The 54,294-nt window shown below is 70.4% G+C and carries 57 protein-coding genes and 2 rRNA genes (1 of these 59 only partly in view); 32 read left to right on the top strand and 27 right to left on the bottom strand.

The features are described 5' to 3' along the window. Positions 1-760 carry the 3' portion of an NYN domain-containing protein gene (locus ABWO84_RS13045; RefSeq protein ID WP_353115211.1) on the top strand. The gene continues 182 nt to the left of window position 1, outside the view, so 760 of the gene's 942 nt are visible here — the last part of the coding sequence; its start codon lies beyond the left edge, outside the window; it ends in the stop codon at positions 758-760. 16 nt (positions 761-776) lie between these two features. On the opposite strand, the gene ABWO84_RS13040 is transcribed toward ABWO84_RS13045, so the two are convergent. The 4 genes from ABWO84_RS13040 to ABWO84_RS13025 are packed head-to-tail and all read right to left on the bottom strand — an operon-like array spanning position 777 to position 4,818. Then, on the bottom strand, positions 777-1,784 hold the full coding sequence (locus ABWO84_RS13040; RefSeq protein ID WP_353115209.1) for a sugar phosphate isomerase/epimerase family protein: 1,008 nt from the start codon (positions 1,782-1,784) through the stop codon (positions 777-779). Positions 1,785-1,805: 21 nt separating this feature from the next. Continuing rightward, positions 1,806-2,915 carry a Gfo/Idh/MocA family protein gene (locus ABWO84_RS13035; protein WP_353115207.1) on the bottom strand — a complete coding sequence of 370 codons (1,110 nt, stop codon included), beginning with the start codon at positions 2,913-2,915 and terminating at the stop codon, positions 1,806-1,808. Further along, positions 2,912-4,036 (bottom strand): Gfo/Idh/MocA family protein, encoded by a 1,125-nt coding sequence (locus tag ABWO84_RS13030; RefSeq protein WP_353115205.1) that lies wholly within the window; start codon positions 4,034-4,036, stop codon positions 2,912-2,914. Before ABWO84_RS13030 ends, ABWO84_RS13035 begins: the two co-directional genes overlap by 4 nt. Next, positions 4,033-4,818, bottom strand: coding sequence for a sugar phosphate isomerase/epimerase family protein (locus ABWO84_RS13025; protein ID WP_353115203.1), 786 nt, complete (start codon positions 4,816-4,818; stop codon positions 4,033-4,035). The genes ABWO84_RS13030 and ABWO84_RS13025 overlap by 4 nt, the downstream gene beginning before the upstream one ends. 96 nt (positions 4,819-4,914) lie before the next feature. Between ABWO84_RS13025 and ABWO84_RS13020 the strand changes: the two genes are divergently transcribed. From ABWO84_RS13020 to ABWO84_RS13010, 3 genes are read left to right on the top strand one after another with little or no spacing between them, the layout of a single operon-like run. Continuing rightward, complete coding sequence (locus ABWO84_RS13020; protein WP_353115201.1) at positions 4,915-5,511, top strand: TetR/AcrR family transcriptional regulator; 597 nt, start codon at positions 4,915-4,917, stop codon at positions 5,509-5,511. Between the two features lie 34 nt (positions 5,512-5,545). Beyond that, positions 5,546-6,166 (top strand): DUF4166 domain-containing protein, encoded by a 621-nt coding sequence (locus ABWO84_RS13015; RefSeq protein WP_353115199.1) that lies wholly within the window; start codon positions 5,546-5,548, stop codon positions 6,164-6,166. Beyond that, positions 6,163-7,131: an epimerase gene (locus ABWO84_RS13010; RefSeq protein ID WP_353115197.1), complete on the top strand. Its 969-nt coding sequence runs from the start codon at positions 6,163-6,165 to the stop codon at positions 7,129-7,131. The genes ABWO84_RS13015 and ABWO84_RS13010 overlap by 4 nt, the downstream gene beginning before the upstream one ends. On the opposite strand, the gene ABWO84_RS13005 is transcribed toward ABWO84_RS13010, so the two are convergent. From ABWO84_RS13005 to ABWO84_RS12995, 3 genes are read right to left on the bottom strand one after another with little or no spacing between them, the layout of a single operon-like run. Further along, positions 7,132-7,500: a PLD nuclease N-terminal domain-containing protein gene (locus ABWO84_RS13005; RefSeq protein ID WP_353115195.1), complete on the bottom strand. Its 369-nt coding sequence runs from the start codon at positions 7,498-7,500 to the stop codon at positions 7,132-7,134. It abuts the gene before it with no gap. 9 nt (positions 7,501-7,509) lie between these two features. Next, entirely contained in the window at positions 7,510-8,370 is an 861-nt protein-coding gene (locus ABWO84_RS13000) for a sulfurtransferase (protein ID WP_353115193.1), read from the bottom strand. A 13-nt stretch (positions 8,371-8,383) separates the two neighbouring features. Next, positions 8,384-9,313, bottom strand: a complete 930-nt coding sequence (locus tag ABWO84_RS12995; protein WP_353115191.1) for an aldo/keto reductase — start codon at positions 9,311-9,313, stop codon at positions 8,384-8,386. A 52-nt stretch (positions 9,314-9,365) separates the two neighbouring features. Between ABWO84_RS12995 and ABWO84_RS12990 the strand changes: the two genes are divergently transcribed. From ABWO84_RS12990 to ABWO84_RS12980, 3 genes are all read left to right on the top strand, one after another. Continuing rightward, positions 9,366-9,968, top strand: a complete 603-nt coding sequence (locus ABWO84_RS12990; protein WP_353115189.1) for a GNAT family N-acetyltransferase — start codon at positions 9,366-9,368, stop codon at positions 9,966-9,968. A gap of 140 nt (positions 9,969-10,108) precedes the next feature. Beyond that, positions 10,109-11,788: a glucose-6-phosphate isomerase gene (pgi, locus tag ABWO84_RS12985; protein ID WP_353115187.1), complete on the top strand. Its 1,680-nt coding sequence runs from the start codon at positions 10,109-10,111 to the stop codon at positions 11,786-11,788. Between the two features lie 88 nt (positions 11,789-11,876). Next, positions 11,877-12,257: a VOC family protein gene (locus ABWO84_RS12980; protein WP_353115185.1), complete on the top strand. Its 381-nt coding sequence runs from the start codon at positions 11,877-11,879 to the stop codon at positions 12,255-12,257. A 60-nt stretch (positions 12,258-12,317) separates the two neighbouring features. Here ABWO84_RS12980 and ABWO84_RS12975 read toward each other — a convergent pair whose 3' ends face one another. Both ABWO84_RS12975 and ABWO84_RS12970 read right to left on the bottom strand, forming a co-directional pair. After that, on the bottom strand, positions 12,318-12,638 hold the full coding sequence (locus ABWO84_RS12975; protein WP_353115183.1) for a hypothetical protein: 321 nt from the start codon (positions 12,636-12,638) through the stop codon (positions 12,318-12,320). A gap of 25 nt (positions 12,639-12,663) precedes the next feature. After that, on the bottom strand, positions 12,664-13,215 hold the full coding sequence (locus ABWO84_RS12970; RefSeq protein ID WP_353115181.1) for a hypothetical protein: 552 nt from the start codon (positions 13,213-13,215) through the stop codon (positions 12,664-12,666). 181 nt (positions 13,216-13,396) lie between these two features. Here ABWO84_RS12970 and ABWO84_RS12965 point away from each other — a divergent pair, with 181 nt between their 5' ends. Beyond that, a complete protein-coding gene (locus tag ABWO84_RS12965; RefSeq protein WP_353115179.1) occupies positions 13,397-14,221 on the top strand; it encodes an alpha/beta fold hydrolase in 825 nt (274 codons plus the stop codon). A 79-nt stretch (positions 14,222-14,300) separates the two neighbouring features. Here ABWO84_RS12965 and ABWO84_RS12960 read toward each other — a convergent pair whose 3' ends face one another. Both ABWO84_RS12960 and ABWO84_RS12955 read right to left on the bottom strand, forming a co-directional pair. Further along, the gene (locus ABWO84_RS12960; protein WP_353115177.1) at positions 14,301-14,495 is read right to left on the bottom strand and encodes a helix-turn-helix transcriptional regulator; all 195 of its coding nucleotides are present in this window, start codon (positions 14,493-14,495) and stop codon (positions 14,301-14,303) included. 2 nt (positions 14,496-14,497) lie between these two features. Further along, positions 14,498-14,923 (bottom strand): hypothetical protein, encoded by a 426-nt coding sequence (locus tag ABWO84_RS12955; protein ID WP_353115175.1) that lies wholly within the window; start codon positions 14,921-14,923, stop codon positions 14,498-14,500. Between the two features lie 480 nt (positions 14,924-15,403). Between ABWO84_RS12955 and zapE the strand changes: the two genes are divergently transcribed. The 7 genes from zapE to ABWO84_RS12920 all read left to right on the top strand — a co-directional run bounded on the left by zapE (position 15,404) and on the right by ABWO84_RS12920 (position 20,393). Continuing rightward, positions 15,404-15,802 carry an AFG1/ZapE family ATPase gene (gene zapE, locus ABWO84_RS12950; protein WP_353115237.1) on the top strand — a complete coding sequence of 133 codons (399 nt, stop codon included), beginning with the start codon at positions 15,404-15,406 and terminating at the stop codon, positions 15,800-15,802. A gap of 197 nt (positions 15,803-15,999) precedes the next feature. Continuing rightward, on the top strand, positions 16,000-16,752 hold the full coding sequence (locus ABWO84_RS12945; protein WP_353115173.1) for a hypothetical protein: 753 nt from the start codon (positions 16,000-16,002) through the stop codon (positions 16,750-16,752). 5 nt (positions 16,753-16,757) lie between these two features. Continuing rightward, entirely contained in the window at positions 16,758-17,342 is a 585-nt protein-coding gene (locus tag ABWO84_RS12940; RefSeq protein WP_353115171.1) for a hypothetical protein, read from the top strand. 91 nt (positions 17,343-17,433) lie between these two features. After that, complete coding sequence (locus ABWO84_RS12935) at positions 17,434-17,988, top strand: hypothetical protein (RefSeq protein ID WP_353115169.1); 555 nt, start codon at positions 17,434-17,436, stop codon at positions 17,986-17,988. Further along, positions 17,985-18,902, top strand: coding sequence for a hypothetical protein (locus tag ABWO84_RS12930; protein ID WP_353115167.1), 918 nt, complete (start codon positions 17,985-17,987; stop codon positions 18,900-18,902). Before ABWO84_RS12935 ends, ABWO84_RS12930 begins: the two co-directional genes overlap by 4 nt. Beyond that, positions 18,899-19,588, top strand: coding sequence for a hypothetical protein (locus tag ABWO84_RS12925; protein ID WP_353115165.1), 690 nt, complete (start codon positions 18,899-18,901; stop codon positions 19,586-19,588). Before ABWO84_RS12930 ends, ABWO84_RS12925 begins: the two co-directional genes overlap by 4 nt. Positions 19,589-19,676: 88 nt before the next feature. Continuing rightward, a complete protein-coding gene (locus ABWO84_RS12920; protein WP_353115163.1) occupies positions 19,677-20,393 on the top strand; it encodes a DUF3592 domain-containing protein in 717 nt (238 codons plus the stop codon). A gap of 6 nt (positions 20,394-20,399) precedes the next feature. Here ABWO84_RS12920 and ABWO84_RS12915 read toward each other — a convergent pair whose 3' ends face one another. The 6 genes from ABWO84_RS12915 to nrdH all read right to left on the bottom strand — a co-directional run bounded on the left by ABWO84_RS12915 (position 20,400) and on the right by nrdH (position 25,879). Further along, entirely contained in the window at positions 20,400-21,095 is a 696-nt protein-coding gene (locus ABWO84_RS12915; protein ID WP_353115161.1) for a hypothetical protein, read from the bottom strand. 105 nt (positions 21,096-21,200) lie between these two features. Further along, complete coding sequence (locus ABWO84_RS12910) at positions 21,201-21,386, bottom strand: hypothetical protein (protein WP_353115159.1); 186 nt, start codon at positions 21,384-21,386, stop codon at positions 21,201-21,203. A 587-nt stretch (positions 21,387-21,973) separates the two neighbouring features. After that, complete coding sequence (gene nrdF, locus ABWO84_RS12905; RefSeq protein ID WP_353115157.1) at positions 21,974-22,951, bottom strand: class 1b ribonucleoside-diphosphate reductase subunit beta; 978 nt, start codon at positions 22,949-22,951, stop codon at positions 21,974-21,976. A gap of 38 nt (positions 22,952-22,989) precedes the next feature. Continuing rightward, positions 22,990-25,149 carry a class 1b ribonucleoside-diphosphate reductase subunit alpha gene (gene nrdE, locus ABWO84_RS12900; RefSeq protein WP_353115155.1) on the bottom strand — a complete coding sequence of 720 codons (2,160 nt, stop codon included), beginning with the start codon at positions 25,147-25,149 and terminating at the stop codon, positions 22,990-22,992. Beyond that, entirely contained in the window at positions 25,131-25,565 is a 435-nt protein-coding gene (gene nrdI, locus ABWO84_RS12895; RefSeq protein ID WP_353115153.1) for a class Ib ribonucleoside-diphosphate reductase assembly flavoprotein NrdI, read from the bottom strand. Before nrdI ends, nrdE begins: the two co-directional genes overlap by 19 nt. Positions 25,566-25,645: 80 nt before the next feature. Beyond that, the gene (nrdH, locus tag ABWO84_RS12890) at positions 25,646-25,879 is read right to left on the bottom strand and encodes a glutaredoxin-like protein NrdH (protein ID WP_353115151.1); all 234 of its coding nucleotides are present in this window, start codon (positions 25,877-25,879) and stop codon (positions 25,646-25,648) included. 369 nt (positions 25,880-26,248) lie between these two features. Here nrdH and ABWO84_RS12885 point away from each other — a divergent pair, with 369 nt between their 5' ends. Both ABWO84_RS12885 and ABWO84_RS12880 read left to right on the top strand, forming a co-directional pair. Then, positions 26,249-27,457: an MFS transporter gene (locus ABWO84_RS12885; protein WP_353115149.1), complete on the top strand. Its 1,209-nt coding sequence runs from the start codon at positions 26,249-26,251 to the stop codon at positions 27,455-27,457. After that, the gene (locus ABWO84_RS12880; protein ID WP_353115147.1) at positions 27,454-28,347 is read left to right on the top strand and encodes a sugar kinase; all 894 of its coding nucleotides are present in this window, start codon (positions 27,454-27,456) and stop codon (positions 28,345-28,347) included. The genes ABWO84_RS12885 and ABWO84_RS12880 overlap by 4 nt, the downstream gene beginning before the upstream one ends. 84 nt (positions 28,348-28,431) lie before the next feature. Here ABWO84_RS12880 and ABWO84_RS12875 read toward each other — a convergent pair whose 3' ends face one another. Further along, the gene (locus ABWO84_RS12875) at positions 28,432-29,991 is read right to left on the bottom strand and encodes a PucR family transcriptional regulator (protein WP_353115146.1); all 1,560 of its coding nucleotides are present in this window, start codon (positions 29,989-29,991) and stop codon (positions 28,432-28,434) included. An 84-nt stretch (positions 29,992-30,075) separates the two neighbouring features. On the opposite strand from ABWO84_RS12875, the gene ABWO84_RS12870 reads away from it, so the two are divergent. Both ABWO84_RS12870 and ABWO84_RS12865 read left to right on the top strand, forming a co-directional pair. Next, a complete protein-coding gene (locus ABWO84_RS12870) occupies positions 30,076-31,560 on the top strand; it encodes a CoA-acylating methylmalonate-semialdehyde dehydrogenase (RefSeq protein ID WP_353115144.1) in 1,485 nt (494 codons plus the stop codon). A gap of 17 nt (positions 31,561-31,577) precedes the next feature. Further along, positions 31,578-32,963, top strand: coding sequence for an aspartate aminotransferase family protein (locus tag ABWO84_RS12865; RefSeq protein ID WP_353115142.1), 1,386 nt, complete (start codon positions 31,578-31,580; stop codon positions 32,961-32,963). Positions 32,964-32,977: 14 nt separating this feature from the next. Here the strand turns inward: ABWO84_RS12865 and ABWO84_RS12860 are convergent, their stop codons facing one another. Further along, complete coding sequence (locus tag ABWO84_RS12860) at positions 32,978-33,250, bottom strand: metal-sensitive transcriptional regulator (RefSeq protein WP_353115140.1); 273 nt, start codon at positions 33,248-33,250, stop codon at positions 32,978-32,980. A gap of 59 nt (positions 33,251-33,309) precedes the next feature. Between ABWO84_RS12860 and ABWO84_RS12855 the strand changes: the two genes are divergently transcribed. From ABWO84_RS12855 to ABWO84_RS12845, 3 genes are all read left to right on the top strand, one after another. Then, positions 33,310-34,587, top strand: coding sequence for a DUF445 domain-containing protein (locus tag ABWO84_RS12855; protein WP_353115138.1), 1,278 nt, complete (start codon positions 33,310-33,312; stop codon positions 34,585-34,587). 12 nt (positions 34,588-34,599) lie between these two features. Then, positions 34,600-35,496, top strand: coding sequence for an agmatinase family protein (locus ABWO84_RS12850; protein ID WP_353115136.1), 897 nt, complete (start codon positions 34,600-34,602; stop codon positions 35,494-35,496). Between the two features lie 202 nt (positions 35,497-35,698). Continuing rightward, a complete protein-coding gene (locus ABWO84_RS12845; protein ID WP_353115134.1) occupies positions 35,699-36,571 on the top strand; it encodes an endonuclease domain-containing protein in 873 nt (290 codons plus the stop codon). Positions 36,572-36,613: 42 nt separating this feature from the next. On the opposite strand, the gene ABWO84_RS12840 is transcribed toward ABWO84_RS12845, so the two are convergent. Both ABWO84_RS12840 and ABWO84_RS12835 read right to left on the bottom strand, forming a co-directional pair. After that, positions 36,614-37,258 carry an SDR family oxidoreductase gene (locus tag ABWO84_RS12840; protein WP_353115133.1) on the bottom strand — a complete coding sequence of 215 codons (645 nt, stop codon included), beginning with the start codon at positions 37,256-37,258 and terminating at the stop codon, positions 36,614-36,616. Positions 37,259-37,444: 186 nt separating this feature from the next. Further along, on the bottom strand, positions 37,445-38,449 hold the full coding sequence (locus ABWO84_RS12835) for a LacI family DNA-binding transcriptional regulator (RefSeq protein ID WP_353115131.1): 1,005 nt from the start codon (positions 38,447-38,449) through the stop codon (positions 37,445-37,447). 150 nt (positions 38,450-38,599) lie between these two features. Between ABWO84_RS12835 and ABWO84_RS12830 the strand changes: the two genes are divergently transcribed. From ABWO84_RS12830 to ABWO84_RS12810, 5 genes are read left to right on the top strand one after another with little or no spacing between them, the layout of a single operon-like run. After that, a complete protein-coding gene (locus tag ABWO84_RS12830) occupies positions 38,600-39,865 on the top strand; it encodes a sugar ABC transporter substrate-binding protein (protein ID WP_353115129.1) in 1,266 nt (421 codons plus the stop codon). Positions 39,866-39,867: 2 nt separating this feature from the next. Then, complete coding sequence (locus tag ABWO84_RS12825) at positions 39,868-40,995, top strand: carbohydrate ABC transporter permease (protein WP_353115127.1); 1,128 nt, start codon at positions 39,868-39,870, stop codon at positions 40,993-40,995. After that, the gene (locus tag ABWO84_RS12820; RefSeq protein WP_353115125.1) at positions 40,992-41,861 is read left to right on the top strand and encodes a carbohydrate ABC transporter permease; all 870 of its coding nucleotides are present in this window, start codon (positions 40,992-40,994) and stop codon (positions 41,859-41,861) included. Before ABWO84_RS12825 ends, ABWO84_RS12820 begins: the two co-directional genes overlap by 4 nt. After that, the gene (locus ABWO84_RS12815) at positions 41,858-42,577 is read left to right on the top strand and encodes a Type 1 glutamine amidotransferase-like domain-containing protein (RefSeq protein WP_353115123.1); all 720 of its coding nucleotides are present in this window, start codon (positions 41,858-41,860) and stop codon (positions 42,575-42,577) included. The genes ABWO84_RS12820 and ABWO84_RS12815 overlap by 4 nt, the downstream gene beginning before the upstream one ends. Before the next feature lie 52 nt (positions 42,578-42,629). Beyond that, positions 42,630-44,498, top strand: coding sequence for a glycogen debranching N-terminal domain-containing protein (locus tag ABWO84_RS12810; protein WP_353115121.1), 1,869 nt, complete (start codon positions 42,630-42,632; stop codon positions 44,496-44,498). 29 nt (positions 44,499-44,527) lie between these two features. Here the strand turns inward: ABWO84_RS12810 and ABWO84_RS12805 are convergent, their stop codons facing one another. From ABWO84_RS12805 to hutH, 4 genes are read right to left on the bottom strand one after another with little or no spacing between them, the layout of a single operon-like run. Continuing rightward, on the bottom strand, positions 44,528-45,016 hold the full coding sequence (locus ABWO84_RS12805) for a hypothetical protein (RefSeq protein ID WP_353115119.1): 489 nt from the start codon (positions 45,014-45,016) through the stop codon (positions 44,528-44,530). Positions 45,017-45,025: 9 nt separating this feature from the next. After that, a complete protein-coding gene (hutI, locus tag ABWO84_RS12800; protein ID WP_353115235.1) occupies positions 45,026-46,213 on the bottom strand; it encodes an imidazolonepropionase in 1,188 nt (395 codons plus the stop codon). Positions 46,214-46,215: 2 nt separating this feature from the next. Continuing rightward, positions 46,216-47,886 (bottom strand): urocanate hydratase, encoded by a 1,671-nt coding sequence (gene hutU, locus ABWO84_RS12795; protein WP_353115117.1) that lies wholly within the window; start codon positions 47,884-47,886, stop codon positions 46,216-46,218. Then, positions 47,879-49,420 carry a histidine ammonia-lyase gene (hutH, locus tag ABWO84_RS12790; RefSeq protein ID WP_353115115.1) on the bottom strand — a complete coding sequence of 514 codons (1,542 nt, stop codon included), beginning with the start codon at positions 49,418-49,420 and terminating at the stop codon, positions 47,879-47,881. Before hutH ends, hutU begins: the two co-directional genes overlap by 8 nt. A gap of 52 nt (positions 49,421-49,472) precedes the next feature. Between hutH and ABWO84_RS12785 the strand changes: the two genes are divergently transcribed. From ABWO84_RS12785 to ABWO84_RS12765, 5 genes are all read left to right on the top strand, one after another. Beyond that, positions 49,473-50,258, top strand: coding sequence for an IclR family transcriptional regulator (locus tag ABWO84_RS12785; RefSeq protein WP_353115113.1), 786 nt, complete (start codon positions 49,473-49,475; stop codon positions 50,256-50,258). A 64-nt stretch (positions 50,259-50,322) separates the two neighbouring features. Continuing rightward, positions 50,323-51,522: an OmpA family protein gene (locus tag ABWO84_RS12780; RefSeq protein ID WP_353115111.1), complete on the top strand. Its 1,200-nt coding sequence runs from the start codon at positions 50,323-50,325 to the stop codon at positions 51,520-51,522. Between the two features lie 33 nt (positions 51,523-51,555). Then, a complete protein-coding gene (locus ABWO84_RS12775; protein ID WP_353115109.1) occupies positions 51,556-52,071 on the top strand; it encodes a DUF3060 domain-containing protein in 516 nt (171 codons plus the stop codon). Between the two features lie 150 nt (positions 52,072-52,221). Beyond that, the gene (locus tag ABWO84_RS12770; protein ID WP_353115107.1) at positions 52,222-52,932 is read left to right on the top strand and encodes a response regulator transcription factor; all 711 of its coding nucleotides are present in this window, start codon (positions 52,222-52,224) and stop codon (positions 52,930-52,932) included. Then, on the top strand, positions 52,929-53,843 hold the full coding sequence (locus ABWO84_RS12765; RefSeq protein WP_353115105.1) for a sensor histidine kinase: 915 nt from the start codon (positions 52,929-52,931) through the stop codon (positions 53,841-53,843). Before ABWO84_RS12770 ends, ABWO84_RS12765 begins: the two co-directional genes overlap by 4 nt. Positions 53,844-53,915: 72 nt before the next feature. Here ABWO84_RS12765 and rrf read toward each other — a convergent pair. Together rrf and ABWO84_RS12755 are read right to left on the bottom strand one after the other, a co-directional pair. Further along, positions 53,916-54,032 (bottom strand): 5S ribosomal RNA (gene rrf / locus ABWO84_RS12760). A 109-nt stretch (positions 54,033-54,141) separates the two neighbouring features. Beyond that, positions 54,142-54,294: ribosomal RNA gene (locus ABWO84_RS12755) — 23S ribosomal RNA — on the bottom strand; the annotation flags it as partial.

Here is a 54,294-nt window from a genome sequence, read left to right as displayed (position 1 = left end):
GATCATCGACTACGCGTCCTCGTTCGGCACGCTCGTGCTCACCCGGGCCTATGCCGACTGGTCGTCCCCGGTCAACGCCGAGTACCGCTCGCAGCTCGTCGCCCGCGCGGTCGACCTCGTGCAGCTGTTCCCGGCCGCGGCCTATGCCAAGAACGGCGCCGACATCCGGCTCGCCGTCGACGCGGTCGAGGACATGTTCCGGCTGCCCGACCTGACGCACGTGGTGATCGTCGCGGGCGACAGCGACTACGTGCCCCTCGCGCAGCGCTGCAAGCGGCTCGGCCGCTACGTGATCGGCGTCGGTGTCGCGGGATCGACCGCCAAGTCGCTCGCCGCCGCCTGCGACGAGTTCGAGTCGTACGACTCCCTCCCCGGCGTGGAGCGCCCCGCCCCGAAGGCCGCGGAGCAGAAGGCGAAGAGCGCTCAGGCGAAGGGCAAGGGGTCCCGCCGCGCCGCGACGAAGCCCGATGCCCCGGAGGAGGCCGCCGTGCCGGAGGCTCCGGCCGAGGCTCCGGTCAGCGACGAGCAGGCGGAGGCCTCCGCGCTGCTGGTCCGCGCCCTCCGTCTCGGCCACGACAAGGGCGACGCCGACGAGTGGCTGCACAGCTCGGCGGTGAAGACGCAGATGCGGCGGATGGATCCGTCCTTCAGCGAGAAGGCGCTCGGCTACCGCTCCTTCTCCGACTTCCTGAAGTCTCGGGACGCGGTCGCGGAGCTGTCCGAGGACGGACACGAGCGGCTCGTCCGCCTGCGCGACTGACGCCCCGTCCCCCCGCCTACTGGTTGCGGAAGGCGGCGTCGAAGGAGGCCTCCGCCTTCGGCCAGAGGAGCGACCGCACGAAGCCGACGGCCTGCGCGGCGCCGTGCAGACGGTCCATCCCCGCGTCCTCCCACTCGATCGAGATGGGGCCGTCGTAGCCGATCCCGTCGAGGGCGCGGAAGGCGTCCTCCCACGGCACGTCCCCGTGCCCGGTGGACACGAAGTCCCATCCCCGGCGCGGGTCTCCCCAGGGCAGGTGCGATCCGAGGACGCCGGCGCGGCCGTTCTGCGGGCGCATGCGGGTGTCCTTGCAGTCGACGTGGTAGATCCGGTCCTGGAAGTCCCAGATGAATCCCACGGGGTCGATGTTCTGCCACATCATGTGCGACGGGTCCCAGTTGAACCCGAACGCCTCCCGGTGGTCGACGGCCTCGAGCGCCCGCACGCTCGACCAGTAGTCGTAGGCGATCTCCGAGGGGTGCACCTCATGCGCGAAGCGCACGCCCTCGGCGTCGAACACGTCGAGGATCGGATTCCAGCGGGCCGCGAAGTCCGCGAACCCGGCCTCGATGACGTCGGCGCCCACGGGCGGGAACATCGCGACATAGGGCCAGATCGACGACCCCGTGAAGCCCACCACGGTGTCGACGCCGAGCTTGCGCGCGACCCGCGCGGCCCGTTTCATGTCCTCGGCCGCGCGCTGCCGCACGCCCTCCTCCTCACCGTCGCCCCACACGTAGTCACGCAGGATCGCCCGGTGGCGGAAGTCGATGGGGGCGTCGCACACGGCCTGTCCGGCGAGGTGGTTCGAGATCGCGTGCACCTGGAGTCCGTGCCGGTCGAGGATCTCCCGGCGCGAGGCGACGTAGGCGTCGTCCTCGTCGGCGCGCATCAGGTCGAGATGGTCTCCGGACGCGGCGATCTCCAGGCCGTCGTATCCCCAGGATGCGGCGAGACGGGCGACCTCCTCGAACGGCAGGTCGGCCCACTGGCCGGTGAACAGCGTGACGGGATGCGTGGTCATGGTTCCTCCTCGGATGGTGTGTCAGTGCGGGGCGACGTCGACCCAGCGCCCCGCGTCGGCCGCGGAGGCGAGCACGGCCGTGGTGATCCGCACCGCGCGCAGACCGTCGGCGAAGGTGGGCATGCCCTCGCGCTCCTCGCCGCGGGCCGCGGCGTAGACATCGGCGATGAAGGCGTCGAAGGCGTCCTGATAACCCATCGGATGCCCGGACGGCACGAGGGAGAGTCCGCGGTCCCCAGGCATCCCCGGCTCGCGGAGCACCAGCTGCGACGCCTCGGCGCCGCCGATCCAGAGCTCCTCGGGGCGCTCCTGCGCGAACCGCACCGACTTCTCCGAGCCGTGCACCTCCAGCACCAGGCCGTTCTTCCGGCCCGGCGCCATCTGGCTCACCAGCAGGGTGGCGAGCGCGCCGTTCCCGAGCTCCGCGACCACGGCCGCGAGGTCCTCGTTCACGACCCTCGTGCCGGCGCGGTCGGCGTGGACGGTGCGCGTGCGGGCGCTGAGGGCGACGATGCGGTCGCCCGTGACGAACTCGATCAGGTCGCAGAGATGCGAGCCGATGTCGGCGAACGCCCGCGAGGCGCCTCCGGCCGCCGTGTCCGCGCGCCAGTTCGCCTCGGCGGACCGCAGCATCCAGTCCTGCAGGTACGCGCCGTCGACGGTGAGCACGGCGCCCGCCTCCCCCGCGGCGATCAGGGCGCGGGCCCGCCGCACCATCGGGTGGTAGCGGTAGACGAAGGGGACGGCGGCGACGCGTCCGGAGTCCGCGGCGGCGGCGGCGACCTCCGAGGCGTCGTCGAGGGTGGTCGCGAGCGGCTTCTCGCACACGACGTGCCGACCGGCGGCGAGCGCGTCCAGCGTCTGCGCGGCGTGCCGCGCGTTCGGCGTGCAGACGTGCACGACATCGCTGCCCTCGATCGCCTCGGCGACGCCGGCCGCCCCCTTCTCGATGCCGAGCTCCGCGGCGGCGAGGGCCGCGCGCTCCGGCGTTGAGCCCGCCAGCAGCACGGTCCGCGCCCCGGCGGCCCGGGCGGCGCGGCTGTGCACGGCCGCCATGAAGCCGCCGCCGAGGAAGCCGGCCCGCAGGCCGGTCCCGCTGAGGTGCGGCGCCGCGCGGCCGGAGACCGTCACAGGGTCGCCTCGAAGGGATCGCGGTCCTCCGGCACGAGGGGCACCGTGCCGACGGTGCTCTCGACCTCGATGAAACGGCCTGTGCCGACCGACTCCTCGATCGCGAGCAGGGTGTCGAACACGTGGTACCCCAGCGCGCCGGTGGCGATGTGGGCACCGCCGCCGCGGATCGCCCTGGCCATGTCGAGCACGCCGAGCCCCCGGCCCGCCTCGACGCCGACCGGCGGCACGATCCGCCACTCCGGGTCGCCCTGCACGGTGGCGGGCGCGGGCCGCGCCATCACGCGCACCTCGCCGCCGAAGGTGTTCGGGTCGGGGACGATCATCGTGCCCTCGGTGCCGGTGATCTCCACCACGCCGGTGCGCGTGAGCGGGGAGTCGAAGCTGAAGACGCTCTGGCTGGTCGCGCCGTGCTCGAACTGCGCGATCGCCTGCACCAGGGTCGGCACCTCGACCGGGAACTCCGCGCCGGCACGGTCGCCGACCTGCACCGTCCGCGTCTCCCTGCCCCTCAGGCCGACCGCGCCCACCCGGGCGACCGGGCCGAAGAGGTGCACGAGGGCGGTGACGTAGTAGGGACCCATGTCGATGACGGGACCCGCACCGCGGGCGAACAGGAAGTCCGGGTTCGGGTGGAAGACATCGGGTCCGACGTACTGCATGGAGGTCTGCGCCGAGAGCGGAGTCCCGATGTCGCCGCGGGCGATCGCGCGGCGTGCGGTCTGCAGACCGGGGCCGAGCACGGTGTCGGGGGCGATGCCGACCCGCAGGCCGGCGTCCTCGGCGCGCGCGAGCAGCTCCCGCGCGGAGGCGCGGTCGACGCCGATCGGCTTCTCGCTCCAGACGTGTTTGCCCGCGGCGATCGCGGCGAGACTCACCGGCACGTGCGCGGCGGGGATGGTGAGGTTGACGACGATCTCCACCTCGGGATGGGCGAGCACGTCCTCGGGGGTCCCGCTGACCGGGACGCCGTGCTTCTCGGCCTGCGCCGCGGCCCGCGCGGTGTCGAGATCGCCCAGCGCGAGCACTCGGACGTCGGGGAACGACCGGAGGTGGCTCAGGTAGGTGTCGCTGATCATGCCCGTGCCGATGAAGCCGACGCCGACGGGGCCGCCGCTCATCGCACGCCCTCCGCGCGGAGCGCCACCGCGCTGCGCGCGATCGCGTCGAAGAGGTCGCCGTCGTAGGCGTCGAACTCGATCACCGCGAACTCCGCGGCCGGCGCGGCGGCGAGGATGGCCGGGAGGTCGAGATCGCCCTCCCCGGCGACGCGCTGATCCAGTCCGCCGAAGTCGCCGCCCAGGAAGGGGTCCTCGCCGAGGACGCCGTCCTTGGCGTGCAGCAGGCGAACGCGGTCGCCGAGCCGGCGGAGCAGCGCCGGCACATCCTGGCGACCGATCGCCGCCCAGAACACGTCGACCTCGAGCACGACGCGCTCGTCGAGGAGGCCGGCGAAGAGCTCCAGCGCCGGGACGCCGTCGATCGTGTGATGGAACTCCTGCGAGTGGTTGTGGTATCCGAGCCGGATGCCGCGGGCGGCGGCCTCGTCCGCCGCCGCGTTGAGGAGCGCCGCGGTCTTCTCCACCTCGTCGCGGGCGGCCCAGCGATCGGGGGCGACCATCGGGTCGATGAGGGTCGTGATGCCCAGCGCCGCGGCGTCGTCGAGGACACGGCCGAGCGGGGGCGCGTCCTCCGCGGGGGTGAGGAACTGCGCGTGCCCGCTCGGCACCGCGAGGCCGGCCGCGTCGGCGGCGGCACGCATCTGCGCGGCGCGGCCGACGAACCCGAAGGCCTCGGCGTTGCGCAGCCCGGCCCCCGCGAGGCGTTCGAGTGTGCCGGGCAGGTCGGCGGCGAGCGCCTCCCGCACCGAGTAGAGCTGGATGGAGAGTTCAGGCTGAGTCATGCTTCCTCGGCTTCCACGGCGACGACGATGATCCCGACCACGGGTCGGTTTTGACAGGCTATCTCCAAAACCCGACCAGCGGTAGAGTTTTATCCCATGGCCACCGGCGCACCCCGCGGACAGTACGCGAAGACCGAGCAGTTCCGGCTCGACGTGCTCGACGCGGCGCTGCGCATCCTCGCCGAGCGGGGCTTCGACGCGACCACGCTGCAGCTCGTCGCCGAGGAGGTCGGCAGGTCCAAGGCCGGGCTGCTCCACCACTTCGGATCGCGCGAGGCGCTCATGCTCGAGATCGTGCGGCACCGCGACGAGGTCGACAGGGCCGCCTATCCGGCGAGGGACGACGGCCGCTTCGAGGCCTCGGTCTCCCTCGTGGCGCACAACGCGACCGTCCCCGGTCTCGTCGCGCTCTTCGCGGTCGTCGCCTCGCTCGCCGCGACCGATACCGCTCCGACCGCGCGTCGCGAGTACTTCCGCACCCGGTACGCGCGCAACCGCGAGGGGTTCGCGCGGCGCATCGCCGCGCTGCAGAGGGACGGCGCCCTCCGCGACGACATCGCGCCGCAGGCCGCCGCGCGGCTGATCCTGGCGACCATGGACGGACTGCAGACGCAGTGGCTGCTCGACCCCGGGATCGACATGGCCGACGACCTCCGCACCCTCTTCGCCCTGCTCGCACCGCTCCCCGGCTGACCGGCCGCCCGGGCCCCGCCGATAGGCTCTAGGCATGCGCCACATCGCCCAGTCCCCCTATGCGAGGGCCCTCGGCGAGCGATCGCAGGAGCTCCATCCGTCGCTGCGCACGTACTTCGACACCATCCCCGCCGGGCACGTCGGCGTGGGCGAAGGCGTCTTCGAGCGGGCGGGCTCCCCGCGCCGCATCCTCTGGCCGCTGCTGAGACTCTTCCAGTCCCGCGGCGTCGCGTTCGCCGGATGGCACGCCGATGTGCCGTTCACGGTGCGCAACCGCACCATCGCCGGGCGGGCGATCGCCGAGCGGACCTTCCACCTCCCCGGCGGCGACTGGCGCATGCACGACGCCGTCGTCGTCACGACCGGCGGCGTCCTCGCCGACGAGCTCGGCGAGCCGGGCACCGTGCGCGCGGCGTTCGGCCTCTCCGTGGAGGGTGGCCGACTGCTGCTGCGCAGCACCGCCGTGGGCCTGCGGATCGGCCGGCTGCGCATCCGGATCCCCGCTCCGCTCGCCCCGAGGATCCGCCTCACCGAGGGTGTCGTCCCCGCGACGGGACGGCAGCGGGTCGAGGTGACGATCGACCTGCCGCTCCTCGGCCGGATCTACGAGTACGCGGGCGAGTTCTCCTATCGCGTCGAAGAGGAGCGGCCATGACCTCCACGCGTGTCGTGATCGGCGGATCGACCGGCTTCATCGGACGCCACCTGCAGGAGAAGTACCGCGCAGAGGGCCGGGAGGTGGTCACGATCTCGCGCGGCCGCGCCGACCTCGCCTGGGGAGACCAGGCCGGGATCGACCGGGCCGTCGACGGCGCGGGGCTCGTGATCGGCCTCGCCGGCAAGAGCGTGAACTGCCGCTACACCCCGGAGAACCGGGCCGAGATCTTCCGGTCCCGCCTGGACACCACCGGATCGCTGAGCACCGCGATCTCGCGCGCCTCCTCTCCCCCGCTGCTGTGGGTCAACTCCTCGACCGCGACGATCTACCGTCACGCCGAGGACCGTCCGATGACGGAGGACGGCGGAGAGCTCGGGACGGGGTTCTCCGTGGAGGTGGCGAAGGCCTGGGAGCGCGCGCTCCTCGCCGACGACCTGCCCGCCACGCGACGGGTCGCGCTCCGCACCGCGATCGTCCTCGGCGACGCCGGCGTGCTGGGGCCGCTGAGATCGCTCGCGCGCCTCGGGCTCGGCGGCACTCAGCTCGACGGCCGGTGGCCGGTGGGCGCCCGCCGCCGGGCGGCCGGCACCGGGCACTTCCCCGGCGCGAAGGGCGGCACGCAGAAGTTCAGCTGGATCCACGTCGACGACGTCCTGGGGATCATCGACTTCCTCGAAGGGCATCCGTCCCTCGAGGGGCCCGTCAATGCCGCCTCCCCGCATCCGTCGGACAACCGCACCTTCATGGCGACGGTGCGGCGTGTGCTCGGCGTGCCCTTCGGTCCGCCGATGCCGCGGTGGATGTTGGAGCTCGGCGCCGTCGGCATCCGCACCGAGACCGAGCTCATCCTCAAGAGCCGGTGGGCGATCCCGCAGCGCCTGCTCGACGCGGGCTACACATTCCGCCACCCCGGGCTGGAGGAGGCGATCCGCAGCTCCTTCGCGCTGCCGGACGCCGCCTGATCAGTCCTCCTCGCCGCGCTCCTTCTTGCGCTTGGCGATCTCCTCGCGCAGCCGCCACTCCTCGATCTCGCGATCCAGGTCGGCGATCTGCTCCTCGGTCGAGCGCGTGTCCGCCGGAGCCGCCGGAGGCGCCGGAGGGGCGTCGGTGCGCGCCGGACGCGAGGCGCGGTCGCGGGAGACGCGGATGCCGCCCTCCGGATACTCACGGCCGATCGCGAACCACAGCACCGCACCGATGAAGGGCAGCAGGATCACCAGCAGGAGCCACACGAACTTCGGCATGTGGCGCACCTGCGAATCATCGCGCGTGATGATGTCGATCAGCGCGACGATCATCAGCGCGATGACGATCAGCGACAGGAACGGCATGCCGTCAGTCTAGATGTCCGCGCGGCCCTGCGGGTCCGGTCCGGTGGCGACCGGACGGCCGGGAGAGTTGGACCAGCTGCTCCACGATCCGGGGAAGACGGAGACGTCGCGTCCGATCACCGCTCCCGCGAGGGCGAACTCGGCCGCGGTGATGCCGGATCCGCAGTATGCCGCGATCGGAATACCGGCGTCAGCGCCCACCCCGGTGAACTCCTCGGCGATCTCCTCCGCGGGGCGGAAAGTGCCCTGCACGGTCAGCAGGCGGCTGATCGGCAGGTTCACGGCACCCGGGATGTGCCCGGCCACGGGGTCCAGCGGCTCGGTCTCGCCGCGGTACCGCTCGGCGGCGCGCACGTCGACCAGGACGCCCTTCCGCGGCCAGCCCGCCGCACCGTCGATGTCGATCGCTCCGCGGTCGCCCAGGGCGCCGAGACGCGCATCGCCGGGCGGGACGACGACGTCCCCGCTCTCGCTCGCACCACCGGCCGCGACCCAAGCGGGCCACCCGCCGTCGAGCACCCGCACGTCGGCGAACCCCGCCCTCCGCAGCGCCCACCAGGCGCGCGCAGCGGCGAGCATCCCGACGCCGTCGTAGACCACGACCGGCACGCCCTCCCGGAGGCCCCAGCGACGCGCCGCATCGGCCAGCACGTCGTCGGAGGGCAGCGGATGCCGGCCGTCGGCCGGAGCGCCGTGCCCCGCGAGCTCGTTCTCGACGTCGACGAACACGGCACCGGGGATGTGCCCGGCGAGATAGCGCTCACGACCGTCGTCGCGGCCGAGCTGCCAGCGCGCATCGAGCACACGCACCGCCGAGGAGGGCAGCGCCTGCAGCTCGGCGACGGAGATCAGGGGGCTCTGGGTGGTCATGTCCCGTCCTCGGTCAGGGCACCAGGTGCCCGGCGGCGCGGAACAGCTCGTACCACTCCGCCCTCGTCAGTTCCACGTCGGCCCCCGCCGCCGCATCGGCGACCCGCTGCGGCGTGGTGGTGCCCAGCACCACCTGCATGTGCGCCGGGTGCCGGGTGATCCAGGCGGTGGCGATGCCGAGCGGCGTCACGCCGTACCGGGCCGCGAGCCGGTCGAGCACGGCGTTGAGCCCGGGGTACTCCGGGTTGCCGAGGAACACGCCGGTGAAGAACCCGGCCTGGAACGGGGACCAGGCCTGGATCGTGATGCCGTTCAGGCGGCAGTACTCCACGATGCCGCCGCCGTCGAGCACGATGCTCTGCTCGGTGCCCTGCATGTTCGCCGCGACCGGCTGGGCGATGATCGGTGCGTGGGTGATGGAGAGCTGCAGCTGATTGGCGACGAGCGGCTGGGTGACCGCGGTACGGAGCAGGTCGATCTGCCGGGGAGTGTGGTTCGAGACGCCGAACGCCCGCACCTTCCCGGATGCGGCGAGCTCGTCGAACGCACGGGCGACCTCCTCGGGCTCGACGAGCGCGTCCGGACGGTGCAGCAGGAGCACGTCGAGGTAGTCGGTGCGCAGCGCCTTCAGGGACCCCTCGACCTGCGTCACGATGTGCTCGTACGAGAAGTCGAACATCTGCTGCGACGGTACGATGCCGCACTTGGTCTGCAGCACGATCTCCGACCGCTCCGCGCTGCTCAGCCCGAGCGCGGAGGCGAAGCGGTCCTCGCAGACGTGCATCGCCCCGCCGTAGATGTCCGCGTGATCGAAGAAGTCGATCCCGGACGTCCTCGCGGTGTCGTAGAGCTCGCGCACCTCGGCATCCGTCTTGTCGGGGATGCGCATCATCCCGGCGATCACCGCGGGGGCGGTCTCCGAGCCGAACGGAACGGTCTTCATGGGTCTCCTCCTGCACTCGATCTCCACGCTAGCGTGCTGATTGAATGACGTCATGGCATTCCGCAACACTCCTTCACCCGTGACGTTGAGCGGCCGTCTGGTGTCGCTCGTCCCCCTCTCCCGCGATCACGCGGAGGGCCTCGCCGAGGCCGCAGCGGAGGGAGGCCTCTGGAAGACCGCCTGGTACACCTCGGTGCCCGCGCCCGAGGACGTGCCGGCGGAGATCGACCGCCGCCTCGCGATGCAGGAGCGGGGCGAGATGATCCCCTTCACCGCGCTGGACGCCGAAGGCCGGACGATCGGCATGACCACCTTCTACGACATCGACGCCGACGTGCCGCGCATGCACATCGGCTTCACCTGGAACCGGCCGAGCGCGCACGGCTCCGGTACGAACGCGGAGTCGAAGCTGCTGCTCATGACGCACGCGTTCGAAGACCTCGGCGTCTTCCGCATCGGGCTGACCACGCAGTGGGTGAACTTCCAGTCGCGCACGGCGATCGAGCGGCTCGGCGCGAAGCAGGACGGCGTCATGCGGGCGATGAAGAGGTACCGCAACGGCGCGCTGCGCGACAGCGTCGAGTACTCGATCATCGAGCCGGAGTGGCCCGCGGTGAAGGCCACGCTGGAGGCGCGGCTCTCCCGCCGCCGGTAGCATCCCGCGCCCCGCGCCGCCGCTCGGACGATCCGCATCCGACCGGACGTCCTGCACCCGGTTCTCCGCCGATCCGGGTGCAGGACGTCACACGGGATGCGGATCGTCCGCGCAGGACGGATCGCCGCTACCGTGGAGGCATGGACGCTCCGATCGACCCCACCGCGACCTCGGCCTGGACCGAGCTGACCGCGCTCCGCGACTCGTTCTCCCCCGACCTCCGCGGCTGGTTCGCGGCCGACGCCGACCGGGCCGACCGGCTCTCGCTCCCCCTCGCCGACCTGCACGTCGACCTGTCCAAGAACCTCGTCACGGACGAGGTCGTGGGCTCGCTCGTCCGGCTCGCCGCCGAGACCGGTGTCGCCGAGCGCTTCGCCGCGATGCTCCAGGGCGACCACATCAACACGACCGAGGACCGCGCCGTGCTGCACACCGCCCTGCGCCGCCCGGCGGGCGCGCAGCCGCCGCTCTCGGTGGACGGGCAGGACGTCGACGGGGACGTGCAGCGGGTGCTCGACGCACTCAGCGCCTTCGCCGACCGCGTCCGCTCCGGCGGGTGGGTCGGCGTGACGGGCAAGCGCGTCACGCACGTGGTCAACATCGGGATCGGCGGATCGGACCTCGGGCCGGTCATGGTCTACGAGGCGCTCAGGCCCTACGCCGATGCCGGCATCTCGGCGCGCTTCGTCTCGAACATCGACCCGACCGACCTCGCGCAGAAGACCGCCGACCTCGACCCCGAGACCACGCTCTTCATCGTGGCGTCGAAGACCTTCACCACTCTGGAGACGCTGACCAACGCCCGGCTGGCCCGGGACTGGCTGTGGGAGCGCCTCGCCGCGGCCGGGATCCCGACCGGAACCGATGAGCAGCGCAACGAGGCCGTGGCCCACCACTTCGTCGCGGTGTCGACCGCCCTCGACAAGGTCGCCGCGTTCGGGATCGATCCGGCCAACGCGTTCGGCTTCTGGGACTGGGTCGGCGGGCGCTACTCCGTCGACTCCGCGATCGGCCTGTCCCTCGCGATCGCCCTCGGCCCGGACGCCTTCCGCGAGCTGCTCGCGGGCTTCCACGCCGTCGACGAGCACGTCCGCACGACGCCGGTCGAGCGCAACGTTCCGATGCTGATGGGGCTCCTCAACGTCTGGTACGTGAACTTCCTCGGGGCGCAGTCGCACGCGGTGCTCCCCTACGCCCAGCAGCTGAGCCGCTTCCCCGCCTATCTCCAGCAGCTGACCATGGAGTCCAACGGCAAGTCGGTGCGCTGGGACGGATCACCGGTCGCGACCGACACGGGAGAGGTGTTCTGGGGCGAGCCGGGGACCAACGGCCAGCACGCCTTCTATCAGCTCATCCACCAGGGCACGCGGCTGATCCCCGCCGACTTCATCGCCTTCGCGAACCCCGCCTACCCGCTGCAGGACGACGGCCGCGACGTGCACGGCCTGTTCCTGGCCAACTTCCTCGCGCAGACGAAGGCGCTCGCCTTCGGCAAGACCTCCGCCGAGGTGGAGGCCGAGGGCACCACCGGCCCCCTGGTCGCCGCGCGCACGTTCTCCGGCAACCGGCCGACGACCTCGATCTTCGCGCCCGCGCTCACCCCCGCAGTGCTCGGGCAGCTGATCGCGCTGTACGAGCACATCACCTTCACGCAGGGCGCCGTCTGGGGGATCAACTCGTTCGACCAGTGGGGCGTGGAGCTCGGCAAGCAGCTCGCCCTGCAGATCGCCCCGGCGATCGAGGGAGACCGGGCGGCGATCGATGCCCAGGACCCGTCGACCCGCGCGCTCCTGGAGTACTACCTGGCCCACCGGCGGTGACCATCCGGTGGGCCCTGTCGGATGTCGGAGGCCTGCCCTAACGTGAGACCCGGCGGCAGATCGACTCCCGCTGCGGAGGAGCGTGAACATGGACTGGAAGATCGAGCTCATTTTCGTCCCGGTGACAGATGTCGACCGGGCGAAGGACTTCTACGTGAAGATCGGCTTCAACGCCGATCATGACCAGACTCCGGTCGAGGGGCTGCGGTTCGTGCAGATGACCCCTCCGGGCTCGGCCTGCTCGATCGCCTTCGGCACCGGGCTCGGCATCGACCTCGAGCCGGGGCAGCAGAACACGATCCAGGTGGTCGTGCCCGACGCCGATGAGGCGCTCGCGCAGCTGCGGGCAGTCGGCGTCGAGGCCACGGGCGTCGACGACCTCGGCTGGGGACGCTTCGTGTCCTTCGACGACCCGGACGGCAACACCTGGACGCTGCAGCAGTTGCCGGACTACGCCGCACAGGCCTGACGACGAAAAGACCGCCTCGCCCTGTCGAGGGGCGAGACGGCTTTTCGTGTGCCGTTCGGCTCAGCCGTTGGCGCGGGCCTCGGTGATGTTCGCCGCGGATCCGGTGCTGTCGAGCTTCCAGACGCCGCCCTGCTTGATGACGGCGAGGCTGACGTTCTGCCCCTCTGCCGAGGCGGAGACGTGGCCGCTGATCGTGTCGCCCGAGAAGCTCGAGGCGTCGATCCGGAAGCCGGCGGGGAACGCGATGTCGGCCACCGCGGACGCGGTGGGGACGATGCCCGGTGCGAAGGCGACTCCGGCGGTGAAGCCGGCGACGTCGTTCCGGTTGACGGCGGCGACGATCTCGTCGGCGCGCTGCTGAGTGAAGGTCGAGTCGGTCATGTGAGTCTCCTGTTCGTGTCCGGTGTCAGCTGCGGCCGCAGTAGCCGACGAGCACGCCGAAGATCGAGAGTCCGACCAGGGTCTGCCCCGCGGAGTCGTCGCCCTTGTTGCTGTTGGCGTTGCCGATGATGTTGCCGACGGTCATCGTGTAGGTGCGGAGCGCCTGCGCCGAGGCGAAGCCGGTCACCTGGAGGGTCGCGGACGTCCCGGCCGGGATGTCGCGGGCAAGGGTGAACTGCGCGGTGCTGCCGTTCAGGAAGTTGAGGACGCCGAGACCGTTGGTGTCGCCGAAGGTCAGGTTCCCGATTCCCGTGCCGGTGATGAGGAAGGTGGATCCCGCACGCACCGTGTTCCCCACCGCGGTGATCGTGAACTGAGGGAAGGACTGGCCGAAGCCGAGGATGTTGATGCCGTAGCAGGACGCGGAGACGATCACGTTCTGCTGCGGGATCGGGACGGAGGCGGATGCCATCGGCACAGCGGCCGCCGCGGCGACCACGGGCACCGACCAGGCGGCGCCCTTCACGATGGTGCGGCGGGACAGTCCCGCCGTGGTGGGCGTTCTTTCAGAGGTCATGCGAGTAGTGCTCCCCAGATGTGTGTCGAACGATGCGGCTCCCACAGCCGCCTCGTCGATTCTTCGTAAGCGAGACTGATATACCGATTTAGTTCTCTTTAGGACTAATCCTCATAGGGACAATCTGGACATCGGTGCATGACCGACGGAGGATGTCGGACGCCACTGCGAGGATGAGGGAATGGCAGCGGAGGTTCTCTCATGGCGTGGCCGGGAAGTCGTCTGGGAGCGAATGGGCGACGGGCCACCGCTCGTACTGCTCCACGGCACTCCGTGGTCCTCCGCGCTGTGGCGTCCCCTGGCCGCCGCGCTCTCCTCGCGCTTCGCCGTCTATCTCTGGGACATGCCCGGGTACGGCCGTTCATCGAAGTCGGCCGACCACACCGTCGACCTCGGAGTCCAGGGCGAGCTCTTCACGCAGCTGCTGCGGGAGTGGGGGCTCTCCCGCCCTCACGTCATCGCCCATGACATCGGCGGCGCCGTGGCGCTGCGGGCGCGGCTGCGGCATGGCGCGACGTACCGCTCACTGTGCCTCGTCGACGTCGTCGCGCTCACGCCGTGGGGTTCCCCGTTCTTCACGCTGGTGAAGGAGCATGCCGACGTGTTCGCGCAGCTGCCTCCGGCGATCCATCGGGCGACGGTCGAGGCCTACGTGCGCGGAGCGAGCCACCGCGGGCTCCGCCCGGACGACCTCGACATGCTGGTCGCCCCCTGGACGGATGCCGCGGGGCAGGGCGCCTTCTACCGCCAGATCGCCCAGGCGGACGAGGGGCACACCCGGGAGCTCGAGCCGCTCCTCGCGACGCTCTCCGAGCCCGTGCACATCGTCTGGGGCTCCGAGGACGCCTGGATCCCGCCGGACAGGGCGCACCGGCTGCAGGCCGCCATCCCCGGCTCCTCTCTCACCCTGATCGAAGGGGCAGGTCACCTCATCCAGCTCGACCAGCCCGTCGCCCTCACCGCGGAGCTGAGCCGCTGGCTGTCCGAGGTGGCACCGCCGGCGTGAATCGCGGACTCCATGCGGCGACGCCGCGGACGGAGCGGAGGGAGTTCGAGAGCAGTCGGCCTGCCGTTCGGCCGGCACACTACTGCTCGTCGGAGAAGATCTCCTCGAGGGGCTTACGGAAGAGCCGAGCGATGCGGAAAGCCAGCGGAAGCGAGGGATCGAACCTTCCACGCTCGATGGAGATGATCGTCTGCCGGGATACGCCGAGCAGATCGGCAAGGTGTTGCTGCGACCATCCGCACTCCTTCCGGAGCTCGGCGAGGACGTTCTGCATGCTCAGCCTCGCCGACGGAGCAAGAGGTAGCGAATCGCCCAGGAGCCGAGTGCGATCAGGAGCACCGCGGAGAGCGCGATCGGGGCAGTGATCGGGATGTTCGCGACCCCGATCGCGGCCGCCCCGAGTCCGGTGACCAGCAGGGTGTCCCCGAACGCACCGCTCGACGCGCGGGAGTACCAGGCCGACTCCACGGACTGCTCGGGGTTCTCCGTCGCCCCCTGGAGCGTCTCCCGGTCCACGATGAGCGCCCAGACGAGCCCGACACACGGCCAGAGCAAGACGAGAGCGACGACCGTCGCACCGAAGACGGGATACGGGCCGACGCTATCGGTGGCCAGCGCCACGGCGCCTGCCGCTCCCGCCATGATGACCCCGAACGGTATCGCGACCCCGAGCGCGGAGAGGCGTCCTTCACCGAACTTCACCCGCCCCCATCGGCTCCTGTCCGTGGCCCTGGCAGATTCGGATCCTGTTGTCACGACGCCTCCTGTAAAGCGTATTTTACATCTTGCTCCATCTTGGATGTAAAGCAGACTTTACGCAAGACGGCTCTCCGGCGACGCGCGGACACCGTCTCCCGACGATGCGGGCAACCTGGGCAGACACACGAAACGCCCCTGGCGGCCAGCTCGTCATGAGCTGCCGCCAGGGGCGTCGGCGCGTTCAGAGCCTGTAACCCTGAGCTGGTGTTATCAGAAGTCCCAGTACTCGTTGGAAACTGCGGAATCCTGCACTGTTCTCAAGTCGTCGGGCGCTGCGTGCCCTCTGCGCGCCCCTCACATCCGAGATCCCGTTTTCACGCATCGATCACATCCGGCGACACACTTCGAAGTGTGCCCACGAAGGCGCAACAAGCACCGTGAGTCCAGAGCAACCAGAACTTGCCTTGCTGCGCATGACGCAACATTCCACCTCTGCAAGGCGACTCGTCCAGTGCGTCGCGCAGTGATGTCGAGCTGACGGTCAACGGCCTCCCGGTTCGGGCAGTATCCGTCGACGACGGCACCGCGACATTCACCTTCGCGGAGCTGTGCGAGCGGCCGCTCGGCGTCCGCGAGTACCTGCGGTTGGCCGAAGAGTTCGAACGATTGCGCCTCATCACGGTCCCCGATCTGGCGTCCGCCGAACGCGACCCGTTGACACGACTGTGCCAGCTGATCGACGTGCTCTATGACCGGGACCAGCAATTCGACGTCCAGGCCGTCTCCATGCCGCAGCGCATGCTGGACGCGCATCGCCCGCCCCACGATGCCGCGCGCACCCTCAGTCGGCTGGCAGCCCTGTCGCCCGCCCTCTTTCGATGACCGCCTCGATCGTGCGGGTGCCATTCTCGCTAGATATCTCAGACCCTTCCCTGTGGTCGGGAGCATCTGACGTGCGAGACTGGAGAAGACGAGAGGGGCGTCATAGGTGCCCGTCGACGAGGCAGCACCCGTCGCTTCCCGGACGCCACCAGCTCTACAGCACCGGCGCTCCCCGACCGACGAGGGGGTGAGCCGACATGCAACGAGACATCGTACGACCGGTCGACGTGCCCCGGCCGGAGTCCGTGGCCGAGGTCGCGACGTGGGCCGGCAGCGAGGACCTGCGCACCACCCATTTCATCCACGCCCCGGTCGTCTGGGTACTCCTCCCACTCGCAGCCCTCGGGTTCCTAATCTGGGGCTCGATAACCTCTCCGAACGAAGGCCCGTCCGGTGACCTGTTCGCCGACGACGGCATCGGTTCGCTGTGGCTGTACGTCGCTGCGAGCGTGTGGCTGCTCGTCGCCATCGGGGTGCTCATCCGGCGGCTGGTGCTGTTCCACGGGCTGCGCGAGGAGAACGAGTGGATCTTCCAGCATCATGTCGCGCACTCGATCCACCGGACCTCGTTCGACCGAGACGACGGGGAGGGGAGCTGGGCGACCTACATCGCGCTCGACCACCGGATCGACGACCGGCGCGCCACGGGGATCTGCGAGGCGTTCGAAGAGTGGCTGCGCACGAAGGGGCTCCCGCCCTCGGGCTCGGAGCCCATCTCATCGGCGACACTGTTCGGCCCGCAGCTGGCCGGCGGGTACTTCTTCCTCCACCTGCCGGTCTCACAGACCGCGGGCGAGACCACCAAGCACGAGTGGCTGCTCATCACTCCATCCCATGAGCACGACGAAAGCGACGCAGACGAGGTGATCGTGACGCCGGTGCCGCCCCGGAAGCGGCTGCAGAAGATCCGGGCGAGGCTGCACCGGAAGGCCGAGAGGAGCGCAAGGTGAACAGCATGAGGTACATCTCGTTGGTGGGCCTGGTCGCGACCGACGAGCAGACCCAGGAATGGATGGCCGCCGCGCGCAGGCCTGAGACCCGGGCGCGCATCCGGCGCTGGTCGAAGGTCGAGACCGTCGCCGTGTTCGTGATGCTCGCCGGCATCGCGCTGCTCCTCGTCGCGCCGTTCGCCTCGATCGCGGTGGCGATCTGGAACGCCGTCACCGATGTCGAGCGCACGTATCTGTACTGGTGGATCTGGAGCGTCCCGGGCATCTTTGCGCTGGGAGGCGTCGTCGTGGCCGTGGTCGCGAGCAGCCGGCGCGAGTGGGCGTGCTTCGCGGACGGACACGTCGCCGTCGGGACCGTCGAGCGCGCCATCGAGCACCCCGGCAGCGGGGACGACCAGACCTGGTTCGACCTGCGCATCACTGCCGAGCTGCCCGGCGGCACGGCCATGCGCCGCCGTCTGCACCTCGAGGGCGAGCACCTGGATCGGCGGGTGGGCCGTCCCGTGCGGTTCCGTCACAACACGCTCGACGCCGACGACCTGGACGATTTGCTCTTCGACGGGTGGCCCGATCACGAGGAGGCTCCCTGATCACCAGACTCCACGGCAACACCGAGTTCACAAGCATCCAGACTCCCGCAACGGGATCACCGTTCCTGAACGGAAAGCGCAGGTTCGAATCATGAACGCCGAACTGGACGAGTGGCTGAGCCACGCGAAGACGCCCGAAACACGGGCGCGCATCCGGCGCTGGGCGCGCTGGGCGCGATTCGGAATGGTGCTGGTAATCGTCAGCGTCTGGCTGGTCGCTCTCCTGGTGCTGTCGGTGATCGTGATCGATATCGCCGACATCGCGTTCTTCGATAGCGTGCCGTGGCTGGGGTGGGTGCTCCTCGGTGTCCTCGTCGGGCTGATTGTCGGAGCCGGGGGCCTGATCCTGCTCGCAGACGGCAGACGAATCAAGGCGATGTACGCGGACGGCCGAGTCTCCGTCGGTGTCATCACGCAGGTGACCAGGGTCGAGCCGGCAGACCCCGAGATGGTCGGCGTCTCATACGACCTCACCATCACCGCCACCACACCTGGAACCGGCGAGATCCGCCGCGTCGTCAACCACTCGAACGCGCTGGAGATCGGGCAGCGGATCCGCTTCCGCCACAACACTCTTGACCCGGAGAACCAATATGACGCGCTGTTCGTCGACGCGGTCGCGGAGCAGGACGGAGCGCGACAATGAGTACCGAGACATCCGCTACGGGCAAGACCGCCCACGAGCTCTATGGCCCGCTGCTCTTCCACGCGGAGAACCCGGTCCGCAGCGTGCGCCGCCGCACGGTGCGCTGGGTGGTGCTCGTCGTCGCGGCCGCGGCGCTCGTCACCGCTGCCGTGACCTCCTTGTTCGCGCTGGCAGAGCCGGGTGGTCCACCACCGCCGTGGTGGGTCTACGTTCTGGGCCTGCCGGGCTGGCTCCTCGTGCTCTGGAGCGTCGTCGAGCTCTTCAGGCTGCTGACGGCCTGGCGGCGCGTGGGCTGGACGGTCGAGGTGCATGAGCACGGCGTCGTCGAGTCGCGCTTCGGCGAAGTGAGGCAGGCCATGCCGTACTCCGGCGGCGTCATCGACCCGGGCCACGGCGTGTTCTTCTCCCCGCACCCGCAAACCGGTGACGGGCTGCTCACCGCGCCCTGGAAAGGTGAACTGAGGAACGCCCCCTCCGAGATCCGGGCGGCCGCCCAGCCGGTCCTGGTGCAGGAGGCGTTGCAGCAACTGCGCGCTGGAAAGGATGTGACGTTCCCCGGCAGTCGGGAGGGGAAGCCTGGGGTCACGCTGTCAGCCGATCGGCTGACGCTCCCGGACGGCCGCGAGTACGAGCACGCGTCGTCACAGGTGCAGTACTGGAACGTGACCGGTGATGGAGATGCCATGACCCGTGCTCTCGCCGACGACCCCAGCCTCGCGAATACGATCGTCTTCCTCACCGATGACGAGGCGAACGGCTTCCGCACCACTGGCGGGTACGGCATCCCCGGCTGGGAACGCACGAGCCCGAACCTCACTGTCATGCGCGAGACACTGCACTTCCTCCTCGACCCCGACGGGCACCAGGAGATGTACCGGGCACAGCGCGCCCGCCAGGAACGGGAGCTCTCATGACCGAGACGCACACAGCGAAACCGTCCCTGCTCCGACGCATCAGACGGGCCCTGGTCGACGAGTTCACACCTCGACCGGAGCCGCGCCCAGCGCCGCCCCGCAAGGAACTCCTCGAAGGGCGAGAAGCAGTCGGCATCATCCGCTATGCGGTGTCGAACGATTCCCCCGAAGGCGGACCGACAGATGACGATCTGGTCATCCACATCGACACGAGCGTCGACGGCCAGCACCTGACGCTGCCGCGAACCGTCAGGTCTCCCCTGTTCGGCCCTTCCGCGGGCCGCAGACTCACCGGAGAGCAGGTTGTCGTCCGCCACACGACACTCGACCCGACCTATGACAACGACGTGCTCGTCGTCGGATGGCCGGCAGAGGTCGCTAGAGAGCTGAGGCCGTTCCGACCGGAAGGGCCGGGAACTCTCAGCTATCGGATCTGGAGTGTTCTCGCGAGCCTGAGTTTCATGATCGGCTGGGGCGGGATCGTGTTCATCGTTCCGACTGCGTGCTTGCTCATCGGTATGCTCTTCATCGGTCATGACCTGTTCGACGGTTTCCCAGGTTGGATGAACCCCGCGGTGCTGTTTCCGGCGAGCGTAGTCGCGATCCCGCTGGGCTTCTGGTTGTATGCCGCATGCGCGTACCGCAGGGAGCAGGCGCAAGCTCGTATCGAGGCGGTGCCGTCATGAAGCCGGACGGACGTCGGGAGATGCGCCACGCACGGCAGGACCGCCATGCGCTGGAGGCTCCGCGCGGACCTGAAGAAGCGAATGAGCGATGAACACCACGAACCCCACCCACGCCGCCGCGCGCCGCACCAGGTGGATGCAGCCGCTGCGGACGCTGCTCTGGAGCGTCTCGGGAGCGATCCTGTTCGCGATCCCCTTCGTGCTAGTCGGGTCCCCAGGGCGCGAGCCGTACTGGGCGCTCTGGTTCTTCCCGGCCGCCGTCGTCTGCGTGCTGCTGGTCGGATGGATCGACGTGAACACCACCATCCCCGGGCAGCAGACTGCGCACACGTGGCCGTACGTCCTGTGGGGGCTCGGGCTCTGGGCAGGGTGCGCTGGTGCCGGGCTGCTCCTGGGCCGCGCGTGGCTGAGCATCCGGTCCTCCTCTGCGGGCGTCGAGTACGACCCCGCACCTCAGCTGATCGGACTCGGCGCTGCGCTGCTGCTCGTCGCCCCGGCGGTGCTGGCCAGCTCCGCGTTGTCGCGCTCACGGAACGCGAAGAACGCCGACCGGGCCCGCAGCATCCAACTCACCGGCCCGCGAGTACCCGCCGTCGTCACCGAAGTCACTCGATGGAAGGGGACGAACGTGCCCACGTATTACCGGGTGACGCTCAGGTTCCAGGATTCCCAAGGCACCGACCGCTGGCATCAGGCCGTGCACTCGGACAAGCCCCTGATCGGCAGCAAGCACTGGATCCGCTACGACTCCGCCAGGCCGGGCAGGACGTCGCTGATCTTCGTCGAGTGGGCGGGCGGACGCTGACGGGTTTCAGCGCCCGTGGATAGACCCGCACACCTCGACAAAGGGTTGTACGAGCCTGGCATATGCGCCGTGGTCAACCTCTTCCGGGTGCAGCTCGCGCAGCAGCACTGCCAGCCCGATCGACATCAACGGCTGCTCATCGATCTCTCGACCCCCCGGGGCGACCTTCGCGACGTGGCTCAGGCAGTCGGCCTGCTCGACCGTCATGTTCGAGCCGACGAAGTGATGCCCGGGGTTCACGAACACGAGCGACTCATCCCAGGCGTTGCCGTCAGCACGGATCCGGTTGAGCACCGCTCGCGCCTCCGGGTTCGTCATGAGACCCATCCGGTATCGGAGCGCATCCCACAGAGGGTGCGTCGCAGAGGCGGTGGGCCTCATCAGTTCGAAAAGCTGCGCCGTGGTCGGCGGCGGATACTTGTGCTGCAGCTCTGCAGTACGCAGATCCCGCGCGTCCCGGTGCCGTTGCATCTTCGGATCAACGAGCGGCAGGTCCGGGCCGCACGGCGGCTCCAGCAGCAGGATCCGCGAGGGGTTCGCTCGGTCACGGATGCCCGGCACGAAGAAGCCGTGCACCAGACCGCCGAGGCTCGATGGCCTCGTGCCCGAGCGGATCTCCGCGCGACGCGGCTCCTGCCCTGGTGCATGCACCTCGACGACGAAGGCACCGTCGTACTGCCGGCTCGCGGCGATGCTGAGCACCCGGAGTCGGACGTGCTCGGGCTCGGCGAGCTCGGGGACGCCGACATCGCAGAATCGGCCGTCGTCCGAGCGTGGTGTGAAGAGGTCGTAGATTCTCATGAGGTCTCAGCCGAGCCCGCCATACGCGGGGACGGGGCCGCGGATCAGCAGGCGCACCACCATCGCCGTCACCTTGCAGATGCCCAGCAGGCCCGAGCCCGATGTCGGCGCACTAGGCGGGCCCACCCGGCCGGAGGCCTGAAGCGCCTGCCCGGCCTGGGACATCGTTGTCGAAGGTGTCGTGCCCGCCATACGCCTCCAGCATATAGAGCACGATTCTCGCCATCCATCCAGGCCACACGAAAGACACCTGCCCCGTAATCACACGGGACAGGGATGGAAACACTCAGCTTTACGCGAGGGCTGGGGTCAGGAAGATCATGAACGCCTCTACCCTCAGAACATTGAGGTCTGAAAACGTAACCCCGCTTTCGAGGTAGAAGCGCCCAATCTACCGGCCGCGCGCCTGCACTGCGTGGTTCGCGCTCCGCTGACGAAGTTCGTCTCGGCCATGCCCAGTCAGCTGTTGCGCGTTTGCAAGTACACGTTGGACGACTCGGAACTCGGCTGCTTGCTCCGCAGTTTTGACGTGCTTCATATCGCCGATCGGTGATGTTGTAGCGATGTCGGTAGAGCGCGATCGTCGCGGATTGAGCACCGGACACCCGAATTCCGGTTGAGGCGTGCCTCCTCACCCAACTTGAAGGTGCATACGTGCCCCCTACGTGCCCGCCCGAACGGGTATCTGGAGAAGGCACGAAAAGAGGCCCGGACCTGCAGAAACATGCAGGTCCGGGCCTCCAACCAGCCCTTTTACGGGGCTACTTCATCTGGGACTTCTAGAAGTCCCAGTCGTCGTCCTCGGTCGCGACAGCCTTGCCGATGACGTACGAGGAGCCCGACCCCGAGAAGAAGTCGTGGTTCTCGTCGGCGTTCGGCGAGAGGGCCGAGAGGATCGCCGGGTTCACGTTCGTCACGGTCGACGGGAACATCGCCTCGTAGCCGAGGTTCATCAGCGCCTTGTTGGCGTTGTAGTGCAGGAACTTCTTCACGTCCTCGGTGAGGCCCACCGCGTCGTAGAGGTCCTGCGTGTACTGCACCTCGTTCTCGTAGAGCTCGAACATCAGCGAGAAGGTGTACTCCTTGAGCTCGTCACGCGTCGCCTGATCGACGTTCTCGAGACCCTTCTGGTACTTGTAGCCGATGTAGTAGCCGTGCACGGCCTCGTCGCGGATGATGAGGCGGATGAGGTCGGCGGTGTTGGTGAGCTTCGCCCGGCTCGACCAGTGCATCGGCAGGTAGAAGCCGGAGTAGAACAGGAACGACTCCAGCAGCGTGGAGGCGATCTTGCGCTTCAGCGGGCTGTCGCCGCGGTAGTCGTGCAGCACGATCTGGGCCTTGCGCTGCAGGTTCTCGTTCTCCACCGACCAGCGGAACGCCTCATCGATCTCCTTCGTCGAGCACAGGGTCGAGAAGATCGAGGAGTAGCTCTTCGCGTGCACCGACTCCATGAACGCGATGTTGGTGTACACCGCCTCCTCGTGCGGGGTGAGCGCATCGGGCAGCAGCGACACAGCGCCGACCGTGCCCTGAATCGTGTCCAGCAGCGTGAGGCCGGTGAACACCCGCATCGTGAGCGTCTGCTCCTCGGGCGTCAGCGTGTTCCACGACTGGATGTCGTTCGACAGCGGCACCTTCTCGGGCAGCCAGAAGTTGCCAGTGAGGCGGTTCCAGACCTCGAGGTCCTTGTCGTCCTCGATGCGGTTCCAGTTGATCGCCTGCACCTGAGTGGCAAGCTTGATCTGCTCGGGGGTCATTTCAATCCTTCTCGCAAAAATCCCTGATCAGCAATCGATCACAGCATGCAGCTGACGCACTCGGTCATGTCGGTGCCCTCGAGGGCCATCTGACGCAGCCGGATGTAGTAGATCGTCTTGATGCCCTTCTTCCAGGCGTAGATCTGGGCCTTGTTGATGTCGCGGGTGGTGGCGGTGTCCTTGAAGAACAGCGTCAGCGACAGGCCCTGGTCGACGTGCTGGGTGGCGGCCGCGTAGGTGTCGATGACCTTCTCGTAGCCGATCTCATAGGCGTCCTGGTAGTACTCCAGGTTCTCGTTCGTCATGAACGGCGCCGGGTAGTAGACGCGGCCGAGCTTGCCCTCCTTGCGGATCTCGATCTTCGATGCGATCGGGTGGATCGACGAAGTCGAGTTGTTGATGTAGGAGATCGACCCGGTCGGCGGCACGGCCTGCAGGTTCTGGTTGTAGATGCCGTGCTTCTGGATGGACTCCTTCAGCTCGACCCAGTCCTGCTGCGTCGGGATGTGCTTGCCCGCGAACAGCTCCTTGACCTTCTCGGTCTCGGGCTGCCACGCGCGCTCGATGTACTTCTCGAAGAACTCGCCGGAGGCGTAGGTGGAGTCCTCGAACCCGTCGAAGGCCACGCCGCGCTCGATCGCGAGGGCGTTCGACGCCCGGAGCGCGTGGAACAGCACGGTGTAGAAGTAGATGTTCGTGAAGTCGAGACCCTCTTCCGAGCCGTAGAAGACGCGCTCGCGGGCCAGGTAGCCGTGCAGGTTCATCTGTCCGAGGCCGATCGCGTGCGAACGGTCGTTGCCGTCCTCGATCGACCGCACCGAGCCGATGTGGCTCTGGTTGCTCACCGCGGTGAGCGCGCGGATGGCGGTCTCGACCGTCTTGCCGAGGTCGTCGGCGTCCATCGCGAGCGCGATGTTCATCGAGCCGAGGTTGCAGGAGATGTCCTTGCCGATCTGGCTGTACGAGAGGTCCTCGTTGTAGGTGGTCGGCGTGTTCACCTGCAGGATCTCACTGCAGAGGTTGGACATGTTGATCCGGCCCTTGATCGGGTTGGCCTTGTTCACCGTGTCCTCGAACATGATGTACGGGTAGCCCGACTCGAACTGGATCTCCGCGAGGGTCTGGAAGAACTCGCGGGCGTTGATCTTGGTCTTCTTGATGCGCGGGTCGTCGACCATCTCGCGGTACTTCTCGGTGACGGAGACGTCGCCGAAGGGCACGCCGTAGACGCGCTCGACGTCATAGGGCGAGAAGAGGTACATGTCCTCGCCGTTACGCGCCAGCTCGAAGGTGATGTCCGGGACGACGACGCCCAGCGACAGCGTCTTGATGCGGATCTTCTCGTCGGCGTTCTCCCGCTTGGTGTCGAGGAAGCGCATGATGTCGGGGTGGTGCGCGTTGAGGTACACCGCGCCGGCGCCCTGGCGCGCGCCGAGCTGGTTCGCGTAGCTGAAGCTGTCTTCGAGCAGCTTCATGACGGGGATGATGCCCGAGGACTGGTTCTCGATCTGCTTGATCGGCGCACCCGACTCGCGGATGTTCGACAGCAGCAGGGCCACACCGCCGCCGCGCTTGGAGAGCTGCAGGGCGGAGTTGATGCCGCGGGCGATCGACTCCATGTTGTCCTCGATGCGCAGCAGGAAGCAGCTGACGAGCTCGCCGCGCTGCGCCTTGCCGGCGTTGAGGAAGGTCGGGGTGGCCGGCTGGAAGCGACCGGAGATGATCTCCTCGACGAGGGCGACGGCGAGCTTCTCGTCGCCGTCCGCGAGGCCGAGGGCGGTCATCACGACGCGGTCCTCGAAGCGCTCGAGGTAGCGCTTGCCGTCGAAGGTCTTCAGCGTGTAGCTGGTGTAGTACTTGAACGCGCCGAGGAAGGTCTCGAAGCGGAACTTCTTGCCGTAGGCGAAGTCGTTGAGCTCCTTGATGAAGTCGAACGAGTACTTGTCGATGACCGTGGGCTCGTAGTACTCCTTCTCGACCAGGTAGTCGAGGCGCTCCTTGAGGGAGTGGAAGAACACCGTGTTCTGGTTGACGTGCTGCAGGAAGTACTCCCGCGCCGCACGGCGATCGGCGTCGAACTGGATCTTGCCGTTCGCGTCGTAGAGGTTCAGCATCGCGTTGAGGGCGTGATAGTCGAGCCCCTCGTACGCGGGGTTGACCTTGAACGCCACCTGCTCCGTCACTGCAATGTCCACCATCGTTCCAATCCGTCGCTCACGCGATCGACGTCGTCCTGCGTGCCGAAGAGTTCGAACCGGTACAAGTGCGGCACACGGCACTTCCGGCTGATGACCTCACCGGCGAGGCAGAACGCCTCGCCGAAGTTGGTGTTGCCTGCGGAGATCACTCCGCGGATCAGGCTGCGGTTGTGCTCGTCGTTGAGGAACCGGATGACCTGCTTGGGGACGGAGCCCTTCTCCTCACCGCGCCCCTGACCGCCCCCGTAGGTGGGGGTGACGAGCACGAACGGCTCGTCGACGACCAGCGGGTCGTCCGTGCGGTACAGGGGGATGCGGCGAGAGGGCAGTCCGAGTTTGTCGACGAACCGCGCGGTGTTGCCCGAGACGCTCGAGAAGAAGACGATGAGCGGGGCCGCTGTGGCTGTCGCCGTCATGTTCTCTCCTTCGTCTCGTCAGTCCGCTCCGCGGATCGTCTGCTCACTCTCCGGGGCGGCCGCCGTGCGGCGCCGGAGGGTTACGCCAGCCGTGCGGCCAGCTGGTCGATCTTGTCGGGACGGAAGCCCGACCAGTGGTCTTCGTCGGTGACGACGACCGGAGCCTGCATGTAGCCGAGCGCCTTGACCTGCGCGAGCGCGTCCGCGTCCTCCGAGAGGTCGTGGATCTCGTACTCGATGCCCTTGGCGTCGAGTGCCCGGTAGGTCGCGTTGCACTGGACGCACGAAGGCTTGGTGTAGACCGTGATCGACATGTTCTTCCCCTCAAATCTGGCTGTTCCTCCGGCAGACCCCCGCCGGGAGTTCAATACTACATATAGGGACGGACATCGGGGCCGACCACAAGGGATAGTAGTTACATCCTTGTAGTTATCCACCGGTTCTCCACCGTTCCAACACAGGTTCTCCACGCATCCATCCACAGCCGGAGCGGCGTTCGGGAGGGGCGCGAACCGCGAGATCTCGCGGCTCCCAGACCCCGTCTCGGAATCCATCCACAGACCGGACGCTACGCCCCGCCACCGACATCCGATTTCCTGTGGACAACCGCACTCGGCGTGTCGCGGCGTGTCGTCACACACGCCCGCTCGCGCGCCACCTCACGACGCCGATATCGTTGCCTCGTGGCGGGATATCGGGACCTTCTTCGCACGCCCGGCGTCGGACGGATGATCGCTGCGCAGCTGCTCGCGCGCTTCCCCAACGGGATGATGAGCCTGGCGATCCTCCTGCACGTCGAGCAGCGCACCGGCTCCTACGCGCAGGCGGGCCTCGTGCTCGCCGCCGCGTCGGTCGGGCAGGCCGTCGCCGGCCCGGTCACCAGCCGCTGGATGGGCGCCTGGGGCATGCGCCGCGTGCTCACCCTCACACTCACCGTCTGCGTGCTCTCGGTGCTCGGGCTCGCCCTGCTGCCGCTGAGCCTCGCCGGCTACATGGTCCTCGGCCTCGTCGCGGGCCTCTCCACGCCGCCCGTGCAGGCCGCCGTCCGCACCATCTACCCCAAGCTGGTCAACGCCTCGCAGCTCACCCCGCTGTTCTCCCTGGACGCCTCGCTGCAGGAGATCATCTGGATCCTCGCGCCGGTGCTGATCACCTTCGTCTCCACCCAGGTCGGCACGATGCCCGGCCTCCTCCTCGTGGCGATCATCCTGGTGGTGGGCGGCGGATGGTTCATCCTCTCCCCCGAGGTCGGACGCGTACGCATCCCGCGCAGCCGCCGCGCCTTCGGCCGCGTGGTGCTGAAGCCCCCGGTGCTGCTGGCGACCGTGCTCGGGTTCCTGCTCATCGGAGCCTGCTCCGCGGTGGAGGTCGGCGTGGTCTCCACGTTCGGCCACGGCGGGCTGGAAGCGGGCCTCGTGCTCGCGGTGTTCTCGATCGGGAGCCTCGCCGGCGGCCTCGGCCTCGGGCACATCCCGATGGGGCCGTGGGCGATGGCCCGCCGCCTCGCGATCGTCGCCGTCGGCCTCTCCCTGACGATGGTCGCCCTCGACGTCTGGTGGCTGGGCGGCACGCTCCTCCTCGCCGGCATCGGCATCGCCCCCGCCCTCGCGGTGCTGTTCGCGATCACGACCGCCAGCGTGAAGTTCTCCGAGACGGCCGAGGCGTTCGGCTGGGCGGGCACCGGCCAGCTCATCGGAGCGGCGGCGGGATCGGCCGTCGCGGGCTTCCTCATCGACCACGGCGGCCCGGCCGGCGCGTACCTGGCCGCCGCGCTGTTCGCTATCGTCGGAGTGATCGTCTCGGTCGTGTTCGTGAGGTTCTTCCCGGATCTGCGCCATCGTGACCCCAGCCCGCACCCCGACACAGAACCGGTGAACGTACAGACATCATGAGCACCTCCCCCGACGTCGTCTGCCTCGGAGAGACGATGGCCCTCGTCACGGCCGCCGACGGACCTCTGGTCAGCGCCTCCTCCGCGACGATCGGATTCGGCGGTGCCGAGTCGAACGTCGCCGCGGGCCTCGCCGCCGCCGGATACCGCGCCGCCTGGGCCTCCCGTCTCGGTGCCGACCCCTTCGGTGACCGCATCGCGGACGACCTGCGCCGACGCGGCGTGGAGCTGCGGGTGGAGCGCGACGAGCAGGCGCCGACCGGCGTGATGTTCAAGGACCCCGGCGCGGAGGGATCCCGTGTCTACTACTACCGCGCGGGCTCCGCGGCGTCGCGGATGAGCGCCGGGGAGATCGACGCCGCGTCATTGGCCGGCGTGCGGATCGTGCACACGACGGGCATCACGCCCGCGCTCTCCGTCTCGTGCCGGGAGATGGTCGATGCCCTGTTCTCCGCGGCCCGCGAGGCCGGCGCCCTGATCTCCTTCGACGTCAACGACCGCCGCCCGCTGTGGCCGGCGGACGAGGCCGCGCGCACCCTGCACCGTCTGGCGGATGCGGCGGACATCACCTTCGTCGGGCGGGACGAGGCGGAGCGCATCTGGGGAACGGAGACGCCGGACGCGATCCGCGCACACCTCCCCGGCGCCGCCCTCCTGGTCGTCAAGGACGGCGAGGTGGGAGCGACGGCCTATTCCGGCGACGACGCCCCCGTGTTCGTCGCGGCGCCCCGGGTCGACGTCGTCGAACCCGTCGGCGCCGGAGACGCCTTCGCCGCGGGCTTCCTCGCCGCGACGCTCGACGGCGCCCCGATGGCGGAGCGCCTGGCGCGCGGACACGCCTCGGCGGGGCGGGTGCTGCGGATCGCGGCCGACCTCCCTCCCCTCGACTGAGCCGGACGCCCCCTCTGCTCCCGGACGGGTCGACGGAGCCCGGGCGGCCGGCCGGGATCGGAGGGGCGGCTCCCGCGCCGCGCGTCAGCCGCCCGCCAGCAGCGCGAGATGCAGCGCGGCGAGGGTCTCACCGTCGTCGAGGTCGGCGCCCGTGAGGTCTTCGATCAGCGCGAGCCGCTGGTAGAACACCGACCGAGAGAGCCCGGAGGCCGCCGCGGCCGCGGTGCGGCTCGACGGACGCGCGACCAGAGCGGACAGCACGGCCAAGAGGTCCCCGCGGTGGGCGCGGTCCCACTCCTCGAGCGGACCGAGCATCTCCGCGCGGAAGGCCGCCAGCCGCAGATCGCCGTGCATCCGCCCCGCCAGCCGCGTGAGGGGCCGCCCGTCGCCGCGGACGAGCTCCCCGGGCGCCGCGCGGGCGGCGAGCAGCCGTGCGGAGGCGACGGACGCTGCGAGCGCGTCCAGCGTCTCCGCCGCCTCTCCCCACCCGGCGGCGGAGGCGCGCCCCGACACGGCGTTCGCCTCCCGCACCCGTCGGCGCGCCTCGCGCAGCGCCGCCTCGCGCACGTCGGCCGCTCCGTCCCGGGGAAGCGACAGCAGCAGCACGCCGTCGCGGCCCTCCTGCGCCGCGTGCACGGCGCCCGCTTCGCAGAGCGCCTGCGCCGCGGCGTCGATCAGGTCCTCGTCCGCATCGCGCAGGACCAGGGCGTGCAGCACCCGTCCGCGCACTGGGAAGCCCGAGGCCTCCAGGCGCACGACGGCGTCCTCCGGAGTCGCGAACGACTCCGTGAGCAGGGCCTGCACCAGCATCCGGCTCGCGGCGCGCTCCCACGCCCGGCCGTCCCCGTCCGCCAGGCGCCCCAGCGCGAGCGCGGTCGCCGCCGTCTCGAGCACCGTGCGCACTCCGGCGGGGTGCGCGGCATCCGGGTGGGCGACGATCCGCCCCCACCGCGTGCCGCGGGCCTCCACCGTGGCGTGCTCCCACACGGCGCCCGAGCCCAGCCCGGCGAGCGCACCCGCCTCCTCCCGGCCCGCCGCAGCGAGCGCGACCACCTCGCCTGCGGCGCTCTGCAGCACGACGGGGGCCGCGAGGATGCGCGCGGTCTCCCGGACCACGGTCTCGGCGGGTGCCCCGCGCAGGCTCAGCGCGGTGAACAGGTCGTGGACGTGCTGCCGCGCACGGAGCGCCTCCAGCTGCGTCCCCATGATCAGGCGGTGCACCGCCTCGGTGACCGCGACGAACTTCACCTCGCGCTCGAGCACCGCCAGCGCGATCCCCCGCTCCCGGCAGGACTGCACCAGCGCGGGCGGCGCGACGGAGAACCGCCCGCCCAGTTCGAGCACGATGCCCACGGCCCCGGCGTCGGCGAGCGACCCCACGAGGTCGCGGAGCCGCTCCTCTCCTCCGGGCCAGGCCGCCCCGGTGGTCAGCAGCAGCTCTCCGCCCTCCAGCAGCGACGCGATGCGCTCGTTGTCGGAGCTGTGCACCCAGCGCACATGCCTCGTGAGCGCCTCGCCGCCGACGAGCACTTCCGGATGCCCGGCACGAAGGGGCTCGACCCCGAGCGCCTCCGCCATCGTCAGCGCACCGAGTTCCGGACGGAGTGTCCGAGAGGCGGTCGAATCCGTACGATCTGCAGCCACGATCGCATCCATTTCATTGTGAGTATGAGGCAACAGCCGAGCATAGTCCGCTCGGTCATTCTGTTCGATCAGGAGAAGGCGCCCATGACCCTCATCCCTCACTTCATCGCCGGCGAGGAGACCGCCGCCGCGGATCGCACCCTCCCCGTCTACGATCCCGCGACCGGGGTGGCGCACCGCCGGGTGGCCGTCGCCACCGCGGACGAGGTGCGCACGGCGGTCGCCGCGGCGAAGGCGGCGCTGCCAGGCTGGCGAGCGACCAGCCTCATCCGGCGCGCGGACGTCTTCTTCCGGCTGCGCCAGATCCTCAGCGAGCGCACCGAGGAGCTCGCGGCGGTGGTGACGAGCGAGCACGGCAAGGTGCTGTCCGACGCGGCGGGCGAGGTGTCGCGCGGCATCGAGAACGTGGAGTTCGCCGCAGGGCTGGCGCATCTCCTCAAGGGCGAGCGTGCCGAGCAGGTGGCCCGCGGCGTCGACGTCCACTCCGTGCGGCAGCCGGTCGGCGTGGTCGCGGCGATCACGCCGTTCAACTTCCCGGTGATGGTGCCCCTGTGGATGGTCGCCTCCGCGATCGCCTGCGGGAACACCGTCGTGCTCAAGCCGTCCGAGAAGGACCCCTCCGCCGCGCTCTGGCTGGCGCGAGCCTTCCGCGAGGCAGGGCTCCCCGACGGCGTGCTCAACGTCGTCAACGGAGACAGGTCCGCGGTGGAGGCGCTCCTCGACGCACCCGAGGTCGCCGCGGTGAGCTTCGTCGGCTCCACGCCGATCGCCCGGTCGATCTACGCGCGCGCCTCGGCGTCCGGCAAGAGGGTGCAGGCTCTCGGCGGGGCGAAGAACCACATGGTCGTGATGCCCGACGCCGACCTCGACGCCGCCACGGCCGCCGCCGTGTCCGCCGCCTACGGCTCCGCGGGCGAGCGCTGCATGGCGGTCTCGGTGCTCGTCGCGGTCGGCGACGTCGCCGACCGGCTCGTGCCGCGCCTGCAGCAGGCGATCGGCGAGCTGCGGATCGGCCCCGGCGACGACCCCACGAGCGAGATGGGGCCGCTCATCACGCGGGAGCACCGCGACCGGGTGGCCTCCTACGTCGCGGCCGCCACCGCCGAGGGCGCCCGCGTCGTGGTGGACGGCACGCGGCAGCGCTTCGACGGCGACGGCTTCTTCCTCGGCGTCAGCCTCGTCGACCACGTGCGGCCGGGCATGAAGGTGTACGAGGACGAGATCTTCGGCCCCGTGCTCTCGGTGGTCCGGGTGGACAGCTACGCCGAGGCTGTCGAGCTGGTCAACGGCAACCGGTTCGGCAACGGCACGGCGATCTTCACCCGCGACGGCGGCACCGCGCGCCGGTTCGAGTTCGACATCGAGGTGGGGATGGTCGGCGTGAACGTGCCGATCCCGGTGCCCGTCGGCGTCTTCTCGTTCGGCGGCTGGAAGGACTCGCTGTTCGGCGACTCCCACATCTACGGCCCGGAGTCGATCCACTTCTACACGCGCTCGAAGGTCGTGACCACGCGCTGGCCCGACCACACCCCGGCCCAGATCGACCTGGGCTTCCCGAGCAACCGCTGAACGCCGCAGGAGCAGAGATGATCGAGTACGCCGACCGGACCGGAGCGGTCCGCACCCTGCCGGACGCCGAGGCGGAGGCCCGCGTGCGCGGGGACGACCGCGGGCACGTCTTCCACTCCTGGAGCGCACAGGCCCTCATCGACCCGCTGCCCGTCGCCGCGGGCAAGGGGGCGACCTTCTGGGACTACCAGGGCAGGCCCTACCTGGATTTCTCCAGTCAGCTGGTGAACCTCAACCTCGGACACCAGCATCCGGATCTCGTCGCCGCACTGCAGCGCCAGGCCGGAAGGCTGGCGACGATCCAGCCGTCGATGGCCAACGACGTGCGCGGAGAGCTCGCGCGCCTCATCGCCGGCGTCGCGCCCGACGGCCTCGAGAAGGTGTTCTTCACCAACGGCGGGGCCGAGGCCAACGAGTACGCGGTGCGCATGGCCCGCCAGGTGACCGGCCGGCGCAAGGTCCTCTCGATGTACCGCAGCTACCACGGCTCGACGGCGACGGCGATCACGCTCACCGGGGACCCCCGCCGCTGGGCCAACGACGGGGGCGACGGCGGCGCCGTCCGCTTCTTCGGCCCCTACCTCTACCGCTCCGCGTTCCACGCCGAGACCCCCGAGCAGGAGGCGCAGCGGGCGCTCGATCACCTCGAGCAGACCATCCTGCTGGAGGGTCCCGCCACCATCGCGGCGATCATCATCGAGACGGTGGTCGGCACCAACGGGGTGCTCATCCCGCCGCCCGGCTATCTCGACGGGGTGCGCGCGCTCTGCGACCGGCACGGCATCCTCTACATCGCCGACGAGGTGATGGTCGGCTTCGGCCGCATCGGCGAGTGGTTCGCGATCGACGCCTTCGGCGCGGCGCCCGATCTGATCACCTTCGCCAAGGGCGTCAACTCGGGCTATGCGCCCCTCGGCGGGGTCGTGCTGTCCGAGCGCGTCGCGGCGCACTTCGACGAGACGCCCTTCCCCGGCGGCCTCACCTACTCGGGGCATCCGCTCGCGTGCGCTCCCGGCGTCGCGACCTTCGAGGTGTTCGCGCGCGACGGCATCCTCGAGCGGGTGCGCGACCTCGGCTCCCGCGTCGTGGAGCCGGCACTGCGCGCGATGGCCGCGAAGCACCCCAGCGTCGGGGAGATCCGCGGCCGCGGTCTCTTCTGGGCGATCGAGCTGGTGCGCGATCGCGAGACGCGCGAGCCGCTGGTGCCGTTCAACGCCACAGGTCCCGCGGCGGCGCCGATGGCGGAGTTCGCCGCGGCCGCGAAGCAGCGCGGGGTCTGGCCGTTCACGCACTTCAACCGCACCCACGTCGCGCCGCCGCTCATCATCTCCGAGAGCGATCTCGTGCGCGGGCTCGCGGCGATCGACGAGGCGCTCGAGGCGGCCGACGCGCGCGTGGGCTGAGCGCCGGGGCGGCGCTACTTGGAGTCGAAGTCGAAGGCCTTCAGCAGCTCGCCGACGGCCTGGTCCCTCTCCTCGCCGCCGTGCTCGAACATGTGGGTCACATGGGTGCGCAGGTGGTTCTCCAGGAGGAGGCGGTTGAGCGACTCCAGCGAGCGTTGCACGGCACGCGACTGCGTGATGATGTCCATGCAGTACTCCTCGTTCTCGATCATCCGCGCGATGCCGCGCAGCTGACCCTCGAGGATGCTGGTGCGGTGCAGGGCACGCTTCTTGATGTCTTCGATCACCCTTCGAGAGTACCGGCGTCGCGCCCCCGCGCGCCGATGCCGCGTGGGAGGATGACCCCATGGCGCAGCGCACGATCCCCCTGCTCAGTGAGGCCGATCAAGTGCGGCTGCGGAACCTCCGCCGGATGAAGGCGGTGGCGCTCGGCGCCCTCATCGCGATGGCCGTGCTGTTCGTCGTCTCATTCTGGTTGCAGGGCCGGGTGCCGTGGCTCGCGTACGCGCGCGCGGCGGCGGAGGGCGGCATGGTCGGCGCCCTCGCCGACTGGTTCGCCGTCACCGCGCTGTTCCGGCATCCGCTCGGCATCCCCATCCCGCACACGGCGATCATCCCCAACCGCAAGGACGAGATCGGCCGCAGCCTCGGCGAGTTCGTCGAGACGAACTTCCTCTCCGCGGAGGTCGTCCGCACCAAACTCGACGAGACCGAGGTGGCACGCCGTCTCGGAGAGTGGCTGCGTCAGCCGCCGCACGCCGAGCGGGTCGCCGCGGAGGGGGCGACGATCGCGACCGCCGTCCTCAACGCGCTCAGCGACGAGGACGTGCGCGACGTGATCGCCGATCTCGCCCGCCAGCACCTCGTCGCCCCGGAGTGGGGCCCGCCCGCCGGCGCCTGGCTCGAGCGGATCGTCGAGGCCGACGCGCACCATGGCGCCGTCGACCTCGCGGTGGACAGCATCGCCGCTTGGCTCAGCCAGAACGAGAAGGCCTTCCAGGGGCTGATCTCCCGGCGCCTCCCGTCCTGGGTCCCCTCGCTCGCGCACCGGTTCGTCGACGACACCGTGTACCGCGAGGCCGTGAAGTTCGTGCAGGCGGTGCAGGCCGATCCGCGGCATCCGGCCCGGATCGCGCTCGACGGCTATCTCGCCCGCCTCGCCGACGGGCTGCAGCACGATCCGGCGATGCGCGCGCGGCTGGAGAACGCCAAGGCGAACCTCTTCGACAGCCCGCGGGTCGCGTCGCTCGCCGCGGAGGCCTGGCACGCCGCCAAGAACGGGCTGATCGATGCCCTGGCCGATCCGCGGAGCGGGCTGCGGGTGCGCGCCGCGGCCGCGCTGGCGGAGATCGGCGAGCGGCTGACGACCGACGGGGCGCTGCAGCGGCGGGTGGACGGCTGGGTCACCGAGGCGGCTGTCTTCGCCGTCGACCGCTACCGGCACGACATCGCGTCGATCATCACCGACACGATCGAGCGCTGGGACCCCGCTGAGACCACCGAGAAGATCGAGCTGATGGTCGGGCGCGACCTGCAGTACATCCGGCTCAACGGCACCGTGGTCGGAGCGCTCGCCGGCCTCGCGATCTTCACCGTCGCCCACGCCCTCATCCCCGGCGCCTGAGGAGGAACGCCCATGGCTCTCTCGCACGATCCGCTCTGGCCTCGGGCCGGGTCCTGGCCGGCGTCCGACGGCGCCCCTTCGGATGCCGCGATCATCGGCGTCCCCGTGTGGCGCACCTCGCTCTCGCCGACGGGGGCGCACGAGACGCCCCGCGCGATCCGCGACGCGCTCCCCCGCTACGGGGCGACCCTGATGGGCCCGCCGCCGGTCGACCTCGGCGAGGCGCTGCGCATCGTCGACGCCGGCGACGTGTCCGAGCCGGACGGACCGGAGGGCACCGAGCGCACGGTGGCACGGGTCGCCGAGCTGGCCGCATCCACCCGGCGTGTGATCGCGCTGGGCGGCGACAACTCGCTCACCTACTCGGTCGCGCGCGGCGCCGCAGCGACCGGCCTCATCACCTTCGACGCGCATTTCGACCTGCGCGACGGGGTCTCCAACGGATCGCCCGTGCGCCGGCTCGTCGAGGACGCCCCGGAGGGGGAGCGGATCGATCCCCGCCGCATCGTGCAGGTCGGTATCGCCGACTTCGCGAACTCGGCCGCCTACGCCCGGCGGGCCGCCGACTGGGGCATCCGGGTCGTCACCCTCGACGAGCTCCGTCTCCGCGGCGTCGACGACGTCGCCGCCGAAGCCCTCTCGATCGCCGGTGCCGGGAACGATCCGCGCGTCCACCTCGACATCGACGTGGACGTCTGCGACCGCGCGGTCGCCCCCGGCTGCCCGGCGAGCGTCCCCGGCGGCCTGGCGGCGTGGGAGCTGCGCGCGCTGACCCGGGCGATCGGCGCCGATCCCCGGGTGGTCAGCGCCGACCTCGCCGAGGTGGACGCCACCGCCGACGCCCCCGACGGCCGCACCGTGCGGCTCGCGGCCCTCTGCGTGCTGGAGCTCCTCGCCGGGATGGTGTGACCTTCCCCCGGGGATCCCGGGCCCGGCCCCCGCGTCTGCCTGGCCCTGCCCTTACCTCTGCCCTGGCCCCGGGACGATCCGCACTCGAGATGACGAACGGCACTCGGGTTCGGCCGCCCGCGGGTGCCGTCCGTCGCTTCGGATGCGGGATGTACGTCCTCCCCAGTCCGTCACGGAGAATCCTTCTCCACCGTCCGTGAGGATGCGGCGGACGGATGCGGTCGCGAGACGCCATCCTGTCAGACATGCACACGCCATCCGATGCCCTCCGCCGCCTCGGCGGCTCGCCCGTGGAACCCGGCTGCAGCAGCTGGGCTTCACCCGCGCACAGCTGGCGCGGGACGTCGGCCGCGGACAGATCGTACGCGTACGCAACGGGGTCTTCGGCGTCACGTCGCTCGCTCCCGACCTCCACGCAGCCGCATCGCATGGCGGCGCCCTCACCTGCGCGAGCGTGCTGCGTGACGCCGGCATCTGGGTGCTCCCCGAGATCAACGGTCCGCACGTCTGGATCGGCTCCGGACGCCATCCCCACCTCCACGACGGATGCCGATGCGTCACCCATCATCACCGGGGTGCGCCGCCCCTCGGGGCGGTCGGCATCGAGACGGCGCTGCTTCACCTCCGGCACTGCGCCGGCGACGAGGCGTTCTTCGCCGCGTACGAGTCCGCGTGGCGGCGGAGGAGACTGGACCGCCGGGCGCGCGAACGGATCCGGACGGCGCTGCCGAGGAGCGCACGATGGATGCTGGACATCGCCCGGCCCGATGCGGACAGCGGCCTGGAGTCCCTCTTCCGGCTGCGGATGCACGTCCTCGGCATCAGGCTGGCCTGCCAGGTCGATGTCGAAGGCGTCGGCCGGGTCGACTTCGTCATCGACGAATGCCTCATCGTGGAGGTCGACGGACGCGAGAACCACGACGGGCCGGCGCTCCGCCACAAGGATCTGCGCCGGGACGCGGCCGCCTCACGGCGTGGATACGAGACGCTCCGGTTCGACTACGCGCAGATCGTGCACGACTGGCCGAGCGTGCAGGCGGCGATCCTCGGTGCGCGGGAGAGGGGCCGCGCCTGACGCGGATGGCGTCGAGCGCGGAAGGTCGTCCGCGACCGCCGTTCAGCCGGCGAGCGCGTCGGCGACCGGGCGGTCTCCGTCGTTGAAGCGGATGGTGCGGTGCACGGTCGAGGGCTCGAGGAGGGTCTGCGCGATCACCAGTGCCACGTTCGCGCGGGAGACCTCACCGGACGCCTTCGCCTCCGCGTCGATCCGCCCGGTCGCGTCGCCGAGCGTGAGCCGGCTCGGGCCGAGCACCGTCCACGCGAGGGACGTCGCACGCAGATACTCGTCCGCGGCCGCCTTCGCCTCCGCGTAGGAGTGGAAGGAGTCCGTCGGCGGGATGCCGTGGTCAGGCCGGGATCCGAAGTACGAGACCATCACGTAGCGGGACACTCCGGCATCCCTCGCCGCGTCCATCGAGCGGGCGGCGGCCTCGAAGTCGACGGCTCGGGTACGGGAAGCGTCGCCGCCTCCGGCCCCGGCCGACCAGACCACCGCGTCGTGTCCGGCGATCAGCTCGGCGAGGGCACCACGCGACTCGTGCTCCACGTCGAAGACGACCGGATCGGCCCCGCCGGCGCGGATCTCATCGGCGTGCGCAGCGTTGCGGATCACCGAGGTGACCTCGTCTCCCCGCGCGGAGAGGATCGGAGCGAGCAGGAGCGCGACCTTGCCGTGGCCGCCGATGACGATGATCCGTGCCATGCCTCCACGCTACTCGCGCCGTGCCCGCTCCGGGCCGCCTCCCGCGCCCCGAACCGCACAGACCGCATCCCACACGACACTCCGCACCCCGAACACCCCACATCCGGATGCAGAACGTCACCACGGATGCAGAACGTCCACCCCGCAGACCGGCCCACCCGCCGCGCGGGCCCCGTCCCCCCGACCTCAGCGGACGACGAGGCGGGGCTCGATCAGCACGTGGGCGGATCCGGCGAGCGGACGGCTGGGCACCACGACGTCGCCGGTGGGGCCCATGAGCAGCCGCAGCACGCCGCCGGCGACGTCCTCGGGGCGCTGCTCCACGCTGGAGAACCCCAGGGCCTCGGCGGTCGGCGTGTTGTCGAAGCCGATGACGGGCAGCGGGCGACGTGCGGCGGCGACGGCGAGCAACGCGCCGACCGCGAGGGAGTCGCTCACGCACACGATCGCGTCGGCGTCGAGCCCTGCGGCGAGCGCCGCCTCGACGGCGAGACGTCCGGGCAACACGCCCTCCTCGGCGGTCAGCCGCGGACCGGGGAGTCCCGCATCCGCCATCCGCTCGGCCCAGCCACGCTCGCGGTCGTCCCCGGTGCCCGATCCGGTCGGCCAGCCGAGGAACGCCACCCGCGGGCCGAAGCCGAGCGCGTGCTCGCAGGCGGCCCTCGTCCCCGCGGCGCCGTCGACGTCGACCCACAGATGCTTCGGGTCGGCGATGTCGTCGGTGCCCCAGGGGCGTCCGAACGACACGAAGGGCAGACCGTCCTCGTCGAGCCGAACGACCCGGGGGTCGTCGCGCACGGTGCCGGTGAGGATCGCGGCATCGATCTCCGAGCCGTCCCACAGCTCCGCGAGCCGGGCGAGTTCCTCCTCCGCCGTGCGCGCGGAGTACACCAGCATCCGCATCCCGCGCTCGCTCGCACGCTCGGTGATGGCGTGCACGAAGCGGTCGAGCACCACGCCGGAGATCCCGCCGACGTAGGGATCGAGCCGGATCCCGATCGTGGAGCTGCGCCGGATCCGCAGCCGCCGGGCGGCCGCATGACGGCGGTAGCCGAGCTCCTCGATCGCCGCGACCACACGCTCCCGCGTGGCAGGCTTGACGATGTCCGGAGTGTTCAGCACGTTCGACACCGTCTGGCGCGAGACCCCCGCGCGCAGCGCGACGTCCTCCACCGTTGGCGCCTTCGACATCGTGCCTCCCCGGGAACAGGCGCTCGCTTGACAGAGCGCTTCGTGCGCGCCTAGCCTATTCCACACAAAGTTTGATCGTTCAAATTCCCCGATCGACCTTGCATCACGGCACCCCGCCTGTTCAGCTATGACTCTTCAAAGGAGAGAGAAATGTCACGGCACATCACCCGCACCCTGCTCGGCGCCTCCGCGGTGCTGGTCACCGGCGCGCTCACCCTCACGGCCTGCGGCTCGGGCTTCTCGGACGGCGGCTCCGGCGGAAAGGGCGACTCCGGAGAGCTCACCTCGTCGGACAAGCCGCTGAACATCCTCATCGGCTCTTCAGGCGACGCGGAGACCACCGCGGTCAACGACGCCGTCGCTGCCTGGTCGAAGGACTCCGGCACGGAGGCGAAGGTCACCGCGGCGAGCGACCTCAACCAGCAGCTCTCGCAGGGTTTCGCGGCCGGCACCCCCGCCGACGTGTTCTACCTGTCCACCGACGCCCTGGCCGGCTACGCCTCGAACGGCTCGCTGCTCGCCTACGGCGACAAGCTCAAGAACAAGGACGACTTCTATCCCAGCCTCCTGAAGTCCTTCACCTACGACGGCAAGCTCTACTGCGCGCCGAAGGACTTCTCGACGCTGCAGCTCGTCATCAACACCGACATGTGGCAGAAGGCCGGCCTCACCGACGCCGACATCCCGAAGAACTGGGATGAGCTCGCCGCGGTCGCCAAGAAGCTCACCGCCGATGGCCACGTCGGCCTCAGCATGAGCGGGGAGTACGCCCGCGTCGGCGCGTTCATGGTCGCCGCCGGCGGCGGACTCACCAATGCCGACTCGACGAAGGCCACCGCCGACGCCGAGGGCAACGTCACGGCGCTCGAATACCTCAAGGGCCTCCTCACCGGTGGCGAGATGAAGTTCGCCGCCGACCTCGGCACCGGTTGGGGTGGAGAGGCATTCGGCACCCAGAAGGCCGCGATGGTCGTCGAGGGCAACTGGATCACCGGGGCCATGAAGAACGACTACCCGGACGTGCACTACAAGGCCGTCGAGCTCCCGGCGGGCCCAGACGCCAAGAAGGGCACCCTGCAGTTCACCAACTGCTGGGGCATCGCCGCGGACAGCAAGAACCAGAAGGCCGCCCTCGACCTCGTCGAGCACCTGACCTCGACCGACAGCCAGCTCGCGTTCTCGAAGGCCTTCGGCCCGATGCCGTCGATCAAGTCCGCCGCGGACGCCTGGAAGAAGGACAACCCCGCTCTCGTCCCGTTCCTCGACGGCGCGGACTACGCGCAGGGCGTTCCGACCGCGAAGGGTGCCGCCGACGTGGTGACCGACTTCAACGGCAAGCTCGGCTCTCTCGCCACCGGCGACCCGAAGGCGATCCTCGACGCCACGCAGAAGAACCTCGAAGCGATCATCAAGTAACCATGTCCGCATACGCCGAGCGGTCTCGTCGTGGCCTGCGCCGCGGCGAGACCGCATCGGGGTGGCTCTTCACCGCCCCGATGCTGATCCTCCTGGGCCTGTTCCTGGTGGTCCCCGTCCTCATGGCCCTCTGGGTCAGCGTGAGCGACTGGGGCGGCCGCGGGTCGCCGTTCTCCGGCTCCGTCTCGTTCGTCGGCCTGAAGAACTACGGCGAGCTCCTGCTCGGCGGCGGGCTCGCCGAGCAGGACTTCGGCATGAGCATCAAGAACAACGCCTGGTACGTCATCCTCGTCGTGCCGTGTCAGACAGCACTGAGCCTCTTCCTCGCCGTGCTCGTCAACCGCCAGATCCTCAAGGGACGCGGATTCTTCCGCACCGCCTTCTACTTCCCCTCGGTGACGAGCTCGGTCGCCATCACCGTCCTCTTCCTCTTCCTCTTCTCCACCACCGGAGCGGTCAACGCGGCGCTCGGCTGGCTCGGGATCAACGGCCCCAACTGGCTCAACGACCCCTCGGGCATCTTCCACTTCGGCGCCACCGGCGGCCCGGCCGCCCTCACGCAGAACGACTTCCTCGGAGTCTCCTTCTGGGACTGGATCGGCGGCCCCAGCGTCGCCATGTGCGTCTACATCATCATGGCGATCTTCACCACCAGCGGCACGTTCATGCTGCTGTTCCTCGCCGCGCTGCAGAACATCTCCGGCGAGGTGCAGGAGGCCGCGATGGTCGACGGTGCGAACGGCTGGCAGCGCTTCTGGCGCATCACCCTCCCCCAGCTGCGCCCGACCCTGTTCACCGTGCTCACCCTCGGCCTCATCGGCTGCTGGCAGATCTTCGACCAGATCTACACCGGCAGCAGGGGCCAGCCGGCCAAGACCACCATCACGCCGGCGTATCAGTCGTACCAGTCCTCGTTCATCAACCAGGAGTGGGGCCAGGGCGCCGCGATCGCGTTCATCCTGTTCGTGATCATCATCGCCTTCACGCTCCTGCAGCGCTGGGTGCTGCGCGAGCGCAAGGTCTCGCGCCGTCGCAACCAGCCCTACCTCGACGCCGCCGCGCGCGCCGCCGCACGCACCTCGGCAGCCGAGCGAACGCCCGATCCGACGACCCCGGGAGGCCGACGATGACCGCCACCGCCCTCCCCACGCGGCGCAAGCACCTCGGCACGGCGCGCATCGTCAGCACCTCGGTGCTCTACGCGCTGCTGATCGCCCTCGCCCTGGTGTACATCTACCCCTTCCTCATCCAGGTGGCGACGAGCTTCAAGACCGACCCGGACGCCGCGACGAACCCGCTCTCTCTGGTGCCGCAGACCTTCACCACCGAGGCGTACGCGCAGTTGTTCCTGCGCAGCGACTTCCCGACCTGGTTCAAGAACTCGGTGATCGTCACGATCGTCGTGACGCTCGGACGCGTGTTCTTCAACTCCCTGGCCGGGTACGCCCTCGCGCGCCTGCAGTTCCGCGGGCGCAACGTCGTGTTCGCGGGCCTCGTCGCGGTGATGAGCGTCCCGACCGTCGTGCTGCTCATCCCGAAGTTCCTCGTCATCAAGCAGATCGGCATCTACGACTCCTACGCGGGCATGATCCTGCCGCTGCTCGTCGACGCGGCCGGGGTGTTCATCATGAAGAACTTCTTCGAGTCCATCCCCGCATCGGTCGAGGAGCAGGCGCGCATCGACGGCGCCGGCACATTCCGCGTGTTCTGGTCGGTCGTGCTGCCGATGGCCCGCCCGGCGCTGATCACGATCGTGATCCTCTCGTTCCAGGGCTCCTGGAACGAGCTGTCGCACTTCATCATCTCGACGCAGTCGTCCGAGCTGACGACGCTGACGAGGGGTGTCGCCCAGCTCGCGAACGGCCAGCTGAGCCAGGGCAAGCAGTTCCCGATCAAGCTCGCAGCGGCGATCATCATGACGATCCCGGTCGCGGTGATGTTCTTCATCTTCCAGCGGCGGATCATGAACTCCAGCGAAGGGGCGGTGAAGGAATGACCGCCTCGGAGCCGACGATCCTCGCGACTTGCGGCGGAATGGTCGACGGCGGCTGGCAGGACACCGCCTACGGACCGCTGCTGCACTACGCGATCGAGCTCGCCGGGGTGACGGGGCGTGCGCCCCGCGTCGCGCACGTCAACACCGCCGGCGGCGACCCCCGGTTCGTCGAGGGCGCGGAGCTCGAGGCGGCCCGCACTGCCGGTGCGGAGGCCAGCCACATCCGTCTCTTCCCCCATCCGAACCACGAGGACCTCGCCGAGCACGTGCTCAGCCGGGACGTGATCTGGGTGAGCGGCGGCAGCATGGTGAACCTGCTCGCGCTGTGGCGTGCGCACGGTCTGGACGACGTGCTGCGGCGGGCCTGGCAGGAGGGCGTCGTGCTCGCCGGCGGGTCGGCGGGCGGCCTGTGCTGGCACAGCGGAGGGACGACGACCTCGTTCGGCCCCGCCCCCTCGGTCGTGGCCGACGGCCTGCGGATGCTGCCCGGCTCGTTCAGCCCGCACCACGACTCCCAGCCCGGGCGCCGTCCGGCATTCCGAGAGGCGATCGCCGCGGGGCTGATCCCCGCCGGCCACGGGGTCGACGAAGGCGTCGGGCTGCGATACCGCGGCACGGAGCTGGTGGAGGTGGTCGCCGACAGACCGGACGCCTCCGCCTGGGCGTTCGACTCCGACGGCTCCGAGACGCGGCTCGACGCCCGCCTCCTGCGCTGAGGCCTTCCGCCACGACCGACAACACGCTACGAGCACCGAGAGAAACACCGGAATGACCACCCCCCACCACCCCCTCCAGCCGCTGCTGAACGACGCGATCATCACCCTCCAGGCGCCGACCCAGGTCTGGGCGGACGCGTCAGGCGAGATCGGATCCGCACCGATCCACGGCCTGTACCACGGCGACGTCCGGCACGTCCGCGCGATCGAGACGACCGTCGACGGCACCGCGCTCGAGCCGATCTCCTGGTCCTCCCCCGCACCGCAGACGGCGACCTTCACCGACGTCCTGCGCGGGATCGACGACGACCAGGCCGACCCGAAGGTGCGGATGGATCGCGAGCGCCTCGTCGCGGCCGGCTCCTTCGCCGAGACCGTCCTGCTGTCCTCGGCTCGCGAGGTTCCGGTGAGCATCGGCCTCACGGTGCGGATCGTCCCCGATTTCGCCCCGCTGCAGCTGGTCAAGGCCGGGCTCGCCGGCGACGTCGAATGGACCTGGGACGGGACCTCCGCCCGCGCCGGCGAGGCGTCCTTCGCCGTGGACGCCGGGGCGGCTGCGGTCACGGCCGACGACCGCGGGATCCACCTGCGCTGGGATCTCGAGCTCCCGCCGCGCGGTGCGCTCCGCGTCGACTGGGCGATCGCCCTCGACGACCCGACCCTCGTGGTCACCGCGCCGCCGGCACCCGCCCCGTCCGCGATCCCCGCCTCCGCGGATCCTCGCCTGGAGCGGTGGATCTCGCAGGCGACCGGCGATCTCGCCGCCCTGCGCCTGTCGACGCCGTCGCATCCGCAGGACGTGTTCTACGCCGCCGGAGCCCCCTGGTTCTTCACCCTGTTCGGACGGGACTCGATCTGGGCGGCACGTCTCGCCCTCCCCCTCGATCCGGCGGCCGCTGCCTCGACCCTGCGCGTGCTCGCCCGGCTGCAGGGCACGAAGAAGGACCCCGCGACCGCCGAGGCCCCCGGCAAGATCCCGCACGAGCTGCGGAGCGCCGCACTGTCCCTCCCGAACGAGGGCGTGCACCTCCCGCCCCTCTACTACGGCACGGTCGACGCCACGCCGCTCTGGGTCTGCCTGCTCGCCGACGCGCGCGACGCCGGGATGCCCGAGGACGAGGTGCGGGAACTGCTTCCGCACCTGCGTGCGGCGCTGGAGTGGGTCACCGTGCACGGGGACGCCTCCGGCAGCGGCTTCATCGACTACGTGGACGAGACCGGCCACGGCCTCGCCAATCAGGGGTGGAAGGACTCCGGCGACTCGATCCAGTGGCGCGACGGACGCCTGGCCGAGGGGCCGATCGCCCTGTGCGAGGTGCAGGGCTACGCCTACGAGGCCGCCGTGCGCGGAGCAGACCTGCTCGACGCCCTCGGCGAGGACGGCGCGGAGGGGCTGCGGGCCTGGGCCGCGGATCTCCGCACCCGCTTCCGCGCGGCGTACTGGGTCGAGACGCCGGAGGGCCGCTACCCGGCGATCGCCCTCGACGCCCATGGCTCCGCGGTGGACAGCCTCACGAGCAACATCGGGCACCTCATCGGCACGGGCATCCTCGATCCGGAGGAGGAGCGCGCCTGCGCAGCGCTGCTCACGGGCGACTCGATGGCGAGCGGATACGGCATCCGCACGATGTCCACCGGCGCGGCCGGCTACTGGCCGCTGAGCTATCACGGCGGCAGCGTCTGGACGCACGACACGGCGATCTCCGTGCACGGCATGCTGCGCGCAGGGCTCCCCGGCGAGGCGGCGCAGATCGCCCGGCAGCTGGTCGACGCCGCGGAGGGCTTCGGGTATCGCGTTCCCGAGCTGCACGCCGGCGACTCCCGGGTCCCCGGCGGGACTCCGGTGCCGTACCCGGCCGCCTGCCGTCCGCAGGCATGGTCCGCCGCCGCGGCGATCGTCTGCGCGCAGGCGATCGGCTGACCCGGAGCCGGAGGGCTGTCCCCGCGGGATCAGTCCTCCGGCATCCAGAAGCGGGCGCCTGAGCCGTCGCGGGCCGGAATCGGATGCAGCCTGCCGTCACGGCGCTGCGCGGGCACCCCCTGGACCGACGCCGCCTTCTCGATGGCGGCGACCAGTCGCTGCCAGGCGCGGTCGCCGACGGGGATGCCGTCCATCTCCGCCGCGCGGACGACACGGATCACCCCGCCGTCGCCCTCGGGGACCCACCGGACGAGCAGGTCCTCCGGCTCCAGCCAGACCAGCGTCCACTCCGTCGCGGACTCCCTCGTGACGCCGCGCGCCTCGCCGAGGGCCCGCTCCACGATCGCGAGGCCGCCCGCGCCCAGGCGGAGCGAGACGCCGAGACGCCCTGCCGCAGCGATGCCACGGCGTCCTCCGTCCTTCGGCCGGAGCGCACGCAGCTTGATCCGGATCGGCCGGATGAGCAGTGTGGCGAAGACGACCAGCGCGATGGTGAAGATCAGCGCGAAGGTGTCCATGCTTCGACCCTATCGAGCCCGCGAGCCCCCTCCGGCGACGAGGACGCCGTCCTTCCAGACGCGATCGATCAACGGGACGCCGGGGCGGTAGGCCAGGTGCACCCGGGTCGGCGCATCGAGCAGCACGAGATCGGCCCGCCGGCCCTCCGCGATCACACCGATGTCGTCCCTGCGGAGCGCCGCCGCGCCTCCCGCCGTCGCCGCCCAGATCGCTTCGGCGACCGTCATCCGCATGTCCCGCACCGCCACCGCGATGCAGAAGGGCATCGAGGAGGTGAAGCTCGACCCGGGGTTCGTGTCGCAGGCGAGCGCCACGGTCACGCCGGCGTCGATCAGGCGCCGGGCGTCCGGATAGGGCTGCCGGGTGGAGAACTCGACGCCGGGAAGCAGGGTGAGCACGGTGTCGGAGCCGGCGAGCGCCGCCACGTCGTCGTCGGTCAGGAAGGTGCCGTGGTCGACGGACGCCGCCCCCAGTTCCACCGCGAGCTGCACTCCGTCGCCGGGGCCGAGCTGCCCGGCGTGGATGCGGGGGGCGAGCCCGCGGGCGATGCCCGCCTCCAGCACACGGCGCGACTGCGCGACGGTGAAGGCGCCGGTCTCGCAGAACACGTCGATCCACTTGGCGTGCGGCGCGCACGCGTCGAGCATCGGCCCCACGACGAGATCGACGTAGGCGTCGCCCCGATCGGCGTACTCGGCCGGCACCACGTGGGCGCCGAGGAAGGTCACCTCGTCGGTGACCTCGGCGGCCAGCCGCACCAGGCGCTCCTCAGTGGCGACGTCCAGCCCGTAGCCGCTCTTGATCTCCACCGTGGTGGTGCCCTGCGCATGGATCTCGGCGAGGAAGCCGTGCAGCCGCTCCCGCAACTCGGCGTCGGCGGCCGCGCGGGTCGCCGCGACGGTGGAGCGGATGCCCCCTGCGGCATATCTCTCCCCCGCCATCCTGGCCTCGAACTCGGCGGCGCGATCGCCCCCGAAGACGAGGTGGCTGTGACTGTCGACGAACCCGGGGAGCACGGCGCCCCCCGTGGCGTCCACGATCTCGTCCGCGGTCATGTCGGCGTCGGCTGCGTCCCCGACCCAGGCGACGAGCCCGTCCTCGACGAGCACGGCGGCATCGCGCCGGGTCCCGGTCCGGTCGTCCCCCGCCGGAACGTTCGTCGTCAGCTCCCCGATGCCGGTGATCAGCGTCCGCATCGTCACAGCCCCATCGGCACCTTCAGCCCGCGTTCGCGGGCGACGTCCTTCGCATGGTCGTATCCCGCGTCGACGTGGCGCATCACCCCGGTGCCGGGGTCGTTCGTCAGGACGCGCTCGAGCTTCTGCGCGGCGAGCTCCGAACCGTCGGCCACCGTGACCTGCCCGGCATGGATGCTGCGGCCGATCCCGACGCCCCCGCCGTGGTGGAGCGACACCCAGGAGGCGCCGGAGGCCGTGTTCAGCAGGGCGTTGAGGAGCGGCCAGTCGGCGATCGCGTCGGAGCCGTCCCTCATCGCCTCGGTCTCGCGGTAGGGCGAGGCGACGGATCCGGAGTCGAGGTGGTCGCGGCCGATCACGATCGGCGCCGACAGCTCGCCCGAGGCGACCATCTCGTTGAACTTCAGCCCCGCCAGGTGGCGCTCCTTGTACCCCAGCCAGCAGATGCGCGCCGGCAGCCCCTCGAAGTGCACCTTCTCGCCGGCCTTCTCCAGCCAGCGGTGCAGTGCCTTGTCCTCGGGGAAGAGCGCCGCGATCGCGCGGTCGGTCTTGTAGATGTCCTCCGGGTCGCCGGAGAGCGCCGCCCACCGGAACGGCCCGCGCCCCTCCTCGAACTGCGGCCGGATGTATGCCGGCACGAAGCCGGGGAACTCGAACGCGCGGTCGAAGCCGCCCAGCCTCGCCTCCGCGCGGATCGAGTTGCCGTAGTCGAACACCGCGGCTCCGGCGTCCTGGAACGCGACCATCGCGGCGACGTGGGCGGCCATCGATTCCCGCGAGCGCCGGGTGAACGCCTCCGGATCGCGCTCGGCCTCGGCCTTCCACTCCGCGACGGGGATCCCGACGGGCAGATAGGCGAGCGGGTCGTGGGCGCTGGTCTGATCGGTGACCACGTCGATCGGGACGCCGCGTCGGAGCAGCTCGGGGAACACCTCCGCGGCGTTGCCGACGACACCGACCGACAGCGCCTCGCCGGCGCCTTTCGCGGCGACGGCCCGGGCGACCGCGTCGTCGAGGTCGGTCGTGTACTCGTCGAGGTACCCGTGCTCGACGCGGCGCGCCAGACGGGTCTCATCGACGTCGACGATGAGCACGGCGCCCTCGTTGAGCGTCACCGCGAGCGGCTGCGCGCCGCCCATCCCCCCGGCGCCGCCGGTGAGGGTGAGCGTGCCCTTCAGCGACTCCCTGCCGAGCGAGCGCGCCACGGCGGCGAACGTCTCATAAGTGCCCTGCAGGATGCCCTGTGTGCCGATGTAGATCCAGGAGCCGGCGGTCATCTGGCCGTACATGATCAGGCCGAGCTCCTCGAGCCGCCGGAACTCGGGCCAGGTGGCCCAGTCGCCGACGAGGTGGGAGTTGGCGATGAGCACCCGCGGAGCCCACTCGTGGGTGCGGAAGACGCCGACCGGCTTCCCCGACTGCACGAGCAGCGTCTCGTCGGGTTCGAGCTCGTCGAGCGTGCGGACGATCGCGTCGTACGCCTCCCAGCTGCGTGCGGCGCGGCCGGTCCCGCCGTAGACGACCAGGTCCTCCGGATGCTCGGCGACCTCGGCGTCGAGGTTGTTCATCAGCATCCTCTTGGCGGCCTCGGCGCCCCAGCTCTTGGCCGTCCGCTCGTGGCCTCGCGGGGCGCGGATCCGGCGGCTCGGATCGTGCAGGGTGTGCTCAGACATTCGCGTGCTCCTTCGCGGCGCGGGCGACGGCGCCCGTCTTGACCAGTGCGGTGACGGCTTCCATCTCGGGCGAGAGGAACCGGTCGGGGCCGGGGCCGCCGGCGACCGTGCGGACGAGATCGCGCACGGCTCCGGTGGCGGGCCCCGCGACGAGCGGCGCGCGCAGGTCGAGGGCGCGGGCCCCGGTGAGAATCTCGATGGCCAGCACCCGCGCGAGCCCGTCGATGCCCCGGCGCAGCTTGCGCGCGGCCGCCCACCCCATCGACACGTGGTCCTCCTGCATCGCCGACGACGGGATGGAGTCGACGGATGCGGGGACGGCGAGCCGCTTCAGCTCCGAGACGATCCCCGCCGCCGCGTACTGGGCGATCATCAGGCCCGAGTCGACGCCGACCTCCGAGGCGAGGAAGGGGGGAAGCCCGTGGCTGCGCGCCGGGTCGAGGGCGCGGTCCGTGCGGCGCTCGGACACGGAGGCGACGTCGGCCACCGAGATCGCGAGGAAGTCGAGCACGGCGGCGACCGGCGCACCGTGGAAGTTGCCGTTCGACTCGATGCGGCCGTCGACGGTGACGACGGGGTTGTCGACCACCGCGGAGAGCTCCCGCTCCGCGATCGTGGCGGCGTGCGCCATCGTGTCGCGTGCGGCGCCGTGCACCTGCGGAGAGCAGCGCAGCGAATACGCGTCCTGAACGCGCCCGTCGTCCGGCCCCTTGTGGCTGGCGACCATCGGCGAGTCCCCGAGGAAGGAGCGGAGGTTCGCGGCGGAGACGGCCTGGCCGAGCTGCGGACGGAGCGCCATCAGGTCGGCGGCGAAGACGGCGTCGGTCCCGAGCTGCGACTCGATCGACATCGCCGCAGCGAGGTCGGCGGTCGTGACGAGGGTCTCCAGGTCGTGCAGGGCGAGCAGGAGCATCCCGAGCATCCCGTCGGTGCCGTTGATGAGCGCCAGCCCCTCCTTCTCCTCGAGCACGAGCGGCGCGATCCCGCCTGCGGCGAGCGCGTCGGATGCCGGGACGAGGGCTCCCGAGGAGTCGCGGACGTCCCCTTCCCCCATCGCGGCGAGCGCGACGTGGGCCAGGGGGGCGAGGTCCCCGGAGCAGCCGAGCGAGCCGTATTCCCGCACCAGCGGGGTGATCCCGGCGTTGAGCATCGCGGCGTAGGTCTCGACGACGACCGGGCGGACGCCGGTCCGCCCGGAGGCGAGGGTCTGCAGGCGGAGCAGCTGGAGCGCCCGGACCACCTCGATCTCGACCTCGGCACCCGTGCCGGCGGCGTGCGACCGGATGAGGCTGACCTGCAGCTGACGGCGGCGCTCAGGGGCGATGAAGGTGGTCGCGAGAGCACCGAACCCGGTCGAGACGCCGTAGTGCGGCACCGGGTCGGCCGCCATGTCGTCGATCACGCGTCGCGAGGCCGCGACGCGCAGCAGTGCGTCCGCGTCGATGACGACGGGGGCGTGGTGGCGGGCGATGGCGACGACGTCGGCCGGCGACAGGGGTGCGGCGCCGACGATGACGGAGGGCAGTTCAGGCATGTCTCGATTCCACACCCGCCGCAGGCGATGGGACAGGCCGGTATGAGATCCTTTGTCTGTGATCCCAGACGATGAGGAGAGCCGCCCGCAGGTTCCGGCTGCGGACCAGACCCTGCGCATCCTCCGCCATCTGGCCCGGCGCCCGGGACCGATCGCCGCATCCGCCCTGGGCCGCGACCTCGGCATCCCCCGCTCGACCGTCTACCACCTCCTCGCGACCCTCGAGGAGCACGGCTTCGTCGTGCATCTCCCCCAGGAGCGGCGTTGGGGGCTCGGCACCTCCGCCTTCGAGCTCGCCGGCGGCTATGCGCGGCAGGAGCCCCTCGCCCGCGCCGGCCGGCCGCTCGTCGCCGGGCTCGCCGACCGGCTGGGCGAGAGCGCCCATCTGGCGGTGATGACGGGGCGTGACGTGCTGTACATCGTCGAGGAGCGCGCCGCGCGCCGCCCCGCCCTCGTGACGGAGGTCGGGGTCCGGCTCCCCGCGCATCTGACCGCCACCGGACGCGCGATGCTCGCTGCGCTCCCCCGCTCGCAGGTGCGCGCGCTCTATCCGGATTCCGCGGCCTTCACCGACCGCACCGGCCGCGGGCCCGCGCGTCCCGCGGAGCTGCGCGAGCTGCTGCGCGGGGTCAGGGCCGCCGGGGTCGCGAGCGAGGACGGCGAGGTCACCGAGGGGTTCCGCTCCATCGCGTCCGCGGTGCGCGATCACGCCGGCTGGCCCGTCGCCGCTGTCGCGGTCACCTGGACCGACGTCGACGCCGACGCGGATCGCATCGCGGAGGCGGTGTCTGCCACGGCCCTCCTGCTCGCGCAGCGTCTCGGCTACGACCGGCGGTGACGATGTCGCCGAACTGCGACATCGCGGCGACAGGGCTGCGATCCCGGATCGATAACCTCTACTCATGACCACAGCTCAGCGCCGCCGCATCCGCCCGCTCCTGTCGGCCGTGTCCTTCGGGTTCGCCGCCGCGATCGCGCTCACCGGCTGCGCGGCCTCCGCCCCGCAGTCCTCGCCCTCCGCCCGCCCCGCGACGGCCAAGACGCCCGCCGCTCCGGCGGCGGCGACCGTGCCGGGCTACGACGTCGGGCAGTTCCCGCCCGTCCCCCTCTTCGTGCTCCCCGATCTCTCCCTCCTCGACACCTCCGCGTCGGCATTCACCATCAAGGTCAACGACGCGCTCGCGGACATCCCCGGGGTGACGGCCTCCCCGGCGCACTGCGACGGCGGCGGCAAGGTCGTATCCGGCAACGGATCGGCCTACCTCTACGGCGACGGCTCCGGGTCGTTCACCGGCCCCGACGGCTCGGTGCAGAACTTCGGCGACGGCTCAGGCAACTCCACGATCAACGGGGTGACCATCCAGAACTTCGGCGACGGCTCCGGCAACTACACCAGCGGATCGGTCACCATCCAGAACTTCGGCGACGGCTCCGGCAACTACACCGACGCGACCAAGAAGGTGCAGATCTTCGGTGACGGCTCGGGCAACTACACCGACCACGACCAGGAGATCCAGAACTTCGGCGACGGCTCAGGCAACTACACCGCGGGACGCGTGCACATCCAGAACTTCGGCGACGGCTCCGGAGAGTACTCCGACGGCACGATCGCGATCCGCAACTACGGCGACGGCACGGCGAAGATCGACGGCAAGACGGTGAAGGCCGATCCGATCCCTCCGGTTCCGAAGCTCGGGGTCTTCCCGCCGCTCACCGCCCTCGCGCCCCTGAAGTCCTGCGGCACGACGCTCACGTTCTCCGACGGAGTGCTGTTCGACTTCGACCGCAGCGACATCCGCGCCGACGCGGGCAAGACGCTCGAGGCGGTCTCGAAGGCGCTCTCCTCGCTCGACGTGGGCCAGGCCGAGGTCTCCGGGCACACGGATTCGATCGGCGCGGACGACTACAACCAGACGCTGTCGGAGAAGCGCGCCGAGTCCGTGGTGGCCGACCTGCGACGCCGCGGCGTGAAGACGCAGTTCACGGCCGAGGGCTACGGCGAGAGCCGCCCGGTCGCGCCGAACGAGCTCGACGGCGCCGACAACCCGGCCGGCCGCCAGCTCAACCGCCGGGTCGAGATCTTCATCCCGGCCGCCCTCTGACCTCGCACCGCACGACATCTCCAGGAGCACACCATGCGCACCCTCCGTCCCCTCGCCCTCGCCGTCGCGGCGCTCTCCCTGACCCTCGCCTTCACCGCGTGCTCGGTCAACGTCGTCGACGGGACGAAGCCCGCGGCCGGATCCGAGAAGACCCCGCCGCCGAAGACCGACGAGAAGACGAATCCGTCGACAGCCCCTTCGGAAGACGCCGAGGAGCAGTCCTCTCCCGACGGAGACGGCATAGATCGCCAGACCGTGATCGCCGCGGCCACCACCGTCAAGCGCTGCGACGGAGAGCTGACCCTCACCCAGGACGCGGCGGTCATCCGGGTCGAGGGCGCCTGCGACCGCGTGATCCTCAACGCCACGGGGTCGCAGCTCGTCACCGACGACGTCGCCTACCTCGAGGTCATCGGCGACGGCAACGTCGTGCTCTCCGGCACCGTCGACAAGCTGCTCGTCAACGGGAACTCGAACCTCGTGCATTGGCAGGGCACGACTCCCGAGGTCACTGATGTCGGCTCCGCCAACGTGCTCACCGCGGGCTGACCTCCCCGCCGACCGCCCGCGGCTCTGCCAGCATGGAGCGATGAGCGTGAGCACGGCGGTGGCCGGGGTCGACCTCGAAAGGGGCATCCGAGGGGACGGCGCATGCGACCCGATGCCCTCCGTGGGCCCGCTCCGCGAGGATGGTGCGCGATGACCGATACCGAGCGCCCGCAGCTGCTGCTCGTGGACGACGACGCGGCGATCACCGCGCCCCTCGCCGCGTTCCTGGAGCGCAGCGGCTTCGCCGTCCGTGTCGCCGGCGACGGGCTGGCGGGGCTGGCCGCGGTCGCGGAACGGCGCCCCGATCTCGTGGTCTGCGACGTACTCATGCCCCGTCTCGACGGACGGGAGTTCGTCCGCCGCGTCCGCGCGGACGACGGCACGCTGCCGATCATCCTCCTCACGCAGGTCGGCGAGTCGTGGGAGCGCAGCGCCGCGCTCGACGAAGGCGCCGACGACTACCTCAACAAGCCCTTCGATCCGCAGGAGCTCCTGTCGCGGATCCGCGCGGTGCTCCGCCGCGCCGCCGGCGGAGGGACGCCGCTCCGCGCCGCGGGGACCCTGCGCTCCGGCGAGCTCCGACTCGACCGCACGGCGCGGCGTCTCTGGCGCGGCGGGGACGAGCTGACGGTCACGCCCAAGGCGTTCACGCTGCTCGAATACCTCATGTCGCACCCGCATGAGGTGCACACCCGGGAGCGTCTGCTCAGCACCCTCTGGGGCTTCGACTTCGCGACCAGCAGTCGTGCCGTCGACCACCGGATCGCCGAGCTACGCCGCGTACTGGGCGACGACGCCGAGTGGATCACGACGGTGCAGAGCCTGGGATACCGGTTCGCCCTTCCTGTGGTGGCCGGATGAGAGCGCGGACGGCCGGCTGGATCGCCGCCGCCGCCCCGGCCGCCGTGGGCGCCGCCGTCGGCGCCGCCATGCTCCTCGCGGGGGACGCGCGGGCGCTGCACGTCGAGATGGCGCTCCCCGGCGTGGTGTGCACAGCGGGACTCGCGATCTCCGCGATCGCGACGGTCCCCCTCCTCTTGAGTCGGTCCCGGAGATCCGCCGCCGCCGCGGCGGCGGAGCGCGCCACAGCCGCGGCCGAGGAGGCCGCGCAGCACGAGCGCGCCCAGCATCGACGCTTCCTCGCGCGCCTCGACCATGAGCTGAAGAACCCGATCATGGCGATACGGGCCTCGGCGGCGGCCGCCGAGGCCTCCGAGGCCTGGGAGGCGGTCGACGCCCAGGCGACGAGGCTCAGCGCGCTCGTCCGCGATCTCCGCAAGCTCGCAGAGCTGGAGACCATCCCCCTGGAACGGGCTCCGGTCGACCTCGAGGTCGTGGTGCAGGACGCGATCGACGCCCTCCGCCGGCAGGATCCTCGAGCCGGAGCGAGGCTGGCGTTGCAGGTCACCCGCGTGCCTTGGCCGGTTCCGCCCGTCCTCGGCGACGTGGATCTGCTGTCGCTCGCGGTGGACAACGTGCTGGGCAACGCGGCGAAGTACTCTGCGTCCGGCCCCATCGAGGTGCGGCTGCGAGAGGAGCACGGCCGCGTGGTGATGGAGGTCGCGGACGAGGGGCGCGGCATCCCTCCGGAGGACCTTCCTCAGGTCTTCGACGAGCTCGCGCGCGCGAGCAATGCCCGCGACGTCACCGGCTCCGGGCTGGGGCTCACCCTCGTCGCCACGGTCCTCCGGCGACACGGGGGCGATGTGGACGTGCGCTCGCTGGCGTCGAAGGGCACGGTCGTGACGCTGCGTCTCCCCATCGGCGGCTGATCCGCCACGAAGCGGGACGGATCGTTAACGCAAAAGAGCCACCCAGCTCTGGGTGGCTCTTTCACAGAAGAAGTCCGGCGGTGTCCTACTCTCCCACAGGGTCCCCCCTGCAGTACCATCGGCGCTGTGAGGCTTAGCTTCCGGGTTCGGAATGTGACCGGGCGTTTCCCTCACGCTATGGCCGCCGAAACACTATTGACATGTATCAGGCAACACACACGTATGAGTGTGGTTGTTTGGTTCCCGACCGTACGTCGAGAACCACAAAGTGGACGCGTTCATCTTGGAAAGAATTGGTGTTATCAAGTCATCGGCTTATTAGTACCAGTCAGCTGCACACCTTGCGGTGCTTCCACATCTGGCCTATCAACCCAGTCGTCTGGCTGGGAGCCTCTCCACCCGAAGGTGATGGAAGTCTCATCTTGAGGCCGGCTTCCCGCTTAGATGCTTT

This window comes from Microbacterium sp. (genome assembly GCF_040394595.1).
Classification (GTDB): Bacteria; Actinomycetota; Actinomycetes; order Actinomycetales; family Microbacteriaceae; genus Microbacterium.
Note: the sequence above shows the minus strand (reverse complement) of the source record. Positions and strands in the feature narration are given on the sequence as shown.

Excerpts from the sequence above, each read along its gene's own strand:
- ABWO84_RS12765 (WP_353115105.1), top strand. The coding sequence starts at position 52,929 with ATGAGAGCGCGGACGGCCGGCTGGATCGCCGCCGCCGCCCCGGCCGCC.
- ABWO84_RS12960 (WP_353115177.1), bottom strand. The coding sequence starts at position 14,495 with ATGCAGAACGTCCTCGCCGAGCTCCGGAAGGAGTGCGGATGGTCGCAG.
- ABWO84_RS13005 (WP_353115195.1), bottom strand. The coding sequence starts at position 7,500 with ATGCCGTTCCTGTCGCTGATCGTCATCGCGCTGATGATCGTCGCGCTG.
- ABWO84_RS12975 (WP_353115183.1), bottom strand. The coding sequence starts at position 12,638 with ATGACCGACTCGACCTTCACTCAGCAGCGCGCCGACGAGATCGTCGCC.
- ABWO84_RS12940 (WP_353115171.1), top strand. The coding sequence starts at position 16,758 with ATGAGGTACATCTCGTTGGTGGGCCTGGTCGCGACCGACGAGCAGACC.
- hutI (WP_353115235.1), bottom strand. The coding sequence starts at position 46,213 with ATGCGGACGCTGATCACCGGCATCGGGGAGCTGACGACGAACGTTCCG.
- ABWO84_RS12880 (WP_353115147.1), top strand. The coding sequence starts at position 27,454 with ATGAGCACCTCCCCCGACGTCGTCTGCCTCGGAGAGACGATGGCCCTC.
- ABWO84_RS13020 (WP_353115201.1), top strand. The coding sequence starts at position 4,915 with ATGGCCACCGGCGCACCCCGCGGACAGTACGCGAAGACCGAGCAGTTC.
- ABWO84_RS13025 (WP_353115203.1), bottom strand. The coding sequence starts at position 4,818 with ATGACTCAGCCTGAACTCTCCATCCAGCTCTACTCGGTGCGGGAGGCG.
- ABWO84_RS12970 (WP_353115181.1), bottom strand. The coding sequence starts at position 13,215 with ATGACCTCTGAAAGAACGCCCACCACGGCGGGACTGTCCCGCCGCACC.
- ABWO84_RS12925 (WP_353115165.1), top strand. The coding sequence starts at position 18,899 with ATGACCGAGACGCACACAGCGAAACCGTCCCTGCTCCGACGCATCAGA.
- ABWO84_RS12835 (WP_353115131.1), bottom strand. The coding sequence starts at position 38,449 with ATGTCGAAGGCGCCAACGGTGGAGGACGTCGCGCTGCGCGCGGGGGTC.
- ABWO84_RS13000 (WP_353115193.1), bottom strand. The coding sequence starts at position 8,370 with ATGACCACCCAGAGCCCCCTGATCTCCGTCGCCGAGCTGCAGGCGCTG.
- ABWO84_RS12910 (WP_353115159.1), bottom strand. The coding sequence starts at position 21,386 with ATGGCGGGCACGACACCTTCGACAACGATGTCCCAGGCCGGGCAGGCG.
- nrdI (WP_353115153.1), bottom strand. The coding sequence starts at position 25,565 with ATGACGGCGACAGCCACAGCGGCCCCGCTCATCGTCTTCTTCTCGAGC.
- hutU (WP_353115117.1), bottom strand. The coding sequence starts at position 47,886 with ATGTCTGAGCACACCCTGCACGATCCGAGCCGCCGGATCCGCGCCCCG.
- pgi (WP_353115187.1), top strand. The coding sequence starts at position 10,109 with ATGGACGCTCCGATCGACCCCACCGCGACCTCGGCCTGGACCGAGCTG.
- ABWO84_RS12855 (WP_353115138.1), top strand. The coding sequence starts at position 33,310 with ATGGCGCAGCGCACGATCCCCCTGCTCAGTGAGGCCGATCAAGTGCGG.
- ABWO84_RS12935 (WP_353115169.1), top strand. The coding sequence starts at position 17,434 with ATGAACGCCGAACTGGACGAGTGGCTGAGCCACGCGAAGACGCCCGAA.
- ABWO84_RS12805 (WP_353115119.1), bottom strand. The coding sequence starts at position 45,016 with ATGGACACCTTCGCGCTGATCTTCACCATCGCGCTGGTCGTCTTCGCC.
- nrdH (WP_353115151.1), bottom strand. The coding sequence starts at position 25,879 with ATGTCGATCACGGTCTACACCAAGCCTTCGTGCGTCCAGTGCAACGCG.
- ABWO84_RS13040 (WP_353115209.1), bottom strand. The coding sequence starts at position 1,784 with ATGACCACGCATCCCGTCACGCTGTTCACCGGCCAGTGGGCCGACCTG.
- ABWO84_RS12810 (WP_353115121.1), top strand. The coding sequence starts at position 42,630 with ATGACCACCCCCCACCACCCCCTCCAGCCGCTGCTGAACGACGCGATC.
- ABWO84_RS12845 (WP_353115134.1), top strand. The coding sequence starts at position 35,699 with ATGCGGCGGACGGATGCGGTCGCGAGACGCCATCCTGTCAGACATGCA.
- ABWO84_RS12870 (WP_353115144.1), top strand. The coding sequence starts at position 30,076 with ATGACCCTCATCCCTCACTTCATCGCCGGCGAGGAGACCGCCGCCGCG.
- ABWO84_RS12820 (WP_353115125.1), top strand. The coding sequence starts at position 40,992 with ATGACCGCCACCGCCCTCCCCACGCGGCGCAAGCACCTCGGCACGGCG.
- ABWO84_RS13010 (WP_353115197.1), top strand. The coding sequence starts at position 6,163 with ATGACCTCCACGCGTGTCGTGATCGGCGGATCGACCGGCTTCATCGGA.
- ABWO84_RS12770 (WP_353115107.1), top strand. The coding sequence starts at position 52,222 with ATGACCGATACCGAGCGCCCGCAGCTGCTGCTCGTGGACGACGACGCG.
- ABWO84_RS13030 (WP_353115205.1), bottom strand. The coding sequence starts at position 4,036 with ATGAGCGGCGGCCCCGTCGGCGTCGGCTTCATCGGCACGGGCATGATC.
- ABWO84_RS12780 (WP_353115111.1), top strand. The coding sequence starts at position 50,323 with ATGACCACAGCTCAGCGCCGCCGCATCCGCCCGCTCCTGTCGGCCGTG.
- ABWO84_RS12830 (WP_353115129.1), top strand. The coding sequence starts at position 38,600 with ATGTCACGGCACATCACCCGCACCCTGCTCGGCGCCTCCGCGGTGCTG.
- nrdE (WP_353115155.1), bottom strand. The coding sequence starts at position 25,149 with ATGGTGGACATTGCAGTGACGGAGCAGGTGGCGTTCAAGGTCAACCCC.
- ABWO84_RS12980 (WP_353115185.1), top strand. The coding sequence starts at position 11,877 with ATGGACTGGAAGATCGAGCTCATTTTCGTCCCGGTGACAGATGTCGAC.
- ABWO84_RS12945 (WP_353115173.1), top strand. The coding sequence starts at position 16,000 with ATGCAACGAGACATCGTACGACCGGTCGACGTGCCCCGGCCGGAGTCC.
- ABWO84_RS12775 (WP_353115109.1), top strand. The coding sequence starts at position 51,556 with ATGCGCACCCTCCGTCCCCTCGCCCTCGCCGTCGCGGCGCTCTCCCTG.
- nrdF (WP_353115157.1), bottom strand. The coding sequence starts at position 22,951 with ATGACCCCCGAGCAGATCAAGCTTGCCACTCAGGTGCAGGCGATCAAC.
- ABWO84_RS12825 (WP_353115127.1), top strand. The coding sequence starts at position 39,868 with ATGTCCGCATACGCCGAGCGGTCTCGTCGTGGCCTGCGCCGCGGCGAG.
- ABWO84_RS12815 (WP_353115123.1), top strand. The coding sequence starts at position 41,858 with ATGACCGCCTCGGAGCCGACGATCCTCGCGACTTGCGGCGGAATGGTC.
- ABWO84_RS12865 (WP_353115142.1), top strand. The coding sequence starts at position 31,578 with ATGATCGAGTACGCCGACCGGACCGGAGCGGTCCGCACCCTGCCGGAC.
- ABWO84_RS12965 (WP_353115179.1), top strand. The coding sequence starts at position 13,397 with ATGGCAGCGGAGGTTCTCTCATGGCGTGGCCGGGAAGTCGTCTGGGAG.
- ABWO84_RS13015 (WP_353115199.1), top strand. The coding sequence starts at position 5,546 with ATGCGCCACATCGCCCAGTCCCCCTATGCGAGGGCCCTCGGCGAGCGA.
- ABWO84_RS12920 (WP_353115163.1), top strand. The coding sequence starts at position 19,677 with ATGAACACCACGAACCCCACCCACGCCGCCGCGCGCCGCACCAGGTGG.
- ABWO84_RS12990 (WP_353115189.1), top strand. The coding sequence starts at position 9,366 with ATGGCATTCCGCAACACTCCTTCACCCGTGACGTTGAGCGGCCGTCTG.
- ABWO84_RS12850 (WP_353115136.1), top strand. The coding sequence starts at position 34,600 with ATGGCTCTCTCGCACGATCCGCTCTGGCCTCGGGCCGGGTCCTGGCCG.
- ABWO84_RS12930 (WP_353115167.1), top strand. The coding sequence starts at position 17,985 with ATGAGTACCGAGACATCCGCTACGGGCAAGACCGCCCACGAGCTCTAT.
- ABWO84_RS12840 (WP_353115133.1), bottom strand. The coding sequence starts at position 37,258 with ATGGCACGGATCATCGTCATCGGCGGCCACGGCAAGGTCGCGCTCCTG.
- ABWO84_RS12995 (WP_353115191.1), bottom strand. The coding sequence starts at position 9,313 with ATGAAGACCGTTCCGTTCGGCTCGGAGACCGCCCCCGCGGTGATCGCC.
- hutH (WP_353115115.1), bottom strand. The coding sequence starts at position 49,420 with ATGCCTGAACTGCCCTCCGTCATCGTCGGCGCCGCACCCCTGTCGCCG.